Consider the following 57,671-nt stretch of genomic DNA (forward strand, 5'->3'; position numbering starts at 1 on the left):
CGTTATCAAAATCGTATTCGAACGTCAGCCGTTCGCCGCCGCTGTGGCGGTAGCCGACCACGCGCGGCAGGCCGTCTATCTCCTGCCAGCGGTATTCGCTCAGCAGGCCGTTGGCGTCCTCGTGGGCGCTCATCAGCCCGTCCTGCCAGCTGAAGCGTCGGCGCACGCTACCGCCCCGGCCGGTCACGGAGACCAGCTGGCGCTGTTCATCATAAGCGTAACTGACCAGGCAGATCTCGTCATCCAGCCAGGCGCCGAGGAGCCTGTCACGGTCGTAGCGGCAGACCACGCGCTGGCCCGCGCTGTCGGTCAGGGCATGCAGGGTATTATCCGCATTCCACTCGAAGAGGATATCGTTGCCGCAGGGTTCAGAGATGCGCTGGAGCAGCGACGGGGCATCATCCCGCAGCGGCGCATAGTGCCAGCGCTCGCCGCTGACGTCATACACCGACCAGCTGTCGTCCTGGTGATGTTCAAGCCAGTTTTTTTCGCTCTCGCAGTAGGTGCGCATGCCTTTCGGCACTTTCGGGAAGGCGACGTAATCGCCGGACGGCGCGCGCCACACCAGCCCGTCCTGATAGGGCTCCAGGCGGCTTTCCCAGAACAGGCTCCAGCCGCGGCCCAGCACGCTGTCGCCGGGGTTGCCGCTGCGCCAGTAGCGCTGCCAGCGCACCGGCAGGCGCGAAGGCAGTACGAAGTCCAGCTCATCATCCCCGCTGAGAAACTTCTGTCCGCTGACGATATCCACCGGGCGGGCGATGATCCCCGCGGCCGCCACGCCGGTCATCAGCGTACCGGCACGGCAGGCGATGCGGGCCAGCTTATTGATGCCGGGGATTTTGCCCAGCAGCTTAGAGAGTGCCCCGACTTTGCCGGCCGCTCCGCCCCAGCCGCCGAGAAGCCCGGCGAACAGCAGGGTCAGATCGGAAACCTTATAGAGCCACTCGGGCACTTCAGACTGAATGGGCAGGGTTTGCTGCGGATCGCCGCCGATAATAACGTTGTCCGAACCGGTCATCACCTTCGCGTCGCAGGTGGTGCGATCCCCGATGCGGGACGCAGGCTGGCTGTTAATGGAGACTCGCTTAGAGCCTTCGGCCATCTGCTGTGAGCCGTCGTCAGAACAGTCGACGGTGCTATCGGTGGCAAGGGCGGCGGGTTTACCGTTGATAAACACGTTGGGCGAGCCGGAGGTGATGACGCCTTTCTTCGTCATGCTGGACGCCCCGGCGTCGGCTATGCTGTCCCGGGCGGCGGTCGCCAGCTCCCCGGTGTAATAGCCCACGGCGAGGCTCGCGCCAACGAGCAGGACGCCCACGCCAAGACAGGAGGCGCCGAGACCCGCAATAAACATGGCCCCCGCCAGAATGCCCCCGGCGGCGGCAATCAGGCCACCGACAATCGTTCCGGCAATCATCCCGGCCAGCGCACCGGAGTGCCCGATATCATCATCAACGCGTGCAGCTTCAAACATAACGACTATCCCTGATGTTAATCGTGGAGGCGAAAGCTCCTGAGAAGATCGCCCAGCAGCGCGCCGTCAGCATCGCTCAGCGCACGTGCGCAGGTCATGGTGAAAACCAGAACGTTATCGCCATCGACGTTAAAAACGGCCTGCTGCTGCCAGATGCGCTTCGCGTCGCGCAGGTAGCTGGCGTGGACGATTTCGCCCTGTGAAAGGCTGTCGCCAAGCGTAGCGGAGCGGCGCTCACCCTGCTTCCAGCCTTTAAGATGTTTTGCCATCAGGGCGAGCTGGCGATCGATATACGCGGCAAGCGCTTCACCGGGGTTGAGGGCATCGCGGGAAATGTTGAACGCGGGCGCATCCCCGGCAGGCAGCGCGAAAACGTTGACGGTACGATCCTGATATCCATCAGGGAGGCTGATAAGCCCTTCATTTATATGATACTTCGGAGATGATTCTGACATTGAGCGGGTCCCACCACATTTTTCAGAAGCAGCAAGTTTCTCATATGTATTTGATACTGACTATCCCCCTGAAAAGAGAGAGCCGCGTCCGTTGTCTATACTCAACACACAACAGACAACGGAGTGCGCCATGCCCTTACCTGATTTCAAATCCTCTGAACCCTACACGCTCGGCATCGAGCTTGAGCTTCAGGTCGTCAACCCGCCGGGCTACGACCTGAGTCAGGACTCCTCCGCGCTGATCGCCGCCGTTAAAGACGACATTAAAGGCGGCGAGGTCAAACACGACATCACCGAAAGCATGCTCGAAATCGCCACCGGCGTGTGCCAGAACATCGACCAGGCGGCGGCGCAGCTCTCGGGGATGCAGCAGAGCATCCTGCGCGCGGCGTCCGAGCAGCATATTCAGATCTGCGGCGGCGGAACCCACCCGTTCCAGAAGTGGCAGCGTCAGGAGGTGTGTGACGATGAGCGCTATAACGTCACGCTGGAGCGCTTTGGCTATCTGATTTTACAGGCGACGGTGTTCGGCCAGCACGTGCACGTGGGGTGCCGAAACGGGGACGACGCCATTTATCTGCTGCACGGCCTGTCGCGCTTCGTGCCGCACTTTATCGCCCTCGCCGCGTCCTCCCCCTACATGCAGGGCACGGACACGAAGTTCTCCTCGTCGCGTCTTAACATCTTCTCCGGGTTCCCGGACAACGGCCAGATGCCGTGGGTCAACAGCTGGCAGGAGTTCGAGGGACTTTTCCGCCGCCTCAGCTCCACCAGCATGATCGACAGCATTAAGGATCTGCACTGGGACATCCGCCCCAGCCCGCACTTCGGCACCGTGGAGGTGCGGGTGATGGATACGCCGCTGACGCTCGGTCACGCCATTAATATCGCCGGGCTGATCCAGGCCACCTCGCACTGGCTGCTGACCGCGCGGCCGTATAAGCATCAGGAGCGGGATTTTCTGCTGTACCGCTTTAACCGTTTTCAGGCGTGCCGCTACGGGCTGGAGGGGATCCTGACGGACGTGCATACCGGCGAGCATAAAACCGTCGCGGAAGACATTGCGTGGCTGCTGGACCAGGTTGCGCCGTCGGCCGAGAAGCTCGGCGCAACGAGCGCGATTAAGGAAATTGCCCTGCTGTTAAAGCAGGGCAAGAGCGAGGCGCAGCGCATGCGCGACTTTATCGCCGACGGCGGCTCGCTTATTTCTCTGGTTCAGAAGCACAGCGAGCTATGGGCGACGAGTCCGTAAGGGCGTGCCCCCACTCGCGCAGGCGCTGGAACAGCACGAACAGCGCGGGGATGAAGAGGATCCCCACCACGGTCGCCACCAGCATGCCGCTGAACACCGTGGTGCCGATGATGCGGCGGCTCTGGGCACCGGCTCCGGTTGCCAGCATCATCGGCAGGACGCCGATAATGAACGACACGGCGGTCATCATCACCGCGCGAAAGCGGCGCGACGCCCCTTCCCGCGCGGCATCAACGATCGCCATCCCGTCCATTCGCCGCGCGCGGGCAAACTCCACGATAAGGATCGCGTTCTTGGCGGCAAGGGCTATCAGCAGCACCAGACCAATCTGCACGTACACGTCATTGGCGTAGCCGGCGCCCCACAGCCAGACCAGCGCCCCGCCGATGGCGAACAGCACCGAGAGCATCACGCTCGCCGGGAGCGTCCAGCTCTCGTACTGGGCGACGAGGAACAGCCACGCCATCACCACCGCCGCCAGCACGATCCATATCGCCTGGTTGCCGGTCTGCTGCTCCTGATACGACATGCCGCTCCAGGCATAGTCGTAACCCGCGGGCAGGCTCTGCGCCAGAATCTCGCCCATCGCCGCCATCGCGGTGCTGCTGCTCACCCCTTGTGCTGCCGAACCGCTCACCGATACCGACGGGAACTGGTTGTACTGCTGGATAAAGGGCGCGCCAACGGTCGGCGTGATGGTGACGAGGTTGCTCAGGCGCACCCGCTCGCCGCTGTTGCCGCGCACGAACAGCTCGCTGATTTGCTCCGCGCGCTCGCGCCACTGCATCTCGTTTTGCATCACCACGTGGTAGACGCGGTTGTTGACGCTGAAATCCCCGGCGCGCGTGCCGCCAAAGGCGGTTTGCAGGCTGCTGAAGATGCGGGACACCGGCACGTCGAGGCGGGCCGCGCGCTCGCGGTCAACGGTCAGCGTCAGCTGCGGCACGTTGCTGCTCCAGGTGGTGAATACGCGGCTCAGCTGCGGGTGCTGGTTGGCTTTCGCCAGCACCTCACGCGTCACGCGCTCCAGCTCCGCCGGGCTCTGCCCCGCCTGCGCCTGTATGCGCAGGTCGAAGCCGGAGGCGTTGCCCAGCCCCGGCAGCGTCGGCGGCGCAAAGGTCATGATGGTCGCTTCCGGCAGGGCCAGCAGCTGGCGCTGAAGGGTGCCCATCACCTCGTCCAGCGGCGGACGCTCGCTCCAGTCCTTCAGCATGATGGAGATAAACCCGCCGTTGGAGGCGCTGGTGCCGTTGAGGATGTTAAACCCGGACACCTGAATCACGTCTTCAACCGCCGGATTTTTGGCGATCAGCTCGCGCGCGATGGTCATCACCGCCTCGGTACGCTCCAGCGACGCCGCTTCCGGCAGCTGGACGCTGGCGAAGAAGTAGCCCTGGTCCTCCTGCGGCAGGAAGCCTTTTGGCATCGACGTAAAGCTGAACGCCACCACGGCCGCCGCGCCTGCGGTGGCCAGCAGCGCCAGCCACGGGCGCTGGTTGAATATCGTTACGATGCGGGTGTAGGCGCCGCGCGTGGCGTCCAGCCCCCGGTTGAATCCGCGGAAAATCGCCGCAGGCTTCGCCGGGCGCGGGCGCAGCAGCATGGCGCACAGGGCTGGCGTCAGGGTCAGCGCCACGAGGCTTGAAAGCGTCACGGCGGTGGAGAGCGTTACCGCAAACTGGCGGTACAGCTCGCCGACGATCCCCGGCAGCAGCGCCACCGGCACAAACACCGCCAGCAGCACCAGCGTCGTGGCAATCACCGGCCCGGCAATCTGGCGCAGCGCCAGGGCGGTGGCCGCCGTGCGGCTCTGCCCTTCCGCCATCAGCGTTTCGACGCTCTCTACCACCACGATGGCGTCATCCACCACCATGGTCAGCGCCAGAATAATGGCAAACAGGCTGAGGGTGTTGGCGGAGTAGCCCAGCGTGTAGAGCACCGCAAAGGTGCCCACCAGCGACACCGGAATGGCGAGGGCGACAATCAGCGTTGCCCGCCAGCTCTGCAGGAACAGAGACACCACAACGACCACCGCCAGCATCGTCAGCGCCAGGGAGACGCCAATCTCTTTGATGGTGGCGGCGACAAAGGTGGTGGTGTCGAACTTCACCTCATACGCCAGGTCGTCCGGGAAGCGCGTCGAGAGGCGCTCCAGCTCCGCGCGCACCGCGTCGGCGACGCGCAGGGCGTTGGCGGACGGGGTCGGATAGATGCCAAGATAGGCGGAGTCATGCCCGTTCAGCTGCGCGCCGGAGCTGTAGCTGCGCGAGCCGAGCTCGATGGTGGCGATATCCTTCAGGCGCACCAGCTGGCCCATTTCCCCCGCGCGGATAATAATGTCGGCAAACTCTTCGGCCTGGTTCAGTCGCCCCAGCCCGTTGATGGTCAGGGTCTGCTGCTGGCCGTTGAACACCGGCGGCGTGCCGACCTGGCCCGCCGCGCCCTGCACGTTCTGCTCGCGCAGCGCCTGCGCCACGTCGTCGGTCGTGACGTTCAGGGCGTTCATGCGGTCCGGGCGCAGCCAGATGCGCATGCTGTAGTCGCGCGCGCCAAACATCTGTACCTGCCCGACGCCCGGCAGACGCGACAGCGCCTCGCGCACCTGGGTGCTGGCGTAGTTGCTGACGAACAGCGGCGTGTGGGTGTTGTTCGGTGAGTAAAGACTTACCCCCATCATCAGGTTGGTGGCGCGCTTGCGTACCTGCACGCCGTTTTGCTGTGCCTCGGCGGGAAGCTGCGCCAGGGCCTGCGCCACGCGGTTTTGCACGTCGATGGCGGCAAGATCCGGGTCGGTACCCGCCGCGAAGGTGATGTTCAGGCTGTAAGTGCCTTCATCAGCGCTGGTGGACTCCATGTAAAGCATGTGGTCCACGCCGTTAAGCTGGGTCTCCAGCGGCGTAGCGATGGCCTCCGCCACGTCAGCCGAGCTGGCCCCCGGCCAGCTGGCAGAGACGTTGACCACCGGCGGCGTGATCTGCGGGTACTGCTCCACCGGAATAATTTTCAGCGCGATGGCCCCCAGCAGGGTGATGACCAGCGCAATCACCATCGCGAAGCGCGGGCGTTTGATGAAAAACGTCAGCATGATGGCTCCTTAATTCAGTATCTGGACGGCAGCGCCGGGCTGCACGCGCTGCGCGCCGTCAGCAATCGCTCGCTCACCGGGCTTCACGCCGGAGGCGATCTGAACCTGCTGGCCAATCTGCCCGGCAATTTTCAGCGGACGCATTTCGGCTTTGCCGTCGGCGTTAACCACCCAGGCAAAGAACCCGTCGCCGTTCTGCTGGACCGCGGCGGCTGGCAGGGTCAGCACGGGCTGTTTGCTGACGGGTCGCAGAAACACATTCGCATTGCCGCCGGGCAGCAGCTGATGGCGCGGGTTGGCGAACTCGGCGCGCAGCATCACGCTGGCGGTGCGCGGGTCGATGCGGTTATCCACCGACGTCAGCTCGCCGCTGATGCGCTCGCCGTTGCTGTCAATAACGGCCTGCCAGGCCTGTTTCATGGCGCCGATATCCGCATGCTGTCCGGCTTTGGTGGCAAACGCGCCCTCTTCCAGCGCAAAGGCGATGCGGATGGGATCGAGCTGTACCACCTCCACCAGCACGCCGCTTGCGGGGTTGACCAGGCTACCGACGTGGAAGCTGCTGTGCCCCACGCGGCCGTCAATCGGTGAGGTGATGCGCGTGTAGTTAAGGGTGACGTTGCGGGTCTCCAGCCGGGCTTTCGCCTGCTCGAGGGCGGCGCTGGCAACGTCGCGCTGCATGCGGGCGTTGTCCACGTCGTGGCGGCTGATGGCGTTGCTGCTGCCCAGGCTTTCAAAGCGGGAAAGCTGCTGCTGCGCCTGACGCAGCGTGGCTTCGGCGCTTCTTACCTCAGCCTGCGCCAGACGCACGGCGGCGCGCGGCTCGGCGTCGTCCAGCTCAAACAGCACGTCACCTTTTTTGACGTACTGCCCGTCGCGGAAGTTGATTTTGGTTATCACGCCTTCCGTGCGCGCGCGCAGCTCAACGGTGTGGATGGCTTCGATGCGGCCCGGGATCTGGCGCCCGGCGGCGTGGTCGATCTGCTCCACGGTGGCAACGCGAACGGGGATGGCGGCGGCAAAGGCGGGCTGCAGGGTAGCGGCGAGGAGTGCGAACAGGAGCGGGAGTTTCATGGGAGTACCTCAGTATTTTCCCCTCACCCTAACCCTCTCCCCAAAGGGGAGAGGGGACGTAAACACCCTCTCCCCTTTGGGGAGAGGGCAGGGTGAGGGGTAAGGTTTTAGTTATGCAGCCTTACGGAACCTGCGGGTGAGTCGCTTCTCGATTTCAACGACGAAGAACATCACGCCCGCTACCGCAAGCGTCACGAACCAGTAGCGCAGCGGCAGCGCTTCGGTGCCGAACAGCATCTGCATAAACGGCAGGTAGATAATGGCCGCCTGGAGCAGGAACAGTACGCCCGTTACCAGCCAGATCCCTTTGTTCGCCAGCAGGCCGCGGTTCAGGGAGAACCCTTCGGTGTTGCGGCAGTTAATCATGTACACCCACTGGGCGCAGACCAGCATCTGCAGCAGCACGGTGCGGATGAACTCCGCGCTGTGGCCGCGCGGGGCCAGCCAGGCTTCGAGCGCAAAGGCGGCGATGGCGATCATGGTGCCGACGAAGGCCACGCGCCAGACGGCGTAGGCGTCCATTACGTGCTGTCCGGTCTGGCGCGGCGGGCGGCGCATAATGTTGCGCTCGGCGGCTTCAAACGCCAGGCCGAAGGAGAGCGTGGCGGAGGTCGCCATGTTCATCCACAGGATCAGCACCGGCGTCAGCGGAATGATGTTCCCCGCCAGCAGCGCAATCACAATCAGCAGCCCCTGCGCCAGGTTGGTCGGCATGATGAACAGGATGGTCTTCTTCAGGTTGTCGTAAACGCGACGCCCCTCTTTCACCGCGCTGGCGATAGTGGCGAAGTTATCGTCCGTCAGGACCATGTCCGCCGCCTCTTTGGTCACTTCGGTGCCTTTGATGCCCATCGCGATGCCCACGTCGGCCTGACGCAGCGCCGGGGCATCGTTCACGCCGTCGCCGGTCATGCCGACGATTTCACCTTTCTCCTGCAGCGCTTTCACCAGGCGCAGCTTATGCTCCGGGCTGGTTCGGGCGAAGATGTCATACTTCACCGCCGCGTCCGCCAGCTCGGCGTCGTCCATTTTTTCCAGCTGATAGCCGGTCACCGCCTGCTCGCTGTTGGTGATCCCCAGCATCTGGCCGATGCTCATCGCCGTCTGCGGGTGATCCCCGGTGATCATCTTCACGCGGATCCCCGCCTGCTGGCAGGCGCCGATTGCGTCAATCGCTTCCGGGCGCGGCGGATCCATCATCCCGGCGATGCCGAGGAAGATCAGGCCGTGGCTCAGGTCGTCGTGCGTCAGCGCCTGCTCGCCGTTTGCCGGCCTGAACGCTGCCGCCACCATGCGCAGCCCCTGACGCGCGTAGCGCTCCATCTCGGCTTCCCAGTAGCCCAGGCTGAAGGCTTCCGCACCGTTACGGGTCAGCTGCTGCGCGCACAGGGCGAAAATCACGTCCGGCGCGCCGGTGATTAAAATCTGCTCCTCACCGCCAATCTGGTAGTGGGTGCTCATGTACTTGTACTGCGAGTCGAACGGGATCTTGTTAACCAGCGTGGTCATGACCGGCGCCAGGCGGGCTTTCGCCGCCAGCACCTTTAGCGCGCCCTCGGTAGGCCCACCGGTAATGCCCCACAGACCGCGCTCGTCCTGAATCAGCTGGCTGTCGTTACACAGGTCAACGGTGCGCAGGTACTGCTCCAGCACGGTGCCCGGCTGGATCTGCACCGGCTCGTCGCTGCCTTCCAGGTAGATATTGCCCACCGGCTCGTAGCTGTTGCCGTCCACGCGGTAGCAGGCGTCAGCGGTGATGATGGCTTTGACCGTCATCTCGTTCATGGTCAGGGTGCCGGTTTTGTCCGAGCAGACCACGGTCATCGCGCCCAGGGTTTCAACCGTAGGCAGCTTGCGGATGATGGCCCGCTTGCGCGCCATCGCCTGTACGCCCAGGGAGAGGATGATGGAGATGATCGCTGGCAGACCTTCCGGTACGGAGGCCACCGCCAGGCTGATCAGAGAGAGCAGCAGCTCGCCCATCGGGATCTCGCGGAACGCCAGGCTGAAGATAAACAGCGCGGCCATCATCGCCAGAATAATGGCGAAGATCGCCTTGCCCAGCTTGTCCATCTGCACCAGCAGCGGCGTGCGGTGTTTTTCGATGCCCGCCATCATCTGGTTGATGTGGCCGAGTTCCGTCTCCTGCCCGGTGGCAGTCACCACGCCGACGCCACCGCCCGCGCTTACCGTCGTGCCGGAGAAAACCAGGTTCGTGCGGTCGCCCAGCGGTAATTCGCCGCTCAGCGGGTTGGTGTGTTTGTCCACGACCGTGGATTCACCGGTCAGAATCGCCTCTTCAACGCGTAAATTATGCGCTTCAATTAAACGCATATCCGCCGGAATACGATCCCCCGCGCGTAAAACAATAATATCGCCCGGGACGATTTCCGTCGTCGGTATCGTTTCATGGTTGCCGTTGCGAATAACGCGCGCTTCGCTGGAGAGCATATTGCGAATACTCTTCAGCGATTTTTCCGCGTTGCTTTCCTGAATGTGGCCAATTAAGGCATTGATGACCGCCACGCCAAGAATGACCAGCGTATCGACCCAGTGCCCCATTACCGCCGTTAAAACGGCAGCCGCCAGCAGAACATAAATCAGCACGTCGTTAAAATGCGCGAGAAAACGCAGCCAGCCCGGCTTGCCTTTTTTCTCCGGCAGCGCGTTAGGGCCATGTTTTTGCAAACGCGCCTGCGCGTCTGCCCGGTCCAGGCCGCTGGCCTGGCTACGGGTGTGAGCAAGGACCTGCTCGACGGACTGCTGGTACGCCTGCCCGCCTGCGGGTGGCATATTCTGTGAGAGATTTTTTTTGGTCATGGTATTTTTCCTTCAATATCCGGTGGACGGAAGCCGGAATTCCTTTCTGGCTTTAATTAATTCATTTTTAAGTCTTGCGGGTTAAATTGATCTACCGCAATATAATGACTACCAGGTTATTCAAAACTGATTAAAATTATTTCGACGCGCTGATTTTTACAAAATATTTCTAAACCAACATTAAACGAGGAGGAAGCATGTTTGGTATTTATCGCGGACGGCGCCTGGCGTTATACATTGTCGCAGCCATTGTTATTGCCACGTTAATTGGCTATAGCACCTATAGCTTTGTAAAATTATTTTCGTAAAGAAGACGTTTATTTACATAACGCGATATTAATTTAATCGGCCCGGGAATAATATTCTTTTCTGGTTATTTATTCGCAGAATAACGGTGGCCTTTGACTCAATTTTGCCAGCCGGGATTATATTGCTTTACGTTTCAGGATGCCGGACAATGACATTTTTAACTGACGATTAACATTACGATGAAACACCCGTTAGAATCGCTGCTTACCGCGGGAGGCATTTTATTGCTGGCCCTGCTCTCCTGCCTGCTGTTACCCGCGCCGTCGCTTGGGCTGGTGCTGGCGCAAAAGCTGGTTCAGACCTTTCACATGGTCGATCTGAATCAGCTTTACACCATCCTGTTCTGCCTGTGGTTTTTAGCGCTCGGCGCCATCGAGTTCTTTATCCTGCGTTTCGTCTGGCGCCGCTGGTTTTCACTGGCGTCGTAAGCCGGTGAAATCGCGCATCCCGTGGATCAGCGCTTCACACCAGGCCGCATAGTCGTGACCGCTGGACCACGGATGGAAGCTGACGCGGTAGCCTTTCTCCCGCAGAATCTGTTCAAAATCCAGGGTGGTACGATAAATGCCGCCGCCCGGCCCCGCGGTTTCAAACTTCCCGGCCTGAAGCCAGAAGCGTACCGGATAGTGCGGCGACTGCTGGTACTGACGCGTCAGCCAGCCGGGCGCTTCGCCCTTCGGCGCCCACCAGTAAGAGCCGGAAAGGCTTAGCACGTTGCCAAACAGGCGCGGGTAGCGCAGCGCCACCCATGACGACGCAATGCCCCCGTAGCTTGACCCCGCCAGCACCGTTTTCTGCCGCTGCATCGCAATGCCCTGCCCCCGCAGCCACGGCAGCAGCTCGTGCGCCATAAAATCGGCGAAATCCGGATTCGGCGGCAGCTCCTTGCCGCGTCGGGCATGATCGAGGCTGTCGATAAACACCACGTTAATCGCCGGCAGGCGATGGCGGGCAATCAGACCATCCAGCACGTTGGCAAAATGATACTCGTCCTGATAAATCTGTCCGTCGAAGAGGATTAACGTCCAGCGTGCGGGCTGTGCGCCGCGCGGTTTGTAGATCGTCACTTCGCGAGAATTGCCGAGGATGGTGCTGCTCAGCATCTGGCGGCTCAGCGTCCCGTGCACTAGCGGCTGTGCCGTAGCCTGGACGGAGCAATAGCGCGCCGGGCTGAGATCGAGCAGGGATGAGCGATTCCAGCGATCGAACTTCTGTTCCCCAAAGGCGTTCGGATTAAGCGGATCGGCCTGCGCGCTCACCAGGATCGCGCGGCGCTGGTCGCGAGGGGAGCCCTCAACGATCGGCACATCGGGCGCAAGCTTGTACTGCATCACCGTGTCGGCGGGCACCACGTAGCTGCGGAACCAGACGTCGCTGTTGCCCAGTCTGAACAGCGGATCGTGATCCCCCGCCGGAGAGCCGAGAATAAAGACGTTATTCCGCGCGCCGCGCCACAGGAAGGTCACACGCCTGTGGCGCGCGTCCACCGGCTCCACCATCGGCGTTCCCTCCCGGACTTGCGTCTGCCAGAACGCGTCGGTACTGCCACCGGCAGCCACCGTTTTTGCCAGCGCCCGAAGCGTCGGGCTTTCCGGCTCCAGCATCTGCACGCGCGGTAACGCGGAGGTCTCTTTCATCCGCCACTGAAAACGCCACGGCTTGCCCGCCTCGCCGCGCAGCAGCAGGGAGGTGCCCTGCTTCACCGGCAGGGCAAAAAGCAGCGTGTGTTCACCATCCGCAGGCCCGCTTTCGACCAGCGTACGGATGCGACGGTTTTGCTCGTCCAGCAGGCGTGCATCCGTCACGCCGTTCAGCGTGGCGGAAACGTAATTTTCACCCAGCTCGGGCAGCAAAAAGCAGACTTCTCCGCTGGCGTCAAACTTTCCCTGAACGTCTCCCAGCAGGGACGACTGTTCGCACGTTGCCGCCACGGCGGGCAGCGCGCCGATCCCCATCAGCAACCCACTCCATACCCTTTTCATTAATGCTTGTTCCAGAACGAAATTTGGCACTAACGCTAATGCAAATGTTAATGATTTGCAATATCATCAAATTATTGCAGTCGAAGGACGTTTAGGAGAGAGACGGTGAATTATCGCGGCCAGGAAGGGTTTGTCCCCTCACCCTAACCCTCTCCCCGATGTACGGTCCGGGGACATGGTAGACAGGTGTTCGGGGACATGGTGAACACTTTTTAACATCCTTTACCCATGGTGATCGACTTTTTCTTCAGGTCGATCACCCCCACTTTCGTGCTGTACCACCACACCTCGTAGCGGCCGTCTTCCTGCATCTCCTTCAGCCCGACCCGTTCTCCCCTGAACGCCTTGCCTGCGCTCAGACTTACCCCTTTCACGCTCAGCTTTCCGCTGATATCCACTTTCCTGACCATCACGCCCTCGTCGTATTCCGGGGGCGGTGTGTTGCCGCTGTACTGCCGTGCAGACGGCTTATACCGCGAGCCCGGTACCGCCATATCCAGCGCCTCATGCGGGCGTTCAAGGTTATAGACCGTCCGCCAGTGGTCGAAGGCGCGCTGCAGTTCGCCCTCGTTCGCGAACCACTTCCCCTGCAGCACCTCCGTCTTCAGGCTGCGGTGAAAACGCTCCAGCTTGCCCTGCGTCTGCGGATGATACGGCCGGGAGTGCCCCACCCGGATACCATGGCGCATCAGCCACAGCTCCAGCGCCGTCCAGGTGCCGGTGGTATCTCCCCACGGGGCGCCGTTGTCCATTGTCATCCGGTCCGGCAGGCCGTAGCGTTCAAACACGCTGACCAGCAGCTGCTGCACGGTCTCGCGCCGTTCATCGGTACAGTGCGCCAGGCACAGGGAAAAACGGGAGTGGTCGTCCAGCAGGGTGAGCGGATGGCAGCGGCCACCGCCAAAGGGAAAGTGGCCCTTAAAATCCATCTGCCAGAGGCGGTTCGGCGCGTCATGTTCGAACCGCCCCGTGGCGGGAATGCCCGGTGAAGTGCCCGGCAACAGACCATGGCGGGCCATAAGGTTATGGACGGTGCTGAAGGCGGGCATAGTGTGCCCCTGGTCTTCGAGCCAGTGCTTTATCTTGCGCGCGCCCCAGCGTTGATGGCGGTCATGGGCCATACGCAGCAGGGCAGTGATGTCGTCAGATGAGCGGTTCGGGGAATGGTGCGGTATGCGCGGGCGGTCCTGAAGGCCGGAGGCACCTTCCTCTCCCCAGCGGCGAAGCCACTTGTAGCCGGTGGCAGGTGAAATGCCAAAGTGACGGCAGAGGGAACGGATGTTCGCCCCGTCCTGCGAGGCGAACAAAACAAACTCGGTACGTAATGACATGGTATCTCTCGCATCCCAGGGCATAAGCGACTCCATAAGCGGGTTCTTATGCCTTAGTTGTAAGTGTCTACCATGTCCCCGAACAAGTGTTCACGATGTCCCCGGACCGTACACCCGAGGGGAGAGGGGATCGCTCAGTGCTCGCATTAATTTGTGGGGAACCCTCGGCCACAAAGGAGTAGGGACGATTACACCCTCTCCCCTTTGGGGAGAGGGCCGGGGTGAGGGGGAAGGTATTTCAGTGCGCCCGACTATGATTCTCTTTGCGGTACGCGCCGGGCGGCTGGTGGAAGGTGCGGGTGAAGATGCGCGTAAACGTCTGCTGCGAGTCAAAGCCGTAGCGCAGGCAGATGTCGTAGACGCGTTCGTCTGATTCACGCAGATCGCGCGCCGCCAGCAGCAGCTTGCGTTCGCGGATGTAGCGCCCCAGACTTTCGCCTTTGTACTGCATAAACAGCCGCTGCAAATGCCATTTTGAGTAACCCGCGTGGCGGGCAATCTCCTCGATGCGTAACGGCTGGTGTAGATTGTCATCGATCCATTCGACAATGGTTTCAATGACCTGAGCGGAAATTGTCATACTGCTCTCCCCCTCTGCTTCTCGCTTGAACATTATTCCCACCACTCGCGAAATTCTTGCGTGGTATCACTCACCCGAACGGGCTCGCCCAGCTCCGGCGTCAGCAGCCGGTAGTTTTTATCCTTACTGGCTCTCGCCAGCTGGATCAGCGGATCGTTCCAGGTGTGCTTCGCCAGCACGAAACGTCCGTTATGCCCAGGCACGACCGCTTTGGCATTCAGATCCGCCGAGGCCTGCGCGGTTTCTTCCGGATGCATGTGGATGTACTTCCAGTCCTGGTCGTACTGGCCGTTTTCCATGATGGCCAGGTCCACCCCGCCGAACTGCTCGCCGATGGCTTTGAAGTGCGGGCCATAGCCCGAGTCACCGCTGTAGTAGATCTTCTGCGCCGGGGTGACAAACATAAAGCTGCCCCACAGGGTCTGGTCACGCTTAATGCCGCGCCCGGAGAAGTGGCGCGCCGGCAGCACGTGCACCGTCAGGTCATCGGTAATGTGCACCGACTGGTTCCAGTCGCGCTCGCTGACGATCGCCGGATCCATACCCCAGTAGCGCAGATGCGATCCCACGCCCAGCGGCGTTACCGCGCGCTTTACCTTCGGCAGTAACGCCCGGATGGTGGCGTAATCCAGATGGTCGTAGTGATCGTGAGAGATAATCAGCAGGTCAATTTCGGGCATGCTCTGCGCGCTCCACGGATACTCCCCCGCAAAGGCTTTATTGAGGAAGGAAAACGGCGCGGCGTAGTTACCCAGAACCGGATCGATCAGGATGCGTTGCCCCGCCAGCTGCATATACCAGGACGAGTGACCGAGCCACACCAGCGTGTCCTGCTCAGGCGGCAGGCTCGCGAGATCGGTTTTCACCAGCGGCAGCGGCTGCGCGGGACGGGCGTTTTCGGTTTTACGGGTCAGGAACTGCCACCACGCCACCAGCATATTTTGTTGCCCGGTAAAGCCCGGCGTAGGGAGCGTGTTGTGGAATTTCCCGTCGCGATACTGCGGGGAGGCTTCCACTTCGGTAAGCTGCGCACCCTGCGGTGGCTGGCCAAATCCGGCATTCAGAACAAACGGTAAACTGGCAGCTGAAGCAATAATCATGACTAACACCACGCAGATGAATAGAGGCTTTTTCATGTCCTGACCCGCCAACGCGCCCCGTCCGGTGGATTGCGCAGGTGACACTTGATTATGAGTGAGTAAGCACTCATTATAGATAGGATGCTTACGTCGTCAAGAAGGTTTTCGATCTTTGACATTCCGCGTTGCAGCATGGCAAAGCACGTGTTTCAATCAGGGTTTTTACAATTGACGGGAGGAAAAATTTAGTGGCACGTCCGAAGAGTGAAGATAAAAAACAGGCCTTACTGGAAGCAGCAACCGCTGCATTTGCGCAGTCAGGTATTGCCGCCTCAACGGCGTTAATCGCCCGTAACGCGGGCGTCGCTGAAGGTACGCTGTTTCGCTACTTTGCTACCAAAGACGATCTGCTGAATGCCCTCTACCTGCACCTGAAGCAGGATCTTTGCCAGACCATGCTGGCGAATCTCGATCGCACCATCACCCTGCCGAAAGAGCACACCCGTAACATCTGGAACAGCTACGTGGACTGGGGCATTCGTAACCCCGTGGCGCATGCGGCCATCCGCCAGATCGGCGTCAGTGAAAAGCTGAATGCCGAAACGGAGCAGGCGGTGAAAGACATGTTCCCGGAGCTACACGAGCTGTGTCGTCGTTCGGTCCGCCCGGTGTTTATGTCTGACGAGTTCCGCACCTTTGGTGATGCCATTTTCTTATCGCTGGCGGAAACCACCATGGAGTTTGCCACCCGCGATCCGTCCCGTGCCCTTGATTTTAAAGCGCTGGGCTTTGAGGCCATGTGGCGCGGGCTTGCCCAGGAAGATAACGATGGACGGTAAATCCCTGCAGGAGCACGCAAAACGCGTGGCGCTGGAGATGCCTTTTACCGAACACTGCTGGCCGTTTGGCCCCGAGTACGACGTGTTTAAGGTTGGCGGCAAGATTTTTATGCTGATGGCTACCGTCCGCGGACGGCCTCACGTCAGCCTCAAATCAGATCCGGAAAAATCACTGTTAAATCAGCAGATCTACCGCGGCGTTGAGCCCGGTTACCATCTGAATAAAAAGCACTGGATCTCCGTTTTCGGCACCGACGACATCACCCCCGAACTGGTCACCGACCTGATTGCGGACTCGTGGAATCTGGTCGTCGACAAACTGCCAAAAAAAGACCAGAAGTGGCTACGCCCGGCCTGATTGTTCGTCTGAAACGAACAGGTTAAGCGCTCGAATCGCACTTATCTTTTCCCGCTTCGCGCGGTAATCTGCATGCCTTTGACGCCCGCCAGCGGGCGAATGTTAATACCAGGAGTTGTTATGGATATCATTTCTGTCGCCCTGAAACGCCACTCTACCAAGGCGTTCGATCCGGCTAAAAAACTGACCGCTGAAGAAGCGGAAAACATCAAAACGCTGCTGCAGTACAGCCCTTCCAGCACGAACTCACAGCCGTGGCACTTTATTGTTGCCAGCACAGAGGAAGGTAAAGCGCGCGTGGCAAAATCTGCGGCGGGAACCTATGTGTTTAACGAACGCAAAATCATGGATGCCTCTCACGTGGTGGTGTTCTGCGCGAAAACCGCGATGGACGACGCCTGGCTTGAGCGCGTGGTCGATCAGGAAGAGGCCGACGGTCGTTTTAACACCCCAGAAGCGAAAGCCGCGAACCATAAAGGCCGCTGCTATTTTGCCGACATGCACCGCGTCGATCTGAAAGATGACGACCAGTGGATGGCGAAGCAGGTTTACCTGAACGTCGGTAACTTCCTGCTGGGCGTGGCCGCGATGGGCCTGGACGCGGTGCCGATTGAAGGCTTCGATGCCGCAATCCTCGACGAAGAGTTCGGCCTGAAGGAGAAAGGCTTCACCAGCCTGGTGGTGGTGCCGGTTGGGCATCACAGCGTGGAGGATTTCAACGCCACGCTGCCGAAGTCTCGCCTGCCGCTGAGCACGATTGTGACGGAGTGCTGATTCTGACGGGCCGCTGCGTGCGGCCCGTTACGTTTTACTGATGACCAGCCTGCGATGCGGATGCACATCGCGATCGCTACCCCAGGCAAAGGCAATCCAGCGCTCTTCCAGCTCCGCGTAAGAATTCACGGGCGTTAACCTCCACTCTTCTCCCACCGTACCGTCTGCTACGCTAATGCTATAGTTCATGGTGAACGCCCAGTCGATCATGCGCAGCCAGAACCGCTGCCCGTCTCCCGTTTGCTCGCTATCCGAAACAACAATGTCGTATTCGCTTAACAGCCACTGGAAAAATAATTGCGGTAATCCGCTTATCACGCGTTGGTGGACGGCGCGTGGCGTACGCCACACCATCACCTGCGTAGCAGCACCGTGGGGAAAGGTAATTTCTTTATGAAACTCAAGCTTGACGGCATAGGCCGTATACGGCTTACCGTCGTCGGTAGTCACGAGACGGTATTCATCCCCATAACGGGATTTTAATAGCCGGTAGCCGACAGGCAGCAAAAACCCCGGCAGATGAAAATCCACCGTGCCCCGCGCCAGAAACGCTTCGGTATGTTCGACGTTTCGGGAGATAAGGCCGAGTTTTTGGCTGAAGTCAGCGGAATCAATCATCAGTGGCGACATGGGTTGTTTCTCATCGCGTGAGTATAGACGACTTAACACCTCATCGAAATGATGTTGATTCAGTCGGTTGGTTTAATTTAAACCTTACCTTACATCAGGCTCATCGGCTTAGCCGAATCCGCGTCATTTCCCTGAAAGCGTCTCGCAAAAAATTATTTCGCCCGCGCCTCCAGCCACGCCATCGCCCTCTCCCCCGCCTCGTCCACCGGTAAATAGACCAGCAGCCGCGAGCCGTTTCGCGGCGCGGAGTACCAGTACATCTGCTGCAGCGTAAAATCTCCCAGCTCGGGATGGGTAAACAGCTTGAGCTGGTTCTCCACGCCGCGCACGTCGTTGCGCTGGTGCCACAGGGCTTTAAACTCCTCAGACACCGCAAAGAAGCGCGCCAGCTTCGTTTCCCAGAGCGGGTCGCCACGGTGCTCGGCCATCGCCGCGCGGAAGTAGGAGACAAAAACCGGCAGCACGTCGTCGCGCTTGCCGAGCCGCGCGCGCCACGCCGGATGGGTGAGGAACAGGTAAATACAGTTGCGGTCTTCCGGGGGAATGTCATTGAAATCAACGCCCATCAGGTGCCCGAAGCTCGCATTCCACGCCACGATATCGAAATTCGGTTTCTGGATGCTGGCAGGCTTCGGCATCAGGGTATCGAGCAGGCGGCGCGTGCCTTCGCCAATCCCTTCACAGCAGACCGCCTGCGGGGCCTCGCCCGGCGGCAAACCCGCCAGCACGAAAAGATGTCGGGCCTCGGTCGGGGTACATTGCAGCGCTTTCGCCACGGCGGCCATCACCGCGCTCGACGGGTTGACGTCCCGGCCCTGCTCCAGCCAGGTGTACCAGGTCACGCCGACGTCAGCGAGCATCGCCACCTCCTCACGGCGCAGCCCCGGCGTGCGGCGGCGTCCGCTGCGCGGCAGGCCGAGGCGCTGGGGATCGAGGCTCTCGCGCCGGGCGCGCAGAAAAGCGCCCAGCTGCTTGCGGGTGTCATCCTGGAGAGAGACGACGGGTTCAGACATCAGCGCCATAAATACTCCTGCATGGTAGTGGCAATACCAGTATAAGCAAGAACTGGTACCCGTTTATCAGATGGTTGATGCTACGACTCTACGCTGTTTGACGCAATGGAGTCACCATGAATACGTCAGTTGTTTCACCGGGTCGCGCAGGCCTGATATTGCTGTTAACCGGCCAGATGCTGCCGCTGATTGATACCTCGATAACGAACGTCGCGCTGGACGCCATCACGCGCTCCTTACACGCCACCGCCACCGAGCTGGAGCTGATTGTCGCGCTTTACGGGGTGGCCTTTGCCGTCTGTCTGGCACCCGGCAGCAGGCTGGGGGATAACCTTGGCCGCCGTCGCCTGTTTATGTGGGGCGTGGCGAGCTTTGGCCTGGCCTCGCTGCTGTGCGGCATGGCGGGCAACATTGAGCAGCTGCTGGCCGCGCGAATCGTTCAGGGCGCAGGCGCGGCGCTGATAATGCCGCAAATTCTGGCCACGCTGCACGTGACGCTCAAAGGCACCGCGCATGCCAAAGCCATCAGCCTCTTCGGCGGCATCGGCGGGATTGCGTTTATCGTCGGCCAGATGGGCGGCGGCTGGCTGGTGTCGGCGGATATCGCCGGGCTGGGCTGGCGCAACGCCTTCTTTATAAACGTGCCGATTTGCCTGGCGGTGCTGGCGCTGAGCCGTCGCTACGTGCCGGAAACCCGTCGCGAAACGCCGTCGCGCATCGACTGGACCGGCACCGTCCTGCTGGCGCTTATTCTCTGCTGCCTGCTGTTCCCGATGGCGCTCGGCCCGCAGCAGCACTGGTCGTGGCCGCTGAAGGCCGCGCTGACAGCGATTATCCCGCTGGGATACCTGATGGTGCTGAACGCGCGTAAAAAAGAGCGTGATGATGCACATCCGCTGATCCCGCCGCGCCTGCTTCAGCTTCCCAGCATTCGTTTTGGCGTATTAATTGCGATGCTTTTTTTCAGCGTCTGGTCCGGGTTTATGTTCTGCATGGCGCTGACCATGCAGAGCGGCCTGGAGATGGCGCCGTGGCAGTCCGGGAACAGCTTTATCGCGCTGGGGGTGACCTATTTTATTTCCGCCTGGTTCGCCCCACGCCTGATTGCCCGCTACAGCACCAGCGCCATCCTGCTGAGCGGGCTGGCCGTTCAGATAGTCGGCCTGCTGGCGCTGATTGCCACGTTCCGCTACTGGGGAATGCAAAATACCGCGTTGACGCTGGCTCCCGCCACCGGGCTGGTGGGTTACGGGCAGGCGCTGATCGTGAACAGCTTCTACCGCATCGGGATGCGCGATATCCAGCCTGACGACGCGGGGGCCGCGAGCGCGATTTTAAGCACGCTGCAGCAGGCCGCGCTGGGGCTTGGCCCGGCCATTTTCGGCGCGATTTTGCTGCACGGGCTGCATAATCATCACGGCGATTATACCCAGGCCATTAACGTCTTCCTTATGGTGGAGACCGGCCTGATGGCGATCCTGGCGCTGGCGACGCTGTGCATGCGCCATCGCCTGCGCCTGCCGGCAGTGAAGGCCTGCCAGGCGGCCAAATAAGCCGTCGAATTTGCATAATAGATCCGCAGCCGCCATTATGGGGCTGCATCAATACAGGAGACGTTATGCAGGAATTAATTGCTCAGGTTGAAGAGTTAGGGATTGAAATTAATCACACCACCTCTTTAGTGATTATCTTTGGTATTATTTTTCTTACTGCCCTTATCGTTCATTTTATTCTGCACAAAGTGGTGCTTCGCGCCTTCGAGAAACGCGCGCGGGCCAGCAGCCATTTATGGCTGCAGATCATTACCCAGAACAAGCTATTTCACCGTCTGGCGTTTACCCTTCAGGGGATAATCGTCAACGTTCAGGCGGTTCTGTGGCTGCAAAAAGGCAGCGAAGCGGCGGAAATGCTCACCACCTGCGCGAAGCTGTGGGTGATGGTATATGCCCTGCTCTCCTTCTTCTCGCTGCTGGACGTGATTTTTAACCTGTCGCAGAAAATGGCCACCGCGTCACAGCTGCCGCTGAAGGGGATATTCCAGGGCGTCAAGCTGGTGAGCGCCATTCTGGTGGGGATCTTAATTATCTCCCTGCTGATCGGCCAGTCTCCCGCCATTCTGATAAGCGGCCTGGGCGCCATGGCAGCCGTTCTGATGCTGGTCTTTAAGGATCCGATTCTCGGTCTGGTTGCCGGGATACAGCTTTCCGCCAACGACATGCTCAAGCTTGGCGACTGGCTGGAGATGCCGAAATACGGCGCCAACGGCACGGTGACGGACATCGGCCTGACCACCGTGAAGGTGCGCAACTTCGATAACACCATCACCACCATCCCGACGTGGGCGCTGGTCTCGGACGCGTTCATCAACTGGAGCGGCATGTCCGCCTCCGGCGGCCGCCGCATCAAGCGCAGCCTGAATATCGACACCACCAGCATTCACTTCCTCGACGAGCAGGAGCAGCAGAAGCTGATTCAGGCGAAGCTGCTGAAGCCCTATCTGGCCGCGCGCCATGAGGAAATTAACCTGTGGAATCAGCAGAACGGCGAAGGGGAATCGGTATTAAACCTGCGCAAGATGACTAATATCGGCACCTTCCGCGCCTACCTGAACGAATATCTGCGTAACCATCCGCGCATTCGCAAAGATATGACGCTGATGGTGCGCCAGCTGGCGCCGGATGCCAACGGCCTGCCGATTGAAATATATGCCTTCACCAACACGGTCATCTGGGCGGAATATGAAGATATTCAGGCCGACATTTTCGACCATATATTCGCGGTGGTGGATGAATTTGGCCTGCGCATTCACCAGTCGCCAACCGGGAACGATATTCGCTCCCTGGCGGGGGTCATCGCTAAATAATCAGGCGCTGGCGCGGGAAATAAAGCGCCAGCCCATCATCACCCTTTCCGTGGGCGCATCCGGGTTGTCGATCTTATTTAAGAGCAGATTGACCGCCTTGCGCCCGATATCCCGCGAGGGCTGCTCGATGGTGGTGAGTGAAATCATCTCCGCCAGCTCGGTGCCGTCAAAACCAACAACTGCGATATCCTCGGGCACCCGCAGACCTGCCTGCTGAATGGCGCGCAGCGCGCCCGCCGCCAGCGTATCGGAAACGGCAAATACCGCATCCGGTGGATTTTCCTTCAGCAGATTTTGCATTGCCGCCATGCCCGCGCCGGAGCTGAGCTCGCTGGCGTACTCCACCGCCTGATAGTCGAGATCCCGCAGGTGAATGACGCTTTTATAGCCGCGCTCGCGCAGGCGCGCATACTTATAGCTGAGGTCGTGGTTGATCAGGGCAATACGTTTGCGCCCGCCGTCGGCAAGCTGGCTCACGACGTGCTGGGAGGCATCGACGTCGTTAATCCCCACGCAGGAAACTGCCCCTGCATCCGCGTATTCCGCGCACTGCACCCACGGCGCGCTGCCGATGAGGGCCGCCAGTTCAGGCAGCTTCGAGAAGGCGTCCATGGTGATAATGCCGTCGACGATTTTGCCGGACAGCAGGCTCAGGCCCGAGCGGGATCGCTCAATATCCGAGCCGGAGTTGCAGAGCAGGATCCGGTAGCCGTTCTTCTCCGCCTCGGCTTCGATCCCCTTAACCACCTCGGCGCAGAACGGGTTGGCAATGTTCGAGACCATCACCAGGATCATATAGCTGCGGGCGGTGCGCAGCTGACGCGCCAGCAGATTGGGCTGGTAGTTACTCTCCCTGATCGCCTGCATAACGCGCTCGCGGTTTTTCGCCTTCACCGTATCGCTGTTATTCAGCACGCGGGAGACCGTCGCCACGGATACCCCGGCCAGCTGAGCGATTTTCTGAATTGACATAGCGACGATACATCCTGCGGTTAGCGTTTTGTGCAGGCTATCATAAATTTGTTGCCCGGCGAACCGGGCAACGCGTCATTGTTCAACGCACACCCAGCGCTGCTGCTGATGGCTTTTCACAATGGCATCAATGATATACATCACGTTTGCGCCGTCATGGAAGGTTGCGAACTGCGGCGCCTCCGGCATCGCACCCGCCTGTACCGCCCGGTAGAACTGCGCCATCATATTTTTGAAGGCATCCGGCCAGCCTTCAATGTGCCCGCCGGGGAAGTGGGCGCTGTCGGCCACATCGCGGTTCATCAGCCCCGGATCGTCGCTCAGCGCCTGGTTGGCCTGCGCGCGATGGCCGATCCACAGCCGCTGGGGGATTTCCTGATCCCACGCAACGGACCGCTCGCTGCCGTTTACCTCAAACGTCAGGCGGTTTTTCCGCCCGGCGCTCACCTGCGAGACGCTAAAGCTGCCCTTGCTGCCGTCGTCAAAGCGGAACAGCACCGAACCAAAATCTTCGGTGGTAACCGGTTTGTCTTCATACTCCGCCTGCTCGTCGTGGGAGAAGGTCTGGTTTCCCCCCACGCTGGCCTTACGCGTCGGCCAGACGATGGATAAGTCGGCCATTACCTGCGTAATGCGCCTGCCGGTCACGAACTGCACCGTATCGCACCAGTGGGAGCCGATATCCGCCACCGCCCGCGAGGCGCCGCCGAGCGCGGCATCCACCCGCCAGTTGTAGTCGGTTTCCAGCAGCATCCAGTCCTGCAAATAGCTGCCGTGCGAGGCAAACAGCCGCCCGACGCTGCCCGCGCGCATCATGCTCGCCGCCTGGCGCACCATCGCAAACTGGCGATAGACGAAGCTCACGCCGTGCACCACGCCCGCCTGCTCCGCCAGGGCCACCAGCTCGCGCGCCTCTTCCGGGGTCATGCACAGCGGTTTTTCGGAAAATACGTGCTTACCCGCGCGCAGGATCTTGCGGTTGATCTCCGCGTGCAGGTGGTTCGGCGTGCAGTTGTGCACCACGTGCAGATCGGGGTACGCGAGCAGCTCCTCCACGCTGCCGCAGGCGTGCGGCACGTTAAGCTGGCGCGCTTTCTCCTGCGCCCGGGCAAACGATCCGTCGCAGAGCGCCACCACCTGCACAAACCCGAGGCGCCTGAGCGCCTCGATATGCGCCGGGCCGATAAACCCGCTGCCGATAATGCCGACGTTAATCATCGTTGCCCCCTGCGGCAAAATCATCAAACGCGCGTCCGGAAACGGGAATAATGTGGCGGCGGATAAACTCGCTGCCCTCCCTCGCGCCGGTATCGCCGTCCTTCAGGCAGCACTCCCACTCCAGCACCGCCCAGCCGTCGTAGTCGTACTGGGTCAGCTTGCTGAAGATGCCCCGAAAGTCGATCTGCCCGTCGCCGAGCGACCGGAAGCGCCCGGCGCGGCCGATCCACGGCTGATAGCCGCCGTAAGCGCCGCTGCGCCCGCTGGGGCGAAACTCGGCGTCCTTAACGTGAAACGCTTTAATACGCTTATGGTAGATGTCGACGAAGGTCAGATAATCCATCTGCTGCAACAGCATATGGCTCGGATCGTAGAGGATGTTGCAGCGCGGATGGTTATCCACCAGGGCAAGAAAACGCTCGAAGGTCACGCCGTCGTGCAGATCTTCCCCCGGATGCAGCTCAAAGCAGACGTCAACGCCATGCTCGTCGAAGGCGTCCAGAATCGGCCGCCAGCGGTTAGCCAGTTCCTGAAACGCTTCCTGAAAACGCTGCTCGTTATGCGGCGGCCAGGGGTAGAAAAACGGCCACGCCAGCGAGCCGGAGAAGGTGGCATGGGCCTTCAGGCCTAGCCGGGCGGACGCCACCGCCGCCTGCATCAGCTTTTCCGTTGCCCACGCCCGGCGCGCCGCATCGTCACCGCGCACGGACGCGGGGGCGAAGTGGTCAAACGCGTCGCTGTAAACCGGGTTCACCGCCACGAGCTGCCCCTCCAGATGGGTCGACAGCTCGCTGATGACCAGCCCGTGAGCGGCCAGCCTGGCGGTGATTTCATCGCAGTAGGCCTGGCTCTCTGCGGCTTTCTCGACATCAAAAATGTGCGGATGATTGCAGGGGATCTGCACCGCCCTGTAGCCCTTCGCCGCGGCCCATTCGGCCAGCCCGTCGAGCGTGTTGAACGGCGCTTTCTCACCAATAAACTGCGACAGAAAAATACCCGGTCCCTTAATCGTTTTCATACCACCCCCAGAACGTTACGCCTTGTCATCGTCATACCTAAACGTGAGAAGGAAAATCAGCGCGATCGCCGCGGCAGCCACCGCCGGGATCCACCAGAATGTCACCCACGCCTGCGGCACGGCCTGCCCGGCCACCAGGCGGTTATAGAGCGCGCCGGAAATCTGCGAGCCGAGCAGCATGCCGATGCCGTAGGTAAACATTACGATCATGCTCTGGGCCTGACCTTTAACCTTTTCACCGGCGACCCGGTCGGTATAGATAAAGCCGACGACAAAGAAGAAATCGTAGCAGACGCCGTGCAGCAGAATGCCGAGATAGAGCAGGATGCGCCCCTCCTCGCTGACGCCCAGCGCGAACATGGCATAACGCACGAACCACGCCAGCATGCCAATCAGCAGCATCACCTTCACGCCCAGGCGGCGGAACAGCAGCGGGATAACCAGCATGAAGAAGATTTCGGACATCTGCCCGAAGGACATGGCGGTGCTGACGTCGGCAATACCCGCATCCGCCAGATACGAGGCGGTATAGGCGTAGTAGGTTCCCAGCGGGACGGAGATCAGCATCGCGCACACGGAGAAGACGAAAAAGTGGCGGGTTTTGAGCAGCGCGAAGGCATCCGCGCAGAAGAGATCCCGCACCCTGACCGGCAGGCCTTTCGCCGGAGCCGGCGTGTGCGGCAGCGTCAGGCTGTAGAGAGCCAGCAGCACGGAGCTTGCCGCCGCCACCTGGAAGATGGTGACGCTGGACGCCACGCCGGTGACGCCGATAAAAATGCCCGCCACGATCCAGCCGATGGTGCCAAACACGCGCACCACCGGGAAGGTTTTATCCACGTTCGCCAGGCTGTGAAAGGCGATATTGTTGGTCAGCGCCAGCGTCGGCATGTAGCAGAGCGTGTAGCCAAACAGCAGGCCAATCAGCAGGGCGCCGTTTTCGGCAATCAGCGCTCCCGGCACGAACCACAGGATTGCCGCGCCCGCCAGGTGCATCACCGCCATGACCTTCTGCGAGGCGAAGAAGCGATCCACCAGCATCCCGAGCACGAACGGCGAAAGAATGGAGGCGATTGGCCCGGCGGAGAACGCATCGCCAATCAGCAACGACATATTGTGCCGGGTCATTACCAGGCCGAGCGTGACCGACCAGCTACCCCAGATGAAGAATTGCAGAAACATCATCAGCGAGAGACGCGGCACCAGCAGCCGGTGTTGCGTTATCGCCTTTTCACCCCTTTCAGTTGACACCATGATGAGACCCACCCTCAAAAAAGTAATCGATTACAAAACGGCCCACGTAAAAAGTAATCGATTACAAAATAAAGATCCTGCGGATCGTCGAAGATTTGGGAGGGGGGTCACGATAAAGGTGGAGCGGTGCAATCAGGGCCCGGCAGGCGTGAAGGCAGGTGCGGCCGGGGTGCGGTCTGGTGCCCTCACCCCGACCCTCTCCCACAGGGAGAGGGGGCAAACATTAAAAACGGCAACCAGGTTGCCGTTTTGCTTTTACCTTCGAGAGAGCTTAAACGCGATAAACAGGAACGCTACCCACACCGGCAGCAGCATCGCTGACAGACGCATCTCATCCATGGTGCACATCAGCACCAGAATCAGCGCCAGGAACGCGATACAGATATAGTTCCCCGCCGGATAGAGCAGCGCTTTAAACTGCGTCACGCGGCCCTTGCGGCGCATGGCGGCGCGAAAGCGCAGGTGCGCCAGGCAGATCATGATCCAGTTCAGCAGCAGCGTGGCGACAACCAGCGCCATCAGCAGACCAAAGGCCTGTTTCGGCAGCAGGTAGTTGATCAGCACCACCAGCGAGGTGATAGCGCCGGAAAGGAACAGCGAATTGACCGGCACGCCGCGACGGCTGACGCGGGTGAGGAATTTCGGCGCATTCCCCTGCACCGAAAGGCCAAACAGCATGCGGCTGTTGGAGTACACCCCGCTGTTATACACCGACAGCGACGCCACCAGGATAACGAAGTTCAGCGCCGACGCCACCACGTTGCTGTTCAGATCGTGGAAAATCATCACGAACGGGCTGCTGTCGGATTTCACCTCCACCCACGGATAAAGCGCCAGCAGAACGACCAGCGAGCCGATATAGAACAGCAGAATACGGTAAACCACCTGGTTGACCGCTTTAGGTATGCTTTTGTGCGGGTCGCGCGCTTCAGCCGCGGTGATGCCAATCAGCTCCAGCCCGCCGAAGGAGAACATGATCACCGCCAGCGAGAGGATCAGCCCCTTCCAGCCGGTCGCCAGGAAGCCGCCGTGCTGCCACAGGTTATCGATGGTCGCCCGCTCGCCGCCGTGGCCGGAGAACAGCAGCCACAGGCCGAAGCCGATCATGCCGATAATCGCCAGCACCTTGATCAGCGCGAACCAGAACTCGGTTTCGCCGTACAGGCGCACGTTTACGAGGTTAACGGCGTTAATAATGATGAAGAAGGCCGCGGCCCAAATCCACGTCGGCACGTCCGGCAGCCAGTACTGCATATAGATGCCTGCGGCGGTCAGCTCGGCCATTCCCACCAGCACAAACATTACCCAGTAGTTCCAGCCGGAAAGGAAACCTGCGAACGGGCCCCAGTATTTATAGGCAAAGTGTGCGAAGGAGCCTGACACCGGCTCTTCAACGACCATCTCGCCGAGCTGGCGCATGATCAGGAAGGCGATAATCCCCGCGATAGCATAACCCAGCAGAACCGCCGGACCGGCCATCTGAATGGCGGGGCCGATACCGAGAAACAGCCCGGTACCGATCGCGCCGCCAAGGGCAATTAACTGAATATGTCGATTTTGCAAACCACGTTGCAGCGTCGGACTCTGATCCGACGAGGCTTCAGCGCTACCACGGCCTGAAGCGGATGACGCGTCTTTCACGCCCTACCCCTGTCTCTTTTTTAGAAGGGGCACGTTTTAACACTTCATGCTGGTGGTAGCAAGCCTAACGCCGGGCCACCGCATGCGCCCGGCGGATAAACGTCACGACCCGATGATCCCGCCGTCCGCTTTGGTAATCACCACCGTTGACGATCGCGGCCGGCCGTTCGGGCTGGCGTCAGGCCAGTTAGAGACGGCGCGCGGATTGGCCGGATCGGTAATATCATCCCCGCCCTCTCCCGGATGCTGAATGTTAATAAACAGCGTGCGGTTGTCCGGCGTAAACGCAATGCCGGTGATTTCGCACCCGCGCGGGCCGGTCAGGAAGCGGCGATACTCATTGGTGCCCGGAATGGTTGCCACCATCTGGTTATTGCCCATCCCCTCGTACGCTTTCTTATTGATGGTGCTGGAGGAGACGTCGGTCTGGATCCACAGGACGCCCTGGTGATCGAACGACAGCCCATCCGGGCTGCCGAACGCCGCGCCCTGCATGGAGCCTTTAGACTTAGGATCGTCGCCGTCGGTGCGTCCTGCCATGACCAGAATATCCCACTTAAATCGGGCAGCGGCAGGGTCTGCTCCCTCTTCGTGCCAGTGCATAATATGACCAAACACGTTGTTGGCGCGCGGGTTGGCGGCATCGACCGGCGCCTTGCCCTCTTTACCGCGATCGCTGTTGTTGGTGAGCGTACAGTAGACGCTGCCGCTGGTGTGCGGATCGACCGCTATCCATTCGGGGCGATCCATTTTCGTCGCCCCCACCACGTCGGCCGCGAGGCGGGTTTTGATCAGCAGATCGCCCTGGTTTTCGAAACCGTTGCTTTTATCCAGCCCATTTTGCCCGAAGATCAGCGGCAGCCAGTCGCCGCTCCCCTCCTCGTTGAACCGGGCAACGTACAGCGTGCCGGACGTCAGCAGGTTCATATTGGCTTCACGGTTCGCGGGATCGTATTTTTTGTCCGAGACGAATTTATAGATGTACTCAAACTTCTGATCGTCCCCCATGTAGACCACCACGCGGTTATCGGCGGCGAGCGTGACGGCAGCGCCCTCATGCTTGAAGCGACCGAGCGCGGTGTGCTTGCGCGGCGTGGAGGTTGGGTCGTAGGGATCAATCTCTACCACCCAGCCGAAACGGTTGGGCTCGTTAGGGGTTTTATCGACGCTGAAGCGGTCATCCACCTCGTTCCAGCGGTACGATTCATCGCTGTCGCTGATGCCGTATCGTTTTTCCAGCGGGTTGAGGTCGGCTTTTTTCACAAAAATGTCCGACCAGTTCTCCTCGCAGGTGAGATAGGTGCCCCACGGCGTATGGCCGTTGGCGCAGTTTTGCATGGTGCCCAGCACGCGCTCCCCCTGCGGGTCGGCGGCGGTTTTCATTAGGTCCTGATGCCGCGCCGGGCCGGTAAGCTGCATTGGCGTATTGACGGTAATACGGCGCGCGAACGAAGACGGACGAACCACCTGCCATTCGCTGCCCGCTTTTTTCACCTCCACCACCGACACGCCCATCGCGTTCTGCCCCTTGCGGGCCTTGTCGAGGCTCCAGTTCGCCGTACCGTCGGTAAACAGCATCCCGTTGTCGATGTATTCATGGTTCATCGCCAGCAGGCCATGCTCCGGGCTTTGCTCCCCCTGCGGCAGGCTGAACCACGCCATCCCGTCGTGGTGCATGCCCGCCTGCACGGCCTGTTCGTCCGTGGTGTTGCTGGCGTCCGGCCTAAACGCCGGCATGCTGTTTTTGATGCCCGTCGGGTCACCCCAGCGATAGAACGGGCGGGCAATATAGCCTTCCGGCACCCTGACCGTGTCTTCCGTTGAGACAGCGATACTGGTGAATCCAAGGGAAACCGCTTTTGCCAGCGCGGACGGTTTTGAAACCGCGGCAATGGCGTTCTCAGGTTTGATCAGAAACGGGAATGATACGGCGGCACCCGCAACGGCGCCCATCTGGAGAAAACGGCGGCGGGAGAGGAACACCTCCGCCACCTCGGAGAATACCGGGTTAGCGCTGCGGTTAGCGATATCGTCTTGATGTTCTTTTTTAAATACGGATTTGAGGGGTCTGCCCATAGCGGCTTCCTGTCATTGGCCAAGAGGTAAGGAGTTGGCGACCAGTGTAAGAAGCTTTTATTACAATTTTATAACACGATACGGAAGGATGGGGGCATCCCTGCCCCGGATAACGAGGTGGAACGCTTAGAACTCGTAGCCCACCGAGACCTTAAAGGTACGCGGTTCGCCCTGAGTGATGTAGGTGCCGGAATCGTCCACGCTTGACCAGTAGTTTTCGTTGGTCACGTTGTCGATGCCCGCGCGCACCGTCATCTGGTTTTCATTGTGGTTCACCGCGAAGCGATAGCGCATGCCCAGATCCAGCGTGGTGTAGCTGTCCAGCTTTTTGGTGTTCGCGAGGTCGGCATACTGCGCGCCGGAGTGGTTAACGCGCGCGGTAGCGGTCAGGCCCTCAATCGGCTTAATGTCGTACTCTGCGCCCAGCACGGCGTAGAAGTTCGGGATACCGATCGCGTCGTTCCCCTGGTTCACGCCGTTTTTGGTTTTGGTCAGCTCGGCCTGCAGCCAGGTGGCGCTGGCGTTCAGACGCATCCCGAGCGTTGGTTCGCCGAAGACGTTCAGCTCCACGCCACGGTTACGCTGTTCAGCGTCCAGGCCGTAGTGGCCGCTGTCGTCGAGGATCGCCGACGGCATTTTGATCTCAAACAGCGCCAGGGAGCCGCCCACGCGGCCAAAGTCCGCCTTTACGCCCACTTCATTCTGCTTAGAGTGAACGATACCGGTGCTCTGGCCGTAGTTGTTCGCTGAGCGAGGCGCGGTTTCACCGGGCTGTAACGCTTCGGTATGGTTGGCGTAGAGCGAGATTTCCTCCCACGGTTTATAAACCACGCCATAGGTTGGCATCCAGCGGCTGCCGTCAAAACCGTCCGCGTCGTTTTCCGCACCGGTAATTTTGTTGTACCCGCGAATCACCACTTTCTGATGGCGTGCGCCTGCGGTAAACAGCAGCCTGTCGTCCAGCACGCCCAGGGTATCGCTCAACAGCCAGCCCTGCGTGCGGGTGCGCCCGCTGGTCAGCGGATCGCTGTATTTGCCGCCTGAGCCGTTGAAGTTAGAGCTGTCCGGCATCGCGACGCCGGTGTTGTGGTAAATGTTGGTGGTCGGGTTATCCGCCGTCGCCGACATTTTCCAGGCGATTTTTTCGTTTTTGGTCATCGCGGAGTACCCCACGTTAACCTTGTGCGATACGAAGCCGGTAGTGAAGTTACCGCGAATGCCCGCCATGCCGCTGACGGAATCGCTGATACGGTTGGTATCAAGACGGCTGACCACCGCATTACCGCTTTTATCCATCAGCTTCGGCGCGCTGTAGATCCCCTCTTCGTGCGCGTGCTGCGCGCCGAGGCCGGTATAGGCCGTCCAGCTATCGGTGATGTCATACTCGCTGCGCCACATCCCGAACTCGTTTTCGATATCGCTGTAGGCCCACTTCTGCGAGAAATTGCGATCGTTCTTCGGTGGTTCAGGCACGAAGTCCACCGCCGAGATGTTGACGCTGGTCGGGCTGCCGTGGAAGGTTTTTTTCTGATAGCCCAGATCCAGGGAGGTGCGGAAACGGTCGCCGTTGTAATCCAGACCGGTAGAAAGCAGCGTGGTGCGGCGGCGGTCGTTCGGCACGCCGGTTTCGCCTTCACGATGCACAAGGTTCACCCGCGCGCCAAAATGGTCGTTATCGCCAAAGCGGCGGCCCGCATCCAGCGTGGTGCCAATCTGGGAATCCGAGGTGTAGTCCACGCCCACTTTCGCCTGCGGGGTGTCGCCCGCGTGTTTTGGCTCAAGGTTAATCATTCCGCCCACGCCGGAGCTTGCCGCGCCGTTCATCAGGGAGTTTGCCCCTTTGAAGATCTCGATGCGGTCGACCATCTGGGCATCCACCACCTGACGCGGCAGCACGCCGGACAGGCCGCCAAAGGTCATGTCATCGCCGTCAAACTTCAGGCCGCGGATGCGGAAGGTTTCGGCGCTGTTGCCATACCCCTGAACGAACTGCACGCCCGCGTCGTTAGCGACCACGTCAGCAATGGTTTTTGCCTGCTGATCCTCCACCAGCTTCGAGGTGTAGCTGATGATGCTGAACGGCACGTCCATGGCGTTCTGCTGACCGAGCATCCCCATGCGGCCGCCGTTGGCTACCTGACCGTCGAGGAAGGCGGGTACCAGCTGGTCGCCGCCGGGCGTAAATTCACTGGCCGGAGACGACTGAACAACAATGGTCTCCTCTTTTTTCTCATCCGCCGCGAAAGCGGAGTGTGTCACCGCGCCAACGGCAAGCGCCAGCAGCGTTTTGTGCATTGTGGTGTTGTTCATAGTGAGCTCTTAAAGTGCGCGCAAAAATGGCCCGTCGTCGGGCCTTAGAATTTAATGGATGAAATGCAAATGAGAACTATACGTATTATCTATGCGTTATCAAGCGTCGCTGCGCATTTCTGGATGAGAAAAAAGTTTAAGCGTTGAGAGGGGCCGGGAAGACGGGTAAACGTGACGCGCAACCACCCCGCGCGCGGGGTGATTGCTAAGTTATTATTTCTTCTTGTAAATATCTGCGGTGCCGTGAATTTTGTTGTTCGTGTTACCGGAAGTCAGCACCAGCACGTCTGCGCCTTCTTTATCGGCTTTCTCGATCAGCTCTTTTTTCGCGTCATCAACCGAGACTTCATTAGACGTATTCACCGTGCCAATTTTTTCATACTGTGATTCTACTTTTTCGAAGTCATTTTTTGTCATCAGTTCAGCGGCAAAAGCGTTAGTGGTGAACAGAAACGCGGTTCCCAGCAAAACAGCAGTCGTTTTTTTCATAACATTTTTCCTTGAGATTAAGCAGCAATTACGAAAAGCCCCGCCATTCAGAGCGAGGTAGTATGAGCATGGTAGAGGAACGGCAGAATTGCCATAGCCTAAGGAAAATACTGTTATAACAGACAATTGTGCTGTCAAAAATGCGCGGTAACTCGATTTTCGGGTTGGGTGTCCCAAATATGTCCCTTAGGAGAAATGAGGAGGGAGTAAAGCAGGCGAAATGCTATGAAATTTAATGGCACGCCCTGTAGGATTCGAACCTACGACCTACGGCTTAGAAGGCCGTTGCTCTATCCAACTGAGCTAAGGGCGCACGGAGAAGAGTGTACTTCGCGGTGATGAAACGCCTGGAATTATACGGTCAATGCGTAGTGAGTCAATGCCTTTTCCGTCTTCTCTGCCGATAATAACTAGCTGATTGTAAATACGGCTGTTTTTTCAACATTTACCCCCTTTCTCCTGCTGCGAAAAGGCTTAGCCGCTTTTAAGTAACGCCTGCTGTTTTCCTGTTTGCTTCGCCTTCACACTGTCCTGCGGTATCCCGGCCGCCAGGAGGCCGGAATAAAACAGGACGACGGAGTGACGGCGCCAAATCAGACATGCTTCCCCTCGTGCGTGCAGCACATCTCACGCGACATTACCGGCATCAAGCTTGAACCCATTGTCGCCCTCTCCTCTTCACGCACCGTGGGGGCCGAAGTGCTCAGCGTGCTGTCAGGGCATCAGCAAAGTGAAGGATTTTTCCACAACTGGTCCGCAGCCCGCGCGCTTATGCTGCTGGAAGCGCAGATCGCCGCGTTAAAAAACCCCTTTCCCTGTGACAACCTTTTCATAAATTTGCCGATAACAGTTCTGATCATCCCGGAAATGTTCCAGCGTTTACTGGAACTTAACAGCCCGCCGCTGAACATTGAGCTCACAGAGCCAGCCTCGTTCTTTTCGCTCTCAGAAACGACGCGTCTGAGGGTGGTTTGTGCGCTTGAGCAGCTGACCGCGCGGGGGCACCGGATCTGGCTGGACGATATTGACGAGGCGTCGGGTCGCGCATTTTTACCCTGCCGTCTACCGTTAAGCGGGATAAAAATCGATAAAATCGCTTTCTGGCGTTTACGTACAACGCCGGCGCTGACGGAGTTGGTCACTCTTTGTTCGAAAATCGCTGCGGATGTGCTTATCGAAGGCATTGAAACGGAAAAGGATCGTGCGTGCGCGCTTCAGGCTGGCGCGCGCTTCGGTCAGGGATATTATTGGCCATCCTGGAGATGGCAGGAGGACTGAACGGTCATCGCCAAGAGGGAAGCTATGCGAATGACAGTACGCCGTTACCGGCGGCGTCGGACAGGAAGTGATTCACTGGGTTTTACGCACTCGCCTTTTGCTCTCCCATTTTTTGATCGTCTCGAATATTTGAGCCAGTCAATCAACCAGACCCGCAAAACCGATGCTCCCTTTATCATTCTGGTCACGCAGGATAATTTTTTCCGTTCCGGTTTTCTGAGCGGACAGTCGCCCCTCAGCAACTGCTGTGACTATCCCACGCTGGAAGCCGCCCTCAGCGATTTAAATCACTGGCCTTCTTCACGTCTGGTGGTCGACATAGAGAGCCGCGCCTCTCCGCTAATCGATCTGCTGGACCGATTAAGACGCCACAGCCTGTTCCCGCCCTACCTGACGCCCTACCTGCTTATCCGCGCTGACGACTACGACACACGCCTGTTTTGCAAAGCGGCCGGCCCTTTCCACGTGCTTGAACGGCAGCTTACGGCCCCCGCCATGCAGCAAGTGCTTCTCGAAACGCCTGCGCCTCCCGGCCAGCGGAAAGAGTGGTTTTCGCGTGAGGAGTGGCCCATCCTGCAGGCGCTGTCGCGGGGAAATTCCCTGCGGCAGATCGCACAGTTACAAAACCGCCCCTACAGCCGCATTATTTACCGTCTCAGCTGCATTCTGGCGAAACTGGGGCTGAATCATCGGCACGAGTTGCTACATCTTCTCAACAACTTATCAGATTTCACGTATTAACGTATTCAGTAACCCTATAATTCCTAAAGGGCTTTAGGAATTTACTTAGGATATATGTTAAATTTATGTTATTTTTAACATAAGTTTCGATTTTATAACTATTCCTAATTTCTCCGTTTGAACCATGTGAAATGCTGCATTTATAAAAAACGCCAGCGCTTTAATCCATGCGTTAAGGATTTGGCGCTTGCGTTAACAGGATGATAATGGTGTAAAAACAATCGATTCAGCTGTAAAAGAAGCCCATGTGACGGTCAGGGAACAGCAGATCCTGCTGCTGAGGTTCCTCAGGCGTCCAGCCGGGATCGGGTCTAAAAAAGGGAGAAAAAGCACGCGGGACGGCGGCACTAAAGGGTGTTAAACGTCCGAGGAGGAGGCTATCAAAGCGCCATTTCTGTTAACATTTTTGCAACACACAGGAAGATCGTTTATTTTTTGTTATTACATAAAGACGAAAGCGTGTGGTAAATGCAATATCAGGATAATTTTGCTAATTTTAAAAAATTAGCGTTTCAGATCCAGAAGATAATAATCAGCAATACAGCGATATTAATTTACAGGCTTTTCGGACAATACTTAAGCGGTATAATAAGACGTGTTTGACGCACGAATAAGAAAAATCATTTTGCCCTGACCAGCCTTATGAGATAACTGCGCTGAGGCATTGATATCACACTACGTAAACAAGGATGCTTTCGCTCTTCACCGGGACATTTACCGTAGAAGGATCTGCGCAATTATCCTTCCGGCTTTTCGAGAGTTTTTACAAAACTCAGCATAACGCTTTTAACAATCTGAGGCATAAAAAATGAAACCGGCATCCGTTATCATTATGGACGAACATCCTATCGTCAGAATGTCGATAGAAGTCCTGCTACAGAAAAATAAAAATATCCAGGTAAAGCTGAAGTCAGGCGACAGCCACGAAGTGCTTGACTGTATACGTAACCACCCTATCGACCTGGTCATTCTTGATATTGAAATGACAGGCACGGACGGGTTCGTTTTACTCAAAAGAATCAGGAACTTAAACAAAGATATTAAAGTGCTTTTCCTCTCTTCAAAATCGGAAGCCTTCTATGCCGGCCGCGCCATTCGCGCCGGGGCCAACGGTTTTGTCAGCAAGCGAAAAGATTTAGGAGAAATTTATAACGCGGTGGAAATGATCCTGATGGGCTATTCTTTTTTCCCGTCAGAAACGTTGAGCTTTATAAATCATCTGGGCTCCCGGACAGGCGCCGCTGCGGATATGCCATTATCGAACCGTGAAGTCACGGTGCTGCGATACCTGGCGAACGGATTATCAAATAAGGAGATTGCGGATCAATTATTACTTAGCAACAAAACAATTAGTGCCCATAAGTCTAATATCTATTCCAAGCTGGGTGTGCAAAGTATCGTTGAATTAATTGATTACGCGAAAGCGCACGAATTACTCTAACCGGATCCTCTCCCTGCAGCGAATAACCGTTACAGGGAGAGCTAACGTGATTAATTATAATTAATCATAAAGGTTGCATCCGCGTCGGCGCGGCCCGGCTGCGGGTTATCTGCCGTGGCGATATAATTGGCATAAAACGACAGCTCAGCATTTCCCTGCGCATCGATCGCTACCGGCTGGCTGGCCTTCTGCATCGTGAGGCGCGTCTTATCCCTGTCACGGATCTCCACCGCAACGTTGCTGGCCGCACTGGCATCATTTAACGCGAGCAGGCTGCTGTCGCGCCCGTCAACCTTACCCGTAAACGTTACCGACGCCGCCCCGGGCGGACAGCCGGTTAGCTTAAGGGTGAACGGCACGGGCTGCGTTCGGCTGCCCGTGGTGTTGAGCTGTTTCGTCGGCCAGGTGCCGAGCGTGACGGTTTTATTGCTGTCGTCCCCCTCCGCCACGCAGGTAAAATCCACTATATTGCCGTAGAGCTGAATGTTAATTTCCCCAAGCGCCGTCTCTGCCTGCGCCTGTGCGCAAAGCGTCAGGAGCGCCAGAGAGATATACCGCATCTCGTTTCGCATACCTGCTCCTTAGTCGTAATCAACGCGCAAATAGCCGCGAGAGGTGAAGCGTCCCTCGGCCGGTTTTTTACCCGTGACGCTGACGGGCCACGCGCGGATCCCCACCTTTGCCTGAGCGCTGTCGTCCAGGCGGAACGGGATTTTGCTGGTCAGGTTGTTTGGCGTCAGCGGTACGCCGTTTTCATTGGCTATCACAAATCCCACGTCCGCGTTATCGGAGACCAGCGTACTCCCTGACACCTTCTCCGCTTCGACGCGCATCGTGAGCATGGCGTTCGCCTCAACGTTGGTGCATTTGATGGCGATGGTTTTGCTCTGCGCCGAGACCCCCTCCGGCTTGTTCCCGATGCCCGCCTTGCTGAACAGGGACGCGCCAATATCGCCAAAATCGAACTCCACCACGTTCCCGGCATTAATTTCACAGCTCTGCGGCACCTGAATAATGCCGCTGTAGCTGATGGTATAAACCGGCGTGGTGAGCGGATCCGATGCCGTCGTCGTGACGTAGACCCGGAACATGGTCGCATGCGGAATAACCACCATATTGATAAAGCGCCGGGTGACCTTCAGACGGAATACGAGGCTGGAATCCTGTACGCCAAACGGTCTGTTTTTGGAAACATTTGGGTGGCTACCCATCTGAATATATTTTTTTGGGGGGTAAAAGACGCCAGCGTAGCTGTCGGTAATTTTCATGGCCCCGTCCAGATAGTCGTTAAGCTTCAGATACTGGTAGCCGTCGCTGGTGCTGGTGATCGGGTAATCGGTAACGTAGCTGCGCTTGGTGGTGTTCCCTGACGTTCCCTTGGGGCAGACGGCGTTGACGCCTACCCACTGAGATTTCTCGCTAAGCGTGACGACCTGCCCCACCTGGTTATTGGAGCTATTGAATTTGTCCGTCAGGTCGTAATGCACCTCGGTTGGCACGCCTTTTTCATTGACGCAGACGGTGGCGAAGGCGTTAGTCACGGGCATTAACGCCAGAAGGGATAACCCCAGATAACGGATTTTAATCACAGCGGATCCCCTTAAGTGTGATCGCCTGTTGCAGGCTCTGTTCCGGCAAGCTGTAGGGCGCACGGCACTGGGACTGCTTCCCGTCGCCCCACTGAATCAGCAGTTCCCCTTCCAGCGGCAGCCCGCTCAGGTAAATCTGCCCGTCATCTCCCACCATGCTGGTTACGCCGCTTTGCGTCTCACGCACCACGGCGCCAAACGGCACGGGCTGGTTATCGCGCTTCACGGTGAGCAGCGCGCGCACGCCGATGCGGGTATCGAAGCTGGCGCGCACCAGCGCCCCGTTCGTCGGCACGACGCTGGAGACGTTATTTTCAATGTCGGTATTGTTGCTCATGGTGTTGGTGTCGAGCGCCACGCGGTTGTAGCGGTACACCGTGGCGTACGGCATCACCGCATAGCCACGCCAGTCCGTTTTGACCCCGGTCTGGTTTTCGACGCTTACCCCTGAGGCGCCCGGCGCTTTGATCAGCACGTTGGTATCCCCCAGCGGCTGGCTGAACGTCACGCCGTCTGCGTGCCCCACCACGCCGCCGGAAAGCTGCCAGTTGAAATCGTGACGGTCGCGGGAGTAGTTGTAGCCCGCGCCCAGCGTGCCGTACGTTGCCTGCCAGCTGGCGCTGGCGCTGCCGCTTGCGCCGTTGTTGCTGGTGTGGCCCTGCGTGACGCTGTAGTTCAGGTTACGATCGTCGAGCAGGGTGCCGCTCACGCCGGTCTGCCAACTGGTATCGCCGTCGCTGCTACGGCTGGCGGAGGCGGTGGCATAGGCCCGGTCGATCGCGCTATCGCGGCGGTAGCCGTGACGGGTGAACAGGCTGAACGGTACCGAGACATTGAACGAGGCAATACGGTCGGTTCCGTCAATCCCGACGGCCTTGTTCCACGACCACGACAGGGAGTAGTTGACCCCCTTCACCCCGCCCGCATAGCCGAGCTGGTACCAGACGTTTGACTCGCTGGTGCCCCAGTAGCTTTGCTGGCTGCCTGACACGTAAACCGAGCCGTAATCCCCGAGCGACTGAGAAATGTTGAGCTGGAAACGACCTTTTTTATTCAGCGTCAGGTTATGGTAGCTCTGGACGTCCGGCACGCCGTCATCATCCCGATCGTCGCCATACTGATAGCCTTCCATAGAGCGCCAGGCCACGTCGTCGAGGGTATAGAAACCTTTGGTGGAGTAGCGGTACCCCAGCAGCTGGAAGTTGGTGCCAAATCCGTTAAGGGATTTGGCGTACAGGAAACGCAGGGACTGCCCTTCATGGCGGCTGTCGTCTGCCAGCTGGCTGCGGGCGTGGGTAAGATCGAGCGAGACCGCGCCCCAGTCACCGAGGTTTTTCCCGGCACCAATGGCAATCGCCGTATAACGCGAGGCCAGCTGCGTCCCGCCGTACAGCGTGTAGCCGTCGGCAAGACCCGCAATCATTGTTCCCTGGGCGAAGAACGGGGTGTCCTGCTCGCTGTTACCGCTGCGATAGTCCCCCGCCACCAGATCGTACTTCCAGCGTCCTTCACGCTGGAGCAGCGGAACGGTGGAGTACGGGACGGTGTAGCGCTGCTGGCTGCCGTCCTTCTCTTCTACCGTCACCTCCAGGTCACCGCTTGAGGAGGTCGGGTTAAGATCGGTAATGGCAAAAGCCCCCGGCTGCACGTAGCTCTGGTAGATAACGTATCCGTTCTGGCGGATGACGACCTTGGCGGGGGTGCGGGCGATCCCGCGCACGGTAGGCGCGTAGCCCTGAAGGCTGTCCGGGTACATGCTGTCGGACGAGTAGAGTCGCCCGCCGCGAAAACCGACGCTGTCGAAGACGTCGTTACCGGTGTTGCTGTCGCCGAGCACCAGCTCGCTTTTCAGCGGAATGACCGTGCGCTGCGCCCAGGTGCCGATATTTTGCCAGCTGCTGTGCCGCTGGCCGTTGCTTTCGGTGTAGCGCCACGCGCCGTTGTTGCGTAATCGCCACGCACCGTAGTTCAACCCGCTTTGCAGGTTCAGATAATAGCTGTCGTCGTCGCTGCCGCGGTTGCCGGTAAAGCTGTAGTTTACCAGCGCGGCAGGAATGCCTTCATCCCACTGCTCGGGCGGGATGTAGCCCCGGGCGCTGTTTTGCATCGCCACCTGCGGCAGGCTGACGTTCAAACGCTGCGACGCGAAGTTGAACGCCGTTTCGCTGCCGGGAATAGCCGTGGCAAGCGGCACGCAGGTGTCGCCCTGCACGTTGCTCAGCTCCGGGAAGGCGGCGATATTGACGCCAAAGCGGTCGAGCATCGCGCGCGTAATACAGGGCGCCAGGCCGCCCGCAACCGGCGGCGTGTTGTCGGCTTGCTCAAAGCGCACGTCCTGGGTGCCGATAAACTCATCGTTACGCCAGATATCGACGCGATAGACGCCCGGAGCCTGCTGGTGGCCCTTTTCAAAGCGCGACAAATCCGCCACGCTCGCCGCGTCATCGGAGAGAAACGCCGGGTTAAAGTAGCTTTCGCCCCAGCCGGCATGCGGCCAGAGCGTTGCCATCAGTGCCAGTGCAACCGGGCAGTAACGCCATTGAGTGTTCATCGCCCTGTCTCTGCTCACAGGCTGACGCTACGCGCCGGCGTAATGGCGCCATAGTCGTTTACGCTCTGCCAGGAGAGCGTGCCGCTTGCCGCGGACGGCAGCACCTGCTGGGCCGAGCTTTTCGGCGCGACCATCAGGTTGTCCAGCGTCTTACCGCCAAGCTTCAGATTGACCAGCGTGACGTAATACGGCGAGGCATTGCTCACCTTAAGGTGGTTGCCGGCGCGCTCAAAACGCAGCTGCGAGAGCGCCTCTTCTGGCGGCATCGCCAGGTTAGCCGGGCGAACAAACAGCTTGATGCGTGACAGAATGGCCAGCTGCAGTACGTTGTTGCCGTCCTGATTTTTTTTGCTGACGGACGGAATCGCTTTGACGTTCATGTAAAAGAGCGATTCGCGATCGGCGGGCAGCGCCGGGCCGGCGTAAATAATGCGCAGCGTGTTTTCGCTGTCCGGCTCGCTGACAAACAGCGGCGGCGTGACGGCAAAGGTTTTTTCTTTTTGCCCGTTCGCATTTTCAATCCACGCGTTAATTAAATAGCGCTCTTTTTTATTGCTGTTGGTGATCGCCAGCGACGTTTGTTTTGCATCGGCCGGATAAATAACGCGCGTCGCGCCCAGCGCAATTCCGCCGGACGCATTCGCGCTGGCAGAGATCGTCATCAAAATAAAAGTTAAAAACAGTCCAGGTTTAATCAGGGTGTTCATCACAACCGTACCTTTAATAATGGGTTCGCAGGCGTCAGGGATAAATCAGCGTAAACCAGACATTCGACTGAATATTGCCTGGCACAAGGTGTTCGGAAATTACGCGGTAGCGGGCGCTAAAATGAAATGCCAGCTCCGGGGCGTTAACGGGTAACCAGCTGACCGCCGTCGCGTTCGGGATGATCTGACGCTGTTGGTCGTCAAAAAGCGCCAGCCCGACCCCGCTGCTGACCGCGTTTTCCCCCGGCCGCGATGTCGCCAGGAAAACCTGCGGATCTTCTGCGGGCGTCACCCCCTGGAACTGGATCCCCACGGTGCGGGAGACATCCACGCTGCAATCCAGCAGCCTTACGGTGAAGGGCACGTTAACCGTGGAAAAACTGCCGACGCCGGAAAATGAGTTCGTGCGGTATTGCCCCATATCCACGCGCATGTTCTGGCTGTCCGGAGCCACGGCGCAGCCGCCGTTGACCAGTTCTCCTCTGAGGTGCACTTTGCCGCCGTCAATCACAACGGTATGTGCGTTTACCGCTGGGGCAATCGCAAGGGCAAACAGCAGTATCCCAGTCCTTGTCATCCTTCGCTCCCGGTATCAGCGATTAAAAGACCTCCTCCCTGAGGCCAGCCACGTCCCTGTAAGCAGGCATTACTCGTATTTCATTACGAAAGTAGCGTCCGCGTTTGCCTGGCCTGGCGCGGTGGTCGCAGCCGTGGCTTTATAGCGCGCGGTGAAGTTCAGGATGTTGGTCCCTTCAATCAGGCTCTGCGCCGCAGAGAAGGAGGAGCCGTCTGGGGTCAGCGTGGTGGATTTGCTGTCGAGGATCTCAATGCCCACGCCTTTCGCGGAGTTGTCGTTGTTACCGGAGCTTACCGCCAGCAGGGTTTTGTCGGTTGCGTCGATCTGACCGGTGAACGCAACAGCAGCGGTTTTCGCTACCGCAGGATCGCAATCGTTCAGCTCGATGGTGAACGGAACGTTGGAAGAGGTATCACCGACTTTGGTGAATTTCGCGGTACGGTACTGACCGAGCTTAACCGTCTGCTCGGAAGAGTCAGTATTTACTGAACACGCGGCATTCACTAATTCACCTTTAAAATGCACGGTACCACCGTTAACGGTGACAGGGGTAACAGGATCTTCTGCGTGAGCGGCACCCGCGACCAGGGCCAAAGTTGCAATAACAGTAGAAGCAATGTTGCTGAGTTTCATGTCTATTCCTTTAAAATGTAAATAACCCTTCCCGTAAACGATCGGGAATAAGAAATACGTTCAATTAAAAAATTGAAGGCTTATTTCGGAGGAAACAAAGTAGCTCAGGAATGTATTTTGTAATATGTCAAAACGCTGCCATTTAGCCAGGTCACATCCTAATCCCAACTAAGAAATTGACCATGCCCCAGGAAGGGATTTTGCGGTTCGTTGATGAAATCTGGCAAAGGGTGACTGACAGCGGCCCTCGCTTCTGACAAAATACGGGCAATCCCCCCTTTCTAACGTTACAGACGGAATCTTCTCTCTGATGGCAGCAACGATTATTGACGGTAAAACGATTGCGCAGCAGGTGCGCTCTGAGGTCGCGGAAAAAGTGAAGGCGCGTAAAGCGGCCGGATTTCGCGCGCCCGGGCTGGCCGTTGTGCTGGTTGGCAGCAACCCGGCTTCGCAAATTTATGTCGGCAGCAAGCGCAAAGCGTGTGAAGAGGTGGGCTTCGTCTCCCGCTCTTACGATCTGCCGGAAACCACCAGCGAAGCGGAACTGCTGGAACTTATTGACACCCTGAATGCCGATAAAGCAATCGACGGCATCCTGGTTCAGCTGCCGCTGCCTGCGGGCATCGACAATGTGAAGGTGCTGGAGCGCATCGCCCCAGACAAAGACGTTGACGGTTTTCACCCGTATAACGTCGGCCGCCTGTGCCAGCGCGCGCCGCGCCTGCGTCCGTGCACGCCGCGCGGCATCGTAACGCTGCTGGAGCGCTATAACATCGACACCTACGGCCTGAACGCCGTGGTGATTGGCGCCTCCAACATCGTGGGCCGCCCGATGAGCATGGAGCTGCTGCTGGCGGGCTGCACCACCACCGTCACCCACCGCTTCACCAAAAACCTGCGCCACCACGTTGAAAACGCCGATCTGCTGATCGTCGCGGTCGGCAAGCCGGGCTTTATTCCGGGCGAGTGGATCAAAGAGGGCGCAATCGTCGTGGACGTGGGCATTAACCGTCTCGAAAACGGCAAGGTGGTCGGCGACGTAGTATACGAGGATGCCGCCGCGCGCGCGTCTTACATTACCCCGGTCCCGGGCGGCGTAGGCCCGATGACGGTAGCAACACTCATTCAGAATACCTTGCAGGCGTGCGAGGAGTATCACGACGTAGAGGACGCGTAATCATGGCAACTTTTTCTTTAGGTAAACACCCGCACGTTGAGCTGTGCGATCTGCTGAAGCTGGAAGGCTGGAGCGAAAGCGGCGCGCAGGCGAAAATCGTGATTGCCGACGGCCTGGTGAAGGTCGACGGCGTGGTGGAAACCCGCAAGCGCTGCAAAATTGTCGCGGGCCAGACCGTAAGCTTTGAAGGTCAGAGCGTGACGGTTACGGCCTGAGCTGTCTGATGCCCTCACCCTAACCCTCTCCCACAGGGAGAGGGGATAAACATCCCCCCACACCCATCGCGGTTAATTATCGATCAACTTCAAATAATCACTTTTCCCTCTGGCGAAATGTGAAAATTAAGTTGCACGATTTTCAGACTTTCCCCACGATAAGTAGAACGTTCTACTAAAACGTTCTACTTACAATAACGGCGCTAAAAAAGCGCTACTCGGGGGAAGTCAGCATGAGTCTGATATCAGGGTTTGTTAAATCGTTGTCTAAGCTATCGATGATTGGTCGCGCCTTAATGCTGCCAATTTCACTGCTTCCCGCCGCTGGCCTGCTGCTGGCCTTCGGCGACAAGTTCCACCTGCCGCTAATGATGAACGCCGGCGGGGTTATTTTTGATAATCTGCCGATGCTCTTTGCTATCGGCTCTGCCGTGGGCCAGGCATCGGAATCGGGCATCGCCGCCCTCTCTGCGGCGGTCTCGGTGTTTGTTACCAACATCACCATTAGCACGGTGCTGAGCATTACGCCGGAAATGGCCGCTCAGGGCGGGAAATACGCCATGGTGGTCGGGATACCGACCTTGCAGATGGGCGTCTTTGGCGGGCTGATCTGCGGTATTCTCGCCGCAGGGTGCTATAACCGCTTTCATACCATGCAGCTGCCGGAGTTTCTCGGCTTCTTCTCCGGCAAGCGTTTTGTGGCAATTGCGACGGCGTTTCTGTCGTTCCTGCTTGGCCTGCTGCTGCCGTACGTCTGGCAGCATATTCAGTCCGGGATAGACGCCCTGTCCGTAGTGGTGAATGGTGATAACCAGGCGGCCTCGACCTTTATCTTCGGATTCGTGGAGCGCGCGCTGATCCCGCTCGGCCTGCATCATATCTGGTATCCGTCCTTCTGGTACTCGTTTGGCGATTACACCACTCAGGCGGGACAGGTGATCCACGGCGACCAGACCATCTGGTTCAAGATGCTTGAAGAGGGGGTGAAATCGTTCAGCAGCGACACCTACCAGAACGCCGGTAAGTTCATGCAGGGTGAGTTCCCGCTCATGCTATTTGCGCTCCCTGCGGCGTGCCTGGCGATGTACCACGAAGCGCACGCTAAAAACAAAAAAATCGCGGCCGGTATTCTGTTCTCGGCGGCGCTGACCTGCTTCCTGACGGGGATCACCGAGCCGGTAGAGTTCACCTTTATTTTCGTGGCCCCGATCCTGTACATCTTCAACGCCGTCATGGCGGGCCTGGCGTACATGACCATGTACCTGATGCACGCGCATATCGCCAAATCCTTCTCGGCGGGCTTTATCGACTACCTGTCGTTCGGGATCCTGCCGTCGTTTAACGGCTATCAGACCAACTTCCTGAACGCCATCATCATCGGCATTCCGATGGCGCTGATCTACTACTTCACGTTCCGCTTTGTGATCCGCCGTTTCGACGTAAAAACACCGGGTCGTACCGAAGTGACCGCCAACGTGAATGACAAGTCCGATTCCGAACTTGCCACCGAAATCATCACACTGCTGGGCGGCGCGCAGAACATCGACTCCGTCGGCGCCTGTATCACCCGCCTGCGTCTGGAAGTGGCGAAGAGCGAGGCGGTGGATAAGGATGGTCTGAACGGGCTTGGCGCGCGCGGCGTGGTATTCGTCGGCGACAACGGCATACAGGTGATTTTCGGTGCCAGAGCACAGTTTATCGCCCAGACCATGTCCACGATGATTGGCAAATAATAAGATGCCTGAAGGAGTCGTCTCCTGTACGCTGGGGGACGCGCCTTATCCGGCTGATATTCGGTTAATTTCAGGGAGCGGTTTTGAAGAAAGTCAGCATTATTGATGTTGCAAAGCATGCGGGCGTGTCGGTCTCCACCGTCTCGCTGGTGCTGCGCCAGAAGGGAAAAATCTCAGAAGCGACGATCGGGAAGGTCAATGCTGCCATCGATACGCTGGGCTATGTTCATAACGTCGCCGCTGCCAACCTCCGCGCCAACACCTCCAACGTAATCGGCCTGATCCTGCGAGACTTTAGCGACAGCTTTTCCATCAAGGTGATGGCGAGCATCGTCCAGGAGCTGGAGAAGCAGGGCTATATGGTTTTTCTCGGTCAGCCGCTGAACGACGGTGAACACCTTGAGCGGACCCTGCTCTCTTTTAAGCAGCAGGGCGTGGCGGGTGTTATCTACCTGGCGTCGGATACCCGCACCGCAGCGCTGCCGGAACACATTCGCCAGTGCCCGCTTCCGCTTGTCGCGGTGTCGCAGTCTTTGCTGGACGAGAAATGCAACCTAGTCATGCGCGATAACCGCCAGGCGGCGAGTCTCGCCGCTCGCTACCTAATCGGGCGCGGGCATCGCAACATCGCCTACATCGGGGGGCGCGACGGCTGCCGCATCCGCGAGGAGCGTCTGCTCGGTTTTCGCAGCGCGATGACGCAAAACGGGCTGGTCTGGCGTGACGACTACTCCCCGGCCTGCACCGACGACACGCGGGCGGCTGCACTGGTGACTCGCCAGCTGCTGGAGAAGAACAATACGATTACCGCCCTGCTCTGCCACTCGCCTGATGCAATGATCGGCTCGATAACCGGCATTCACCAGGTGGGGCGTACGGTGGGGAAAGATGTCTTCTTGACGCAGCAGGTGGCGCTGATTGGTTTTGAAGATATGCTCCACGTGAACCTCACGTCACCGTCGTTTACCTACGTTTCGTCTGCCAGTGAAGAGACGGGCCGCCAGGCCGCGGGGTTGATGATCCGCAAGCTAAAAGCACCTGAGCTGCAAACCCAGCGCATTACCCTCTCCGGGCAGCTTATCGCGCGCGAGTCGGCGTAAAATCAGAATTTAGCACGGGTTTGCCGGAAGGAAACTGCTGCTATATTTCCATGATTTGCCATGGATAAATGCAATGCCTACCGTTATCACCCACGCCGCTGTTCCCCTGTGTCTGGGCTTAGGGCTCGGAACAAAAATCATCCCTCCCCGCCTGTTGTTTGTCGGGATCGTCCTCGCCATGCTGCCGGATGCCGACGTGCTGGCGTTTAAATTCGGCGTTGCCTACGGCAATATTTTCGGCCACCGGGGCTTTACCCATTCGCTGCTGTTTGCCTTTGTGGTGCCCATACTCTGCGTGCTGGCGGGTCGACGATGGTTCAGGGCCAGCCTGACGCGCTGCTGGCTGTTTTTAACCGTGTCGCTGCTGTCGCACAGCCTGCTGGATTCTGTTACCACCGGCGGGAAAGGCGTCGGCTGGCTGTGGCCATGGTCAGATGAACGCTTCTTTGCGCCGTGGCAGGTCATAAAAGTCGCGCCGTTTGCGCTGTCGCGCTATACCACGCCTTACGGGCATCAGGTCATTATTTCGGAACTGCTGTGGGTGTGGCTGCCGGGGGCGGTACTGATGGGGTTGCTGTGGTGGAGAAAGCGTGCGCGCTGATGCCCTCACCCCGGCCCTCTCCCACGGGGAGAGGGAGAAAACCTAACAATTCCCTCTCCCTGTGGGAGAGGGTTAGGGTGAGGGGAAATTACTTACGACGCCAGGTGGTACCCTGCGGGCCGTCTTCCAGAATAATACCCATCTCGGTCAGACGGTTACGCGCCGCATCCGCTGCCGCCCAGTCTTTCGCCTGACGCGCCTCGAAACGCGCCTTAATCAGCGCTTCGATTTCCGCCACTTCGCCGTCGTCCGCCTGCGCGCCGCTTTGCAGGAACACGTCCGGCTCCTGCTCCAGCAGGCCGAGCACGGAAGAGAGCTTACGCAGATGAGACGCCAGCGCATTGGCCGCTGCCATGTCCTCTGACTTCAGGCGGTTCACCTCACGCGCCATGTCGAACAGCACCGAGTAGGCTTCCGGCGTGTTGAAGTCGTCGTTCATAACCTCAATGAAGCGGGCTTCGAACGCCTCGCCGCCTGCGGCCGGAACAGACCGGTCGGTGCCGCGCAGGGCGGTGTACAGACGTTCCAGCGCAGAGCGCGCCTGCTTCAGGTTCTCTTCGCTGTAGTTCAGCTGGCTGCGGTAGTGGCCGGACATCAGGAAGTAGCGCACGGTTTCCGCGTCGTAATACTTCAGCACGTCACGCACGGTGAAGAAGTTGCCCAGCGATTTAGACATCTTCTCGCGATCCACCATCACCATCCCGGAGTGCATCCAGTAGTTCACGTACTCGCCGCCGTGCGCGCAGGTAGACTGCGCGATTTCGTTTTCGTGGTGCGGGAACATCAGATCCGAACCGCCGCCGTGAATGTCGAAATGGTTACCCAGCTGTTTGCAGTTCATCGCTGAACACTCAATGTGCCAGCCCGGACGGCCTTCGCCCCACGGGGATGGCCAGCTTGGTTCGCCCTCTTTGGACATCTTCCACAGCACGAAGTCCATCGGGTTTCGCTTCACGTCAACCACGTCGACGCGCGCCCCGGCCTGGAGCTGCTCCAGATCCTGGCGGGAAAGCGCACCGTAGGTTGGATCCGTCGGCACCGAGAACATGACGTCGCCGTTGTCCGCCACATAGGCGTGACCGCGCGCGATCAGCTTTTCGGTGATCTCGATAATTTCATGGATGTGGTGGGTTGCACGCGGCTCGCTGTCCGGGCGCAGAATATTTAAGGCGTCAAAGTCCTTGTGCATTTCAGCGATCATGCGATCCACCAGCGCCACAAAGCTTTCTCCATTTTCATTAGCGCGCTTAATGATCTTGTCGTCGATGTCGGTGATGTTGCGCACATACTTCAGGTTATAGCCCAGGAAGCGCAGGTAGCGTGACACCACATCGAACGCGACAAAGGTACGGCCATGGCCGATATGACAGAGATCGTAAACCGTAATACCACACACGTACATGCCGACTTCCCCGGCATGGATAGGTTTAAATTCCTCTTTTTGGCGCGTCATTGTATTAAAGATTTTTAACATCGAAGATTCCATGTAAACACGTGTGTGGATTGTTTGTTCCTTATAATACCCATAATTGGGAGCACGGTCAGCACACAATGCAAGGTGATCGTGTCCTGTGGTTATGCTATAACAAGCCCCTATATGTGACCCGAGCACGGGTCGACGCACCACAATAACGGAACAGGATGCAAAAATGGTTACTTTCCACACTAATCATGGCGATATCGTAATCAAAACCTTTGATGACAAAGCGCCTGAAACAGTTAAAAACTTCCTGGACTACTGCCGCGAAGGTTTCTACAACAACACTATCTTCCACCGTGTGATCAACGGCTTTATGATCCAGGGCGGCGGTTTCGAGCCTGGCATGCGCCAGAAAGAGACCAAAGAAGCGATCAAAAACGAAGCGAACAACGGCCTGAAAAACACCCGTGGTACGCTGGCAATGGCCCGTACTCAGGCCCCGCACTCTGCAACCGCACAGTTCTTCATTAACGTGGCGGACAACGACTTCCTGAACTTCTCTGGCGAAAGCCTGCAGGGCTGGGGCTACTGCGTGTTCGCAGAAGTGGTTGAAGGAATGGACGTGGTCGACAAGATCAAAGCCGTTTCTACTGGCCGCAGCGGCATGCACCAGGACGTTCCTAAAGAAGACGTTGTGATCACAAGCGTGACCGTCAGCGAGTAATTCGTGGCGACACTCTTTATTGCGGATCTGCATCTGCAAACGGAAGAACCGGCGATAACCGCCGGTTTTCTGCGTTTTTTACGCGGTGAAGCGAAAAGCGCCGACGCGCTGTACATTCTGGGCGACCTGTTTGAAGCCTGGATCGGCGACGACGATCCGAACCCGCTGCACCGTGAAATGGCAGCCGCCATCAAAGCGCTGGTTGATAACGGTGTCCCCTGCTATTTCATTCACGGCAACCGTGATTTTCTGATCGGCAAGCGCTATGCCCGCGAGAGCGGCATGCTGCTGCTGCCGGAAGAACAGGTGCTCGACCTCTATGGCCGCAAGGTGTTGATCATGCACGGCGACACGCTTTGCACCGACGATACCGGCTATCTGGCGTTTCGCGCCAGGGTCCACACCCCGTGGATCCAAAAACTGTTTCTCACTCTGCCGCTCTTTATCCGCAGCCGCATCGCCGCCAGAATGCGCGCGGGCAGCAAAGCCGCCAACAGCAGTAAGTCGATGACCATCATGGACGTTAACCCGCAGGCGGTGGTTAGCGTGATGGAGAAGCATCGCGTCCAGTGGCTGATCCACGGTCATACCCATCGCCCCGACGTGCACTCCCTTGTCGCCAACGGCGAGCCCGCCCATCGCGTGGTTTTAGGCGCGTGGCACAGCGAAGGATCAATGGTAAAAGTGACGCCGGAAGGTGTGGAGCTGATCTCCTTCCCGTTTTAACGGCTTCTCGTCTTTTCGCCCATTTCTCAACCACGCAACCGTTTTCCTTGCCGGTATTACATGCTATTCTCTGTGCCCTCGAAAGCAGTGTGTTCCGCACCACAGGAGTTTTAAGACGCATGTCTTCCCGCAATAATCCGGCGCGTGTCGCCATCGTGATGGGGTCCAAAAGCGACTGGGCTACCATGCAGTTCGCCGCCGAAATCTTTGAAATCCTGAATGTTCCGCACCACGTTGAAGTGGTTTCCGCACACCGCACGCCGGACAAACTGTTCAGCTTCGCCGAAAGCGCCGAAGAGAACGGTTACGAGGTGATCGTTGCCGGTGCGGGCGGCGCAGCACATCTGCCGGGCATGATTGCCGCTAAAACGCTGGTGCCGGTACTGGGTGTGCCGGTACAGAGCGCCGCATTAAGCGGAGTCGACAGCCTCTATTCTATCGTCCAGATGCCGCGCGGCATTCCCGTCGGCACGCTGGCAATTGGCAAAGCGGGTGCGGCAAACGCCGCGCTGCTGGCGGCGCAGATCCTTGCCACCCACGATAAAGACCTCCACCAGCGCCTGGCGGACTGGCGTAAAGCCCAGACCGATGAGGTGCTGGATAACCCGGATCCGCGGGGTGCGGCATGAAGCAGGTTTGCGTTCTCGGTAACGGTCAGCTTGGCCGTATGCTGCGCCAGGCCGGTGAACCGCTGGGTATTTCCGTCTGGCCGGTCGGACTGGATGCCGAACCGGAAGCCGTGCCGTTTCATCAGAGCGTGATCACCGCCGAGATTGAACGCTGGCCGGAAACCGCCCTGACGCGTGAACTGGCGCGCCATAACGCCTTTGTAAACCGCGACGTGTTCCCGATCGTTGCCGACCGCCTGACGCAAAAGCAGCTTTTCGACAAGCTCGGGCTGGCAACCGCGCCGTGGCAGTTGCTGTCCGATAAAAGCGAGTGGAGCGACGTCTTCGCGATGCTGGGCGAGCTGGCGATTGTGAAGCGTCGCGTCGGCGGCTACGACGGTCGCGGGCAGTGGCGTCTGCGCGCGCACGAAACCGCAGAGCTGCCGGATGACTGCTACGGCGAGTGCATCGTTGAGCAGGGCATTAACTTCAGCGGCGAAGTGTCGCTGGTTGGCGCGCGCGGCCACGACGGCCGTACGGTGTTTTATCCCCTCACGCACAACCTGCATCAGGACGGCATTCTGCGCACCAGCGTCGTCTTCCCGCAGGCCAATGCTGACCAGCAGGCGCAGGCGGAGGAGATGCTTTCAGCCATCATGCACGAGCTGGGCTACGTGGGCGTTATGGCGATGGAGTGTTTCGTCACGCCGTCGGGTCTGCTGATTAACGAACTGGCCCCGCGCGTACATAACAGCGGCCACTGGACGCAAAACGGCGCCTCCATCAGCCAGTTTGAGCTGCACCTGCGCGCCATTACCGACCTGCCCCTGCCGCAGCCGGTGGTAACCAGCCCGTCGGTGATGATCAACCTGATCGGCACCGATCTGAACTACGACTGGCTGAAGCTGCCGCTGGTGCACCTGCACTGGTACGACAAAGAGGTTCGCGCGGGCCGTAAGGTGGGTCACCTCAACCTGAACGACACCGATACCGATCGCCTGAGCGCCACCCTGGAAGCGATCGTCCCTCTGCTGCCGCCAGAGTACGCGAGCGGCATTGTCTGGGCACAATCAAAGCTCAGGTAAGCCCTATCTGCGCCGGGGAGTTGACCTTCCCCTTCCCCGGCGTACAATTCCCGCCCATTGCTGCTCAGTTTTCTTCTGGAATCACCATGAACGATGGAACGGACTATCGCGCGATCCTCGCGTCTGATACCCCATTAATCGACGTTCGCGCGCCGATCGAATTTGCCCAGGGTGCGATGCCTGGCGCACTCAACCTGCCCTTAATGAACGACGACGAGCGCGCCGCCGTCGGCACCTGCTACAAGCGTCAGGGTCCCGACGCCGCGCTGGCGCTCGGCCATAGCCTGGTAAACGGCGAAACGCGTGAGGCGCGGATCGGCGCCTGGCGCGAAGCCTGCCTTGCTCAACCTGAGGGCTACCTGTGCTGCGCGCGCGGCGGCCAGCGCTCGCATATTTCACAGGCCTGGCTGAAGGAGGCGGGTATCGACTATCCGCTGATCCGCGGCGGCTATAAGGCCCTGCGTCAGACGGCGATTCAGGCCACCGCCGAGCAGTCGCAAAAGCCGATGGTGCTTATCGGCGGCTGCACCGGAAACGGAAAAACGCTGCTGGTGAAGCAGCATGCGCAGGGTGTCGATCTGGAAGGGCTGGCACACCACCGCGGCTCATCGTTTGGCCGCACGCTCACGCCGCAGCTTTCACAGGCGAGCTTCGAGAATCACCTTGCCGTCGAGCTGCTGAAAAAAGATGCCGCGCGCTGGGTGCTGGAGGATGAAGGCCGGATGATTGGCTCTAACCACCTGCCGGAATGCCTGCGCGACCGCATGGCTGAAGCCCCTATCGTGGTGGTCGAAGACCCGTTTGAGATCCGTCTTGAGCGCCTGCGCGAGGAGTATTTCGACCACATGTGGGCGGATTTTTCTGCCGCCTACGGTGAAGAAGCGGGCTGGAAAGAGTACGGTGAGTATCTGCACCACGGCCTGTTCGCCATTCGCCGCCGGCTCGGGCTGCAGCGCTTCGCGGAGTTTACGGCGCTGCTGGACGCTGCCCTAGCCGAGCAGCAGCGTACCGGCAGCACTGACGCGCACTTCAGCTGGCTTGTGCCGCTCCTGAACGACTATTACGATCCGATGTACGGCTATCAGCTGGAGAAAAAGGCGGAGAAGATTGTCTATCGTGGGACGTATGGCGAGGTCGCTGACTGGCTTAATCGCTAAAAGACGGCAACCACGTTGCCGCTTTAAGCGTTTGTTCCCTCTCCCCGTGGGAGAGGGCCAGGGTGAGGACATCAGGCCGCACCCTGTGGTTCAACCTTAGAAGTCGTAACGCAGACGCACCAGGTTCATATCGCCCAGGTTGTCGGTGCTGGACGTGAACACGTGTTCGTAATCCACGCGGAAACCGTAGTCCAGCTGGAAGCTGATGCCCACGCCGTTGTCGGTGCGCTGGTAGTTACGGCCGTTCACGTACTCAATGCGGTCGCCCATGAAGTACGGCTGGATGGATTTCACCGCGTACTGACCGACCGGGAATTTATAGCCGGCAAAGTATTCAATACCCCATGCGTCACCGGCGAAGTAGTCGTTAACCGACACTTTTTTGGTGGTCATAAAGTTCTGATACCAGCCGCCGCCCGCGGAGAAGGTCCAGTTATCCGGCGTCCAGCTCAGCGCGGTACCGAGGATATTCTGGTCGTAGGTTTTGCTGTCGCCGTTGTCCGGGTTACGCATGTCGGCACGGGTGTAGTTCCACGCGGCGCCCCAGGTCAGATCGGTGGTCAGGTGGTAATCGATACCCAGTGAACCGCCGCCTTTACGCTTGTAGCGCAGGCCGTTGCCCGGCAGGTATTCGCTGTCCTCGAACAGGTAAGAGGCATAGATATCTGCATCGCCGACGGTTTTCTTGTATTTCAGCATCTGACGTGAACGATAAGAGCCGTCGTAGTCGCCGTTGATCCCGTTACCCGGTGCCTGACCGATCATGTCGTAGTCCCAGATATCGGTTTTTGCGCCCACCACGTCATAGTACACGCTGTTCTGCTGGCCGAAGGTCAGCGTACCCCAGGTGTCGCTTTTCAGGCCGGTATAGAGCATGCGGCGAGAGGTGTCGTGCGCGCCGTCGGCGTAGTGATTATCCCAGTTAAACTGCGCCGGAATGTTCACACCCAGCTCGTAGTAGGTGATCCAGCTGATGTCATCAAACAGGTAGTAGTCCGCTGCGAAACGGAAGCGGGTGCCGCCGTCAAAGCCGTTACGCTTGTAGCTGTTTTTGCCGTCATCGCCGGTCATGTTCTGGAACTGTGGACGGATACTGCCGCCAACGGTGAAGTTCAGTCGGCTCAGCGGGTTACCCGCCTGCGGATCCTGTTTCAGAATGGTGATTTCCGCCTGAGATGCGAAAGAAGCCAATGCCACTGCTGCGCCGATCGTTGTCGCCAGCGCTGTTTTTCTTATAGTCATTATTTTTCCTTGATAGACACGCTGCTAAATATTTAGCTGGTGAATATTAACCGGAAATATTCGCACTGTGTGGGCGGGTTTTTAATGTTTTGTGCTACTAAACGTAGGGTGATTAACGATTTGTGCCGTTAAAGGGTTACGCACCAGCACATAAGCCGGCGCGTAACCATCACGAGGGTAAACTAGCTCACAAACTGGCGGAACAGCGCTTTTCCTTTTAACAGGCGCGTACCGAGCCAGCCGCCGCACAGGGACAGCAGAACGGCGCCGCAGACAGGGAGCGTGAGCCACAGCCGCCAGTCAGGCTCCCACGGGAAGTCGAACACTTTCGACTGGAGCACCGCCAGCGCAGTTTCCGCGCCGATGGCCGCCACCAGGCCCGCCACCAGCCCAAGCAGGGCAAACTCGCTCCAGAGCGTGGCGCGCAGCAGTCGCTTGCCCGCGCCCAGCGTGCGGTAGACCACCAGCTCCTGGTGACGCTGACGCATGCCGACCTGCACCTGCGCCAGCAGCAACAGCACGCCGCAGATCGTCACCAGCACCACCATCACCTCCAGCGCTCGGCTCACCTGCTCCAGCACCTGCCCGACCTGCCTGAGGATCGCGCCGATATCCAGCAGGCTCACCGTCGGAAACTCCCGGTTGAGCTGCGTCAGCATGCCGTTGCCGTTTTCCCAGCGGAAGCTGGTCAGCCAGCTCTGCGGCTGCCCGTCCAGCGCGCCCGGCGGGAAGATGAAGAAGAAGTTAGGCCGCAGGCTTTCCCAGTCGACCTTGCGCAGGCTGGTAACCCTGGCGCTGAAGTCCTGCGTGTCGCCGGTAAAGGTCACGGTATCCCCCAGCTTCACGTTCAGGCGCGTCGCCAGCCCCTCCTCCATTGAGACTTCTCCCGCTTCAGGCGGCCAGCTGCCGGCGACAATCGGGTTGTGGTCCGGCCGCTTCGCCTGCCAGGTCAGGTTCAGCTCGCGGTTGAGCGACTCATCTTTATTTCCCTCCGTCGACTGGCCGTTGATCTGCGTCAGCCGGGCACGCACGATCGGGTAGAACGACTCGGGAATAATGTGATGCTCGGACAGGAAGCCCTTCAGCGGCGTCACCTGCTCAGGAGCGATGTTGATCAGGAAATAGTTCGGGCTTTCCGGCGGAAGCTGCTGCTGCCAGCGGTCCAGCAGATCCCCGCGCAGCACCAGCAGAAGCGCCAGCAGCATAAACGACAGCGAAAACGCCGAAAGCTGGCTGAGGGTGGACCACGGCTGATGCAGCAGACGGTTCACCGCCAGCCGCACGGGAAGCGATTTCACGGTCAGCTTTTTGAGCAGGCTGAGCAGCAGCCAGCCCAGCGCGCCGCACAGGAGCGCCAGCACCACCGCGCCCGCCAGCACCGCCCACAGCAGCGTGCTGCCGCCCATCAGCCAGGCCAGCAGCCCGACCGCCACCGCAATAATCACCGGCAGGTAAAACTTCAGCGGCCAGACGTTCGCCACCACATCGCGGCGCAGCACCCGCAGCGGCTGCGTTGCGAGCAGCAGCCGGTACGGGCGTAACCCCACCAGCAGGGAGATCACCGTCATCGCGCCGATGGCCCAGAGCCACGGCCAGAGGCTGGCCGGGGGCAGCGCGGCGGGCAGCACCGGCTTGAGCAGCACCATCAGCAGCTTTTCAAACAGCAGCCCTATCGCCCCGCCGGTAACGGCCGACAGCGCCAGCACCATCAGCCACTGGCCGACGATCAGCCTGCGCAGCTGCGCACGTCCCGCGCCGAGGGTTTTGAGGATCGCCACCAGATCGTAACGGCTGCGGCAGTAGTGCCCCATCGCCACCGCAACGGCCGCTATGGCCAGCAGCAGGGTCAGCAGTGCGGACAGCAGCAGGAACTGCTGAGAACGTTCGAGGGATTTGCCGAGCGCCCCTTCATCCTGCTCCAGCCCGTACCAGCGGTGTTCCGGCTTGAGCTGGGTCAGGAGCCATTTTTCATACGCCTCCAGCTGCGCAGGCGTGCCGCCAAACTTATAGCGCCATGTAACGCGGCTTCCCGGCTGAACGGCACTGGTTTTCGCCACGTCGGCGGTGTTCATCAGCAGACGCGGCGCGAGCTGGAACGGATTAAACCCGGAGTCGGGCTCCTGCACTACCTCCCCGGCAATTTTGAGGGTTGCGTCGCCAACGTCGATACTGTCGCCGGGCTTGAGGTTCAGCAGCGCCATCAGGCGCGATGCCAGCAGCACCGTACCGGAGGTGGGTTTTAGCCCCGGCGGGCTGGTTTGTAATTCACCGTACATCGGATAGATGTCGTCCACGGCCTTCACGCTGGCAAGCTGCGGCGTATCACCGGCGAAGGTCATGGTCTGGAAGGTGATCTGCTCCCCTACCTTCAGCCCCTCCTTGCGCGCTGCCTCGATCCAGCCCGGCGGCACGGGGCGAGAGCTTTGCAGCGTCCTGTCCCCGGCCATAAATTCCCGGCTCTGCTGGCTGAGCCCTTTTTCCATGCGGTCGCTGACGCTGCCGAGCGCCAGCACGCAGGCTACCGCCAGGCTTAACGCCAGCCAGACAATCAGCAGCGAGGGCGAGCGCCATTCGCGCCAGAACCAGCGGGCAATCATGCTTCCTCCTGAAGAATACCGTTCACCAGCCGCAGGCGGCGGTCGCAGCGGGCGGCCAGCTGCGGATCGTGGGTGACCAGAATCAGCGTGGTGCCGTGTTCGCGGTTGAGCGAAAACAGCAGGTCGGCAATTCTGTCGCCGGTTTTGCGGTCGAGGTTGCCCGTAGGCTCATCGGCAAACAGCACGTCCGGGCGTCCGTTGAACGCCCTGGCCAGCGCCACGCGCTGCTGCTCACCGCCGGAAAGCTGCGCCGGAAGGTGGTCGAGACGTTTCCCAAGCCCCAGCTGTTCCAGCAACGCTCTGGCGTGGTCGCGGCTTTCACGGGTGTTTTCACCGCGCAGCAGGCCCGGCAGCTCGACGTTTTCCAGCGCGTTCAGGGTTGGGATAAGCATGAAGGACTGAAACACAAACCCGATATGCCGGGCACGCAGCGCGGCGCGCGCCTCTTCATCCAGCGCATGAAGGGGCTGGCCGACAAGGTTCACTTCCCCACTGCTGCCGTCGTCCAGACCGGCCAGGATCGCCAGCAGCGTGGACTTGCCGGAACCGGATTCACCAATGAGGGCGATGGTTTCGGCACGTTTGACAACGAGTTCAACTCCGGTGAGGATGGAAAGCTCGTGTTCTCCCTGACCGACGGACTTCTTAAGACGATGAACTTCAACAATGTTTTCCGCTGGCATTTGCCCTTCCTGTTTTTGATGCTGATGACCTTCCGCGCGGCGGCTGCGGACACGTTATTGATTCTGGGCGATAGCCTGAGCGCGGGCTATCGCATGGCCGCCAGTGCGGCCTGGCCCGCCCTGCTCAATGACAAATGGCAGTCCCGGACGTCTGTCGTTAACGGCAGCATCAGCGGCGATACGTCGCAGCAGG

Annotated in this window: 49 protein-coding genes, 1 tRNA gene and 1 pseudogene (1 of these 51 running past the window's edge); 21 read left to right on the top strand and 30 right to left on the bottom strand. The window is 59.1% G+C overall.

Going from position 1 to position 57,671, the window contains the following annotated elements:
- Both MOQ06_RS12360 and MOQ06_RS12365 read right to left on the bottom strand, forming a co-directional pair.
- Positions 1-1,474, bottom strand: a 1,474-nt coding sequence (locus tag MOQ06_RS12360) for a PAAR domain-containing protein (protein WP_242173297.1), incomplete at its 3' end; no start/stop codon positions are given.
- Positions 1,475-1,491: 17 nt separating this feature from the next.
- Positions 1,492-1,929, bottom strand: a complete 438-nt coding sequence (locus MOQ06_RS12365; RefSeq protein WP_242173299.1) for a DUF1795 domain-containing protein — start codon at positions 1,927-1,929, stop codon at positions 1,492-1,494.
- Between the two features lie 130 nt (positions 1,930-2,059).
- On the opposite strand from MOQ06_RS12365, the gene MOQ06_RS12370 reads away from it, so the two are divergent.
- Positions 2,060-3,181 carry a YbdK family carboxylate-amine ligase gene (locus MOQ06_RS12370; RefSeq protein WP_242173300.1) on the top strand — a complete coding sequence of 374 codons (1,122 nt, stop codon included), beginning with the start codon at positions 2,060-2,062 and terminating at the stop codon, positions 3,179-3,181.
- On the opposite strand, the gene MOQ06_RS12375 is transcribed toward MOQ06_RS12370, so the two are convergent.
- The 3 genes from MOQ06_RS12375 to MOQ06_RS12385 form a co-directional block, all read right to left on the bottom strand.
- The gene (locus MOQ06_RS12375) at positions 3,132-6,266 is read right to left on the bottom strand and encodes an efflux RND transporter permease subunit (protein ID WP_242173303.1); all 3,135 of its coding nucleotides are present in this window, start codon (positions 6,264-6,266) and stop codon (positions 3,132-3,134) included. The genes MOQ06_RS12370 and MOQ06_RS12375 overlap by 50 nt on opposite strands.
- A 9-nt stretch (positions 6,267-6,275) precedes the next feature.
- On the bottom strand, positions 6,276-7,340 hold the full coding sequence (locus MOQ06_RS12380; RefSeq protein WP_193355962.1) for an efflux RND transporter periplasmic adaptor subunit: 1,065 nt from the start codon (positions 7,338-7,340) through the stop codon (positions 6,276-6,278).
- A 111-nt stretch (positions 7,341-7,451) separates the two neighbouring features.
- Positions 7,452-10,160: a cation-transporting P-type ATPase gene (locus MOQ06_RS12385; RefSeq protein WP_242173304.1), complete on the bottom strand. Its 2,709-nt coding sequence runs from the start codon at positions 10,158-10,160 to the stop codon at positions 7,452-7,454.
- Between the two features lie 488 nt (positions 10,161-10,648).
- On the opposite strand from MOQ06_RS12385, the gene MOQ06_RS12390 reads away from it, so the two are divergent.
- Entirely contained in the window at positions 10,649-10,897 is a 249-nt protein-coding gene (locus MOQ06_RS12390; protein WP_176610978.1) for a DUF1158 domain-containing protein, read from the top strand.
- Here the strand turns inward: MOQ06_RS12390 and MOQ06_RS12395 are convergent.
- The 4 genes and pseudogenes from MOQ06_RS12395 to MOQ06_RS12410 all read right to left on the bottom strand — a co-directional run bounded on the left by MOQ06_RS12395 (position 10,883) and on the right by MOQ06_RS12410 (position 15,498).
- The gene (locus MOQ06_RS12395) at positions 10,883-12,451 is read right to left on the bottom strand and encodes an alpha/beta hydrolase-fold protein (protein ID WP_242173306.1); all 1,569 of its coding nucleotides are present in this window, start codon (positions 12,449-12,451) and stop codon (positions 10,883-10,885) included. The two genes, MOQ06_RS12390 and MOQ06_RS12395, sit on opposite strands and share 15 nt — an antisense overlap.
- Before the next feature lie 138 nt (positions 12,452-12,589).
- A pseudogene (locus MOQ06_RS12400) lies at positions 12,590-13,818 on the bottom strand (IS481 family transposase).
- A 202-nt stretch (positions 13,819-14,020) separates the two neighbouring features.
- The gene (locus MOQ06_RS12405; protein ID WP_148419361.1) at positions 14,021-14,362 is read right to left on the bottom strand and encodes a RamA family antibiotic efflux transcriptional regulator; all 342 of its coding nucleotides are present in this window, start codon (positions 14,360-14,362) and stop codon (positions 14,021-14,023) included.
- 32 nt (positions 14,363-14,394) lie between these two features.
- Entirely contained in the window at positions 14,395-15,498 is a 1,104-nt protein-coding gene (locus MOQ06_RS12410) for an MBL fold metallo-hydrolase (protein WP_193355959.1), read from the bottom strand.
- Between the two features lie 191 nt (positions 15,499-15,689).
- Here MOQ06_RS12410 and MOQ06_RS12415 point away from each other — a divergent pair, with 191 nt between their 5' ends.
- The 3 genes from MOQ06_RS12415 to nfsB all read left to right on the top strand — a co-directional run bounded on the left by MOQ06_RS12415 (position 15,690) and on the right by nfsB (position 17,412).
- Entirely contained in the window at positions 15,690-16,280 is a 591-nt protein-coding gene (locus MOQ06_RS12415; protein ID WP_242173310.1) for a TetR/AcrR family transcriptional regulator, read from the top strand.
- Positions 16,270-16,638: an MmcQ/YjbR family DNA-binding protein gene (locus tag MOQ06_RS12420; protein WP_242173313.1), complete on the top strand. Its 369-nt coding sequence runs from the start codon at positions 16,270-16,272 to the stop codon at positions 16,636-16,638. The genes MOQ06_RS12415 and MOQ06_RS12420 overlap by 11 nt, the downstream gene beginning before the upstream one ends.
- A 120-nt stretch (positions 16,639-16,758) precedes the next feature.
- Positions 16,759-17,412, top strand: a complete 654-nt coding sequence (nfsB, locus tag MOQ06_RS12425) for an oxygen-insensitive NAD(P)H nitroreductase (protein WP_193355957.1) — start codon at positions 16,759-16,761, stop codon at positions 17,410-17,412.
- Positions 17,413-17,439: 27 nt separating this feature from the next.
- Here nfsB and MOQ06_RS12430 read toward each other — a convergent pair whose 3' ends face one another.
- Both MOQ06_RS12430 and MOQ06_RS12435 read right to left on the bottom strand, forming a co-directional pair.
- A complete protein-coding gene (locus MOQ06_RS12430; RefSeq protein ID WP_242173316.1) occupies positions 17,440-18,042 on the bottom strand; it encodes a hypothetical protein in 603 nt (200 codons plus the stop codon).
- Between the two features lie 152 nt (positions 18,043-18,194).
- A complete protein-coding gene (locus tag MOQ06_RS12435; protein WP_242173317.1) occupies positions 18,195-19,064 on the bottom strand; it encodes a helix-turn-helix transcriptional regulator in 870 nt (289 codons plus the stop codon).
- 107 nt (positions 19,065-19,171) lie between these two features.
- Between MOQ06_RS12435 and MOQ06_RS12440 the strand changes: the two genes are divergently transcribed.
- Positions 19,172-20,608, top strand: a complete 1,437-nt coding sequence (locus MOQ06_RS12440) for an MFS transporter (protein WP_242173319.1) — start codon at positions 19,172-19,174, stop codon at positions 20,606-20,608.
- A 65-nt stretch (positions 20,609-20,673) separates the two neighbouring features.
- Positions 20,674-21,918 (top strand): mechanosensitive ion channel family protein, encoded by a 1,245-nt coding sequence (locus MOQ06_RS12445; protein ID WP_242173321.1) that lies wholly within the window; start codon positions 20,674-20,676, stop codon positions 21,916-21,918.
- Here the strand turns inward: MOQ06_RS12445 and MOQ06_RS12450 are convergent, their stop codons facing one another.
- The 9 genes from MOQ06_RS12450 to MOQ06_RS12490 all read right to left on the bottom strand — a co-directional run bounded on the left by MOQ06_RS12450 (position 21,919) and on the right by MOQ06_RS12490 (position 33,206).
- Positions 21,919-22,890 (bottom strand): LacI family DNA-binding transcriptional regulator, encoded by a 972-nt coding sequence (locus MOQ06_RS12450; protein WP_242173323.1) that lies wholly within the window; start codon positions 22,888-22,890, stop codon positions 21,919-21,921.
- 75 nt (positions 22,891-22,965) lie between these two features.
- On the bottom strand, positions 22,966-24,108 hold the full coding sequence (locus tag MOQ06_RS12455) for a Gfo/Idh/MocA family oxidoreductase (RefSeq protein WP_242174429.1): 1,143 nt from the start codon (positions 24,106-24,108) through the stop codon (positions 22,966-22,968).
- Entirely contained in the window at positions 24,101-25,126 is a 1,026-nt protein-coding gene (locus tag MOQ06_RS12460) for a sugar phosphate isomerase/epimerase family protein (RefSeq protein WP_242173325.1), read from the bottom strand. Before MOQ06_RS12460 ends, MOQ06_RS12455 begins: the two co-directional genes overlap by 8 nt.
- 15 nt (positions 25,127-25,141) lie before the next feature.
- Positions 25,142-26,377 (bottom strand): MFS transporter, encoded by a 1,236-nt coding sequence (locus MOQ06_RS12465; protein ID WP_176610989.1) that lies wholly within the window; start codon positions 26,375-26,377, stop codon positions 25,142-25,144.
- Positions 26,378-26,632: 255 nt separating this feature from the next.
- Entirely contained in the window at positions 26,633-28,018 is a 1,386-nt protein-coding gene (pheP, locus tag MOQ06_RS12470) for a phenylalanine transporter (RefSeq protein WP_242173327.1), read from the bottom strand.
- A 102-nt stretch (positions 28,019-28,120) separates the two neighbouring features.
- A complete protein-coding gene (locus MOQ06_RS12475; RefSeq protein WP_242173329.1) occupies positions 28,121-30,094 on the bottom strand; it encodes a PhoX family phosphatase in 1,974 nt (657 codons plus the stop codon).
- 126 nt (positions 30,095-30,220) lie between these two features.
- Positions 30,221-32,404, bottom strand: a complete 2,184-nt coding sequence (locus MOQ06_RS12480) for a TonB-dependent siderophore receptor (protein ID WP_242173331.1) — start codon at positions 32,402-32,404, stop codon at positions 30,221-30,223.
- 213 nt (positions 32,405-32,617) lie between these two features.
- On the bottom strand, positions 32,618-32,893 hold the full coding sequence (yahO, locus tag MOQ06_RS12485) for a DUF1471 family periplasmic protein YahO (protein WP_148419378.1): 276 nt from the start codon (positions 32,891-32,893) through the stop codon (positions 32,618-32,620).
- 236 nt (positions 32,894-33,129) lie between these two features.
- Positions 33,130-33,206: transfer RNA gene (locus tag MOQ06_RS12490), tRNA-Arg, on the bottom strand.
- Between the two features lie 302 nt (positions 33,207-33,508).
- On the opposite strand from MOQ06_RS12490, the gene MOQ06_RS12495 reads away from it, so the two are divergent.
- From MOQ06_RS12495 to fimZ, 3 genes are all read left to right on the top strand, one after another.
- Positions 33,509-34,171 (top strand): EAL domain-containing protein, encoded by a 663-nt coding sequence (locus tag MOQ06_RS12495; protein WP_242174430.1) that lies wholly within the window; start codon positions 33,509-33,511, stop codon positions 34,169-34,171.
- Positions 34,172-34,195: 24 nt separating this feature from the next.
- Entirely contained in the window at positions 34,196-34,912 is a 717-nt protein-coding gene (locus MOQ06_RS12500; RefSeq protein ID WP_148419379.1) for a response regulator transcription factor, read from the top strand.
- An 808-nt stretch (positions 34,913-35,720) separates the two neighbouring features.
- Positions 35,721-36,353 carry a fimbria biosynthesis transcriptional regulator FimZ gene (gene fimZ, locus MOQ06_RS12505; RefSeq protein WP_148419380.1) on the top strand — a complete coding sequence of 211 codons (633 nt, stop codon included), beginning with the start codon at positions 35,721-35,723 and terminating at the stop codon, positions 36,351-36,353.
- 50 nt (positions 36,354-36,403) lie between these two features.
- On the opposite strand, the gene sfmF is transcribed toward fimZ, so the two are convergent.
- The 6 genes from sfmF to fimA form a co-directional block, all read right to left on the bottom strand.
- Positions 36,404-36,925: a fimbria assembly protein gene (gene sfmF, locus MOQ06_RS12510; protein ID WP_242173334.1), complete on the bottom strand. Its 522-nt coding sequence runs from the start codon at positions 36,923-36,925 to the stop codon at positions 36,404-36,406.
- A gap of 9 nt (positions 36,926-36,934) precedes the next feature.
- On the bottom strand, positions 36,935-37,942 hold the full coding sequence (gene fimH, locus MOQ06_RS12515; protein ID WP_242173337.1) for a type 1 fimbria D-mannose specific adhesin FimH: 1,008 nt from the start codon (positions 37,940-37,942) through the stop codon (positions 36,935-36,937).
- Positions 37,935-40,493 carry a fimbrial biogenesis usher protein gene (locus MOQ06_RS12520; protein WP_242173339.1) on the bottom strand — a complete coding sequence of 853 codons (2,559 nt, stop codon included), beginning with the start codon at positions 40,491-40,493 and terminating at the stop codon, positions 37,935-37,937. The genes fimH and MOQ06_RS12520 overlap by 8 nt, the downstream gene beginning before the upstream one ends.
- A gap of 14 nt (positions 40,494-40,507) precedes the next feature.
- Complete coding sequence (gene fimC, locus MOQ06_RS12525; protein ID WP_176610997.1) at positions 40,508-41,200, bottom strand: type 1 fimbria chaperone FimC; 693 nt, start codon at positions 41,198-41,200, stop codon at positions 40,508-40,510.
- A gap of 34 nt (positions 41,201-41,234) precedes the next feature.
- The gene (fimI, locus tag MOQ06_RS12530; RefSeq protein WP_148419384.1) at positions 41,235-41,777 is read right to left on the bottom strand and encodes a type 1 fimbrial protein subunit FimI; all 543 of its coding nucleotides are present in this window, start codon (positions 41,775-41,777) and stop codon (positions 41,235-41,237) included.
- A 69-nt stretch (positions 41,778-41,846) separates the two neighbouring features.
- Positions 41,847-42,410, bottom strand: a complete 564-nt coding sequence (gene fimA, locus MOQ06_RS12535) for a type 1 fimbrial major subunit FimA (protein WP_148419385.1) — start codon at positions 42,408-42,410, stop codon at positions 41,847-41,849.
- A 310-nt stretch (positions 42,411-42,720) separates the two neighbouring features.
- Here fimA and folD point away from each other — a divergent pair, with 310 nt between their 5' ends.
- From folD to MOQ06_RS12560, 5 genes are all read left to right on the top strand, one after another.
- Positions 42,721-43,587 carry a bifunctional methylenetetrahydrofolate dehydrogenase/methenyltetrahydrofolate cyclohydrolase FolD gene (folD, locus tag MOQ06_RS12540; RefSeq protein WP_148419386.1) on the top strand — a complete coding sequence of 289 codons (867 nt, stop codon included), beginning with the start codon at positions 42,721-42,723 and terminating at the stop codon, positions 43,585-43,587.
- 2 nt (positions 43,588-43,589) lie between these two features.
- Complete coding sequence (ybcJ, locus tag MOQ06_RS12545) at positions 43,590-43,802, top strand: ribosome-associated protein YbcJ (protein ID WP_023334767.1); 213 nt, start codon at positions 43,590-43,592, stop codon at positions 43,800-43,802.
- Positions 43,803-44,035: 233 nt separating this feature from the next.
- Positions 44,036-45,535, top strand: a complete 1,500-nt coding sequence (locus MOQ06_RS12550) for a PTS transporter subunit EIIC (RefSeq protein ID WP_242173341.1) — start codon at positions 44,036-44,038, stop codon at positions 45,533-45,535.
- An 83-nt stretch (positions 45,536-45,618) separates the two neighbouring features.
- Positions 45,619-46,635 carry a Mal regulon transcriptional regulator MalI gene (gene malI, locus MOQ06_RS12555; protein ID WP_176611000.1) on the top strand — a complete coding sequence of 339 codons (1,017 nt, stop codon included), beginning with the start codon at positions 45,619-45,621 and terminating at the stop codon, positions 46,633-46,635.
- 73 nt (positions 46,636-46,708) lie between these two features.
- Positions 46,709-47,236: a metal-dependent hydrolase gene (locus MOQ06_RS12560; protein WP_242173344.1), complete on the top strand. Its 528-nt coding sequence runs from the start codon at positions 46,709-46,711 to the stop codon at positions 47,234-47,236.
- An 88-nt stretch (positions 47,237-47,324) separates the two neighbouring features.
- On the opposite strand, the gene cysS is transcribed toward MOQ06_RS12560, so the two are convergent.
- Positions 47,325-48,710, bottom strand: a complete 1,386-nt coding sequence (gene cysS / locus MOQ06_RS12565) for a cysteine--tRNA ligase (protein ID WP_176611001.1) — start codon at positions 48,708-48,710, stop codon at positions 47,325-47,327.
- Between the two features lie 175 nt (positions 48,711-48,885).
- Between cysS and ppiB the strand changes: the two genes are divergently transcribed.
- The 5 genes from ppiB (at position 48,886) to mnmH (ending at position 52,956) form a co-directional block, all read left to right on the top strand.
- On the top strand, positions 48,886-49,380 hold the full coding sequence (gene ppiB / locus MOQ06_RS12570; protein ID WP_000256009.1) for a peptidylprolyl isomerase B: 495 nt from the start codon (positions 48,886-48,888) through the stop codon (positions 49,378-49,380).
- Positions 49,381-49,383: 3 nt separating this feature from the next.
- The gene (lpxH, locus tag MOQ06_RS12575) at positions 49,384-50,106 is read left to right on the top strand and encodes a UDP-2,3-diacylglucosamine diphosphatase (RefSeq protein WP_193355947.1); all 723 of its coding nucleotides are present in this window, start codon (positions 49,384-49,386) and stop codon (positions 50,104-50,106) included.
- Positions 50,107-50,225: 119 nt separating this feature from the next.
- Positions 50,226-50,735, top strand: a complete 510-nt coding sequence (purE, locus tag MOQ06_RS12580; RefSeq protein WP_148419392.1) for a 5-(carboxyamino)imidazole ribonucleotide mutase — start codon at positions 50,226-50,228, stop codon at positions 50,733-50,735.
- Complete coding sequence (purK, locus tag MOQ06_RS12585) at positions 50,732-51,799, top strand: 5-(carboxyamino)imidazole ribonucleotide synthase (protein WP_176611004.1); 1,068 nt, start codon at positions 50,732-50,734, stop codon at positions 51,797-51,799. The genes purE and purK overlap by 4 nt, the downstream gene beginning before the upstream one ends.
- 86 nt (positions 51,800-51,885) lie before the next feature.
- Positions 51,886-52,956, top strand: a complete 1,071-nt coding sequence (gene mnmH, locus MOQ06_RS12590; protein WP_242173346.1) for a tRNA 2-selenouridine(34) synthase MnmH — start codon at positions 51,886-51,888, stop codon at positions 52,954-52,956.
- Positions 52,957-53,052: 96 nt separating this feature from the next.
- Here the strand turns inward: mnmH and MOQ06_RS12595 are convergent, their stop codons facing one another.
- The 3 genes from MOQ06_RS12595 to ybbA all read right to left on the bottom strand — a co-directional run bounded on the left by MOQ06_RS12595 (position 53,053) and on the right by ybbA (position 57,478).
- Positions 53,053-54,198 carry a porin gene (locus MOQ06_RS12595; RefSeq protein WP_148419395.1) on the bottom strand — a complete coding sequence of 382 codons (1,146 nt, stop codon included), beginning with the start codon at positions 54,196-54,198 and terminating at the stop codon, positions 53,053-53,055.
- 182 nt (positions 54,199-54,380) lie between these two features.
- On the bottom strand, positions 54,381-56,795 hold the full coding sequence (ybbP, locus tag MOQ06_RS12600) for a putative ABC transporter permease subunit YbbP (RefSeq protein WP_242173348.1): 2,415 nt from the start codon (positions 56,793-56,795) through the stop codon (positions 54,381-54,383).
- Positions 56,792-57,478: a putative ABC transporter ATP-binding protein YbbA gene (ybbA, locus tag MOQ06_RS12605; protein ID WP_242173350.1), complete on the bottom strand. Its 687-nt coding sequence runs from the start codon at positions 57,476-57,478 to the stop codon at positions 56,792-56,794. The genes ybbP and ybbA overlap by 4 nt, the downstream gene beginning before the upstream one ends.
- Between ybbA and tesA the strand changes: the two genes are divergently transcribed.
- On the top strand, positions 57,449-57,671 hold the 5' portion of the coding sequence (gene tesA, locus MOQ06_RS12610) for a multifunctional acyl-CoA thioesterase I/protease I/lysophospholipase L1 (RefSeq protein ID WP_148419398.1). It continues 410 nt past the right edge of the window; only the first 223 of its 633 coding nucleotides appear in the window; its start codon is at positions 57,449-57,451; the stop codon falls past the right edge of the window. The genes ybbA and tesA overlap by 30 nt on opposite strands.

Source organism: Enterobacter sp. I4, from assembly GCF_022669095.1.
Taxonomy (GTDB): domain Bacteria; phylum Pseudomonadota; class Gammaproteobacteria; order Enterobacterales; family Enterobacteriaceae; genus Enterobacter; species Enterobacter pasteurii.

What these genes read in the sequence shown, in the direction of transcription:
- MOQ06_RS12595 (WP_148419395.1), bottom strand. Translation starts at nt 54,198, where the DNA reads ATGACTATAAGAAAAACAGCGCTGGCGACAACGATCGGCGCAGCAGTG.
- MOQ06_RS12480 (WP_242173331.1), bottom strand. Translation starts at nt 32,404, where the DNA reads ATGAACAACACCACAATGCACAAAACGCTGCTGGCGCTTGCCGTTGGC.
- MOQ06_RS12365 (WP_242173299.1), bottom strand. Translation starts at nt 1,929, where the DNA reads ATGTCAGAATCATCTCCGAAGTATCATATAAATGAAGGGCTTATCAGC.
- cysS (WP_176611001.1), bottom strand. Translation starts at nt 48,710, where the DNA reads ATGTTAAAAATCTTTAATACAATGACGCGCCAAAAAGAGGAATTTAAA.
- fimI (WP_148419384.1), bottom strand. Translation starts at nt 41,777, where the DNA reads ATGACAAGGACTGGGATACTGCTGTTTGCCCTTGCGATTGCCCCAGCG.
- mnmH (WP_242173346.1), top strand. Translation starts at nt 51,886, where the DNA reads ATGAACGATGGAACGGACTATCGCGCGATCCTCGCGTCTGATACCCCA.
- yahO (WP_148419378.1), bottom strand. Translation starts at nt 32,893, where the DNA reads ATGAAAAAAACGACTGCTGTTTTGCTGGGAACCGCGTTTCTGTTCACC.
- MOQ06_RS12475 (WP_242173329.1), bottom strand. Translation starts at nt 30,094, where the DNA reads ATGGGCAGACCCCTCAAATCCGTATTTAAAAAAGAACATCAAGACGAT.
- MOQ06_RS12395 (WP_242173306.1), bottom strand. Translation starts at nt 12,451, where the DNA reads ATGAAAAGGGTATGGAGTGGGTTGCTGATGGGGATCGGCGCGCTGCCC.
- fimZ (WP_148419380.1), top strand. Translation starts at nt 35,721, where the DNA reads ATGAAACCGGCATCCGTTATCATTATGGACGAACATCCTATCGTCAGA.
- ppiB (WP_000256009.1), top strand. Translation starts at nt 48,886, where the DNA reads ATGGTTACTTTCCACACTAATCATGGCGATATCGTAATCAAAACCTTT.
- MOQ06_RS12550 (WP_242173341.1), top strand. Translation starts at nt 44,036, where the DNA reads ATGAGTCTGATATCAGGGTTTGTTAAATCGTTGTCTAAGCTATCGATG.
- MOQ06_RS12370 (WP_242173300.1), top strand. Translation starts at nt 2,060, where the DNA reads ATGCCCTTACCTGATTTCAAATCCTCTGAACCCTACACGCTCGGCATC.
- purK (WP_176611004.1), top strand. Translation starts at nt 50,732, where the DNA reads ATGAAGCAGGTTTGCGTTCTCGGTAACGGTCAGCTTGGCCGTATGCTG.
- ybbP (WP_242173348.1), bottom strand. Translation starts at nt 56,795, where the DNA reads ATGATTGCCCGCTGGTTCTGGCGCGAATGGCGCTCGCCCTCGCTGCTG.
- MOQ06_RS12375 (WP_242173303.1), bottom strand. Translation starts at nt 6,266, where the DNA reads ATGCTGACGTTTTTCATCAAACGCCCGCGCTTCGCGATGGTGATTGCG.
- sfmF (WP_242173334.1), bottom strand. Translation starts at nt 36,925, where the DNA reads ATGCGAAACGAGATGCGGTATATCTCTCTGGCGCTCCTGACGCTTTGC.
- MOQ06_RS12435 (WP_242173317.1), bottom strand. Translation starts at nt 19,064, where the DNA reads ATGGCGCTGATGTCTGAACCCGTCGTCTCTCTCCAGGATGACACCCGC.
- MOQ06_RS12440 (WP_242173319.1), top strand. Translation starts at nt 19,172, where the DNA reads ATGAATACGTCAGTTGTTTCACCGGGTCGCGCAGGCCTGATATTGCTG.
- folD (WP_148419386.1), top strand. Translation starts at nt 42,721, where the DNA reads ATGGCAGCAACGATTATTGACGGTAAAACGATTGCGCAGCAGGTGCGC.
- fimA (WP_148419385.1), bottom strand. Translation starts at nt 42,410, where the DNA reads ATGAAACTCAGCAACATTGCTTCTACTGTTATTGCAACTTTGGCCCTG.
- purE (WP_148419392.1), top strand. Translation starts at nt 50,226, where the DNA reads ATGTCTTCCCGCAATAATCCGGCGCGTGTCGCCATCGTGATGGGGTCC.
- ybcJ (WP_023334767.1), top strand. Translation starts at nt 43,590, where the DNA reads ATGGCAACTTTTTCTTTAGGTAAACACCCGCACGTTGAGCTGTGCGAT.
- MOQ06_RS12410 (WP_193355959.1), bottom strand. Translation starts at nt 15,498, where the DNA reads ATGAAAAAGCCTCTATTCATCTGCGTGGTGTTAGTCATGATTATTGCT.
- MOQ06_RS12405 (WP_148419361.1), bottom strand. Translation starts at nt 14,362, where the DNA reads ATGACAATTTCCGCTCAGGTCATTGAAACCATTGTCGAATGGATCGAT.
- MOQ06_RS12460 (WP_242173325.1), bottom strand. Translation starts at nt 25,126, where the DNA reads ATGAAAACGATTAAGGGACCGGGTATTTTTCTGTCGCAGTTTATTGGT.
- MOQ06_RS12420 (WP_242173313.1), top strand. Translation starts at nt 16,270, where the DNA reads ATGGACGGTAAATCCCTGCAGGAGCACGCAAAACGCGTGGCGCTGGAG.
- MOQ06_RS12445 (WP_242173321.1), top strand. Translation starts at nt 20,674, where the DNA reads ATGCAGGAATTAATTGCTCAGGTTGAAGAGTTAGGGATTGAAATTAAT.
- MOQ06_RS12465 (WP_176610989.1), bottom strand. Translation starts at nt 26,377, where the DNA reads ATGGTGTCAACTGAAAGGGGTGAAAAGGCGATAACGCAACACCGGCTG.
- MOQ06_RS12390 (WP_176610978.1), top strand. Translation starts at nt 10,649, where the DNA reads ATGAAACACCCGTTAGAATCGCTGCTTACCGCGGGAGGCATTTTATTG.
- MOQ06_RS12500 (WP_148419379.1), top strand. Translation starts at nt 34,196, where the DNA reads ATGCGAATGACAGTACGCCGTTACCGGCGGCGTCGGACAGGAAGTGAT.
- MOQ06_RS12455 (WP_242174429.1), bottom strand. Translation starts at nt 24,108, where the DNA reads ATGATTAACGTCGGCATTATCGGCAGCGGGTTTATCGGCCCGGCGCAT.
- ybbA (WP_242173350.1), bottom strand. Translation starts at nt 57,478, where the DNA reads ATGCCAGCGGAAAACATTGTTGAAGTTCATCGTCTTAAGAAGTCCGTC.
- MOQ06_RS12450 (WP_242173323.1), bottom strand. Translation starts at nt 22,890, where the DNA reads ATGTCAATTCAGAAAATCGCTCAGCTGGCCGGGGTATCCGTGGCGACG.
- MOQ06_RS12520 (WP_242173339.1), bottom strand. Translation starts at nt 40,493, where the DNA reads ATGAACACTCAATGGCGTTACTGCCCGGTTGCACTGGCACTGATGGCA.
- MOQ06_RS12560 (WP_242173344.1), top strand. Translation starts at nt 46,709, where the DNA reads ATGCCTACCGTTATCACCCACGCCGCTGTTCCCCTGTGTCTGGGCTTA.
- nfsB (WP_193355957.1), top strand. Translation starts at nt 16,759, where the DNA reads ATGGATATCATTTCTGTCGCCCTGAAACGCCACTCTACCAAGGCGTTC.
- fimC (WP_176610997.1), bottom strand. Translation starts at nt 41,200, where the DNA reads ATGAACACCCTGATTAAACCTGGACTGTTTTTAACTTTTATTTTGATG.
- MOQ06_RS12430 (WP_242173316.1), bottom strand. Translation starts at nt 18,042, where the DNA reads ATGTCGCCACTGATGATTGATTCCGCTGACTTCAGCCAAAAACTCGGC.
- MOQ06_RS12380 (WP_193355962.1), bottom strand. Translation starts at nt 7,340, where the DNA reads ATGAAACTCCCGCTCCTGTTCGCACTCCTCGCCGCTACCCTGCAGCCC.
- MOQ06_RS12385 (WP_242173304.1), bottom strand. Translation starts at nt 10,160, where the DNA reads ATGACCAAAAAAAATCTCTCACAGAATATGCCACCCGCAGGCGGGCAG.